At 38.3% G+C, this 51,108-nt stretch carries 40 protein-coding genes and 3 pseudogenes; 8 read left to right on the top strand and 35 right to left on the bottom strand.

The genetic code is table 11. The features are described from left to right. Window positions 1–203: 203 nt before the first annotated feature. The 9 genes from hflC to XM47_RS14600 form a co-directional block, all read right to left on the bottom strand. A complete protein-coding gene (hflC, locus tag XM47_RS14640) occupies window positions 204–1,082 on the bottom strand; it encodes a protease modulator HflC (protein ID WP_048694073.1) in 879 nt (292 codons plus the stop codon). Beyond that, window positions 1,083–2,255 carry an FtsH protease activity modulator HflK gene (gene hflK / locus XM47_RS14635; RefSeq protein ID WP_048694071.1) on the bottom strand — a complete coding sequence of 391 codons (1,173 nt, stop codon included), beginning with the start codon at window positions 2,253–2,255 and terminating at the stop codon, window positions 1,083–1,085. Between the two features lie 15 nt (window positions 2,256–2,270). Further along, entirely contained in the window at window positions 2,271–3,557 is a 1,287-nt protein-coding gene (hflX, locus tag XM47_RS14630; RefSeq protein ID WP_048694069.1) for a ribosome rescue GTPase HflX, read from the bottom strand. Window positions 3,558–3,583: 26 nt separating this feature from the next. Further along, window positions 3,584–3,838 carry an RNA chaperone Hfq gene (gene hfq / locus XM47_RS14625; protein WP_048694184.1) on the bottom strand — a complete coding sequence of 85 codons (255 nt, stop codon included), beginning with the start codon at window positions 3,836–3,838 and terminating at the stop codon, window positions 3,584–3,586. Window positions 3,839–3,913: 75 nt separating this feature from the next. Next, on the bottom strand, window positions 3,914–4,837 hold the full coding sequence (gene miaA / locus XM47_RS14620; RefSeq protein ID WP_048694067.1) for a tRNA (adenosine(37)-N6)-dimethylallyltransferase MiaA: 924 nt from the start codon (window positions 4,835–4,837) through the stop codon (window positions 3,914–3,916). Continuing rightward, window positions 4,837–6,759, bottom strand: a complete 1,923-nt coding sequence (gene mutL / locus XM47_RS14615) for a DNA mismatch repair endonuclease MutL (RefSeq protein ID WP_048694065.1) — start codon at window positions 6,757–6,759, stop codon at window positions 4,837–4,839. Before mutL ends, miaA begins: the two co-directional genes overlap by 1 nt. Next, the gene (locus tag XM47_RS14610) at window positions 6,759–8,090 is read right to left on the bottom strand and encodes an N-acetylmuramoyl-L-alanine amidase (protein ID WP_048694063.1); all 1,332 of its coding nucleotides are present in this window, start codon (window positions 8,088–8,090) and stop codon (window positions 6,759–6,761) included. The genes mutL and XM47_RS14610 overlap by 1 nt, the downstream gene beginning before the upstream one ends. Next, window positions 8,087–8,542, bottom strand: coding sequence for a tRNA (adenosine(37)-N6)-threonylcarbamoyltransferase complex ATPase subunit type 1 TsaE (tsaE, locus tag XM47_RS14605; protein WP_048694061.1), 456 nt, complete (start codon window positions 8,540–8,542; stop codon window positions 8,087–8,089). The genes XM47_RS14610 and tsaE overlap by 4 nt, the downstream gene beginning before the upstream one ends. 69 nt (window positions 8,543–8,611) lie before the next feature. Continuing rightward, window positions 8,612–10,114, bottom strand: a complete 1,503-nt coding sequence (locus tag XM47_RS14600; RefSeq protein ID WP_048694058.1) for a bifunctional ADP-dependent NAD(P)H-hydrate dehydratase/NAD(P)H-hydrate epimerase — start codon at window positions 10,112–10,114, stop codon at window positions 8,612–8,614. Window positions 10,115–10,253: 139 nt separating this feature from the next. Between XM47_RS14600 and queG the strand changes: the two genes are divergently transcribed. Next, entirely contained in the window at window positions 10,254–11,408 is a 1,155-nt protein-coding gene (gene queG / locus XM47_RS14595; protein WP_048694056.1) for a tRNA epoxyqueuosine(34) reductase QueG, read from the top strand. Window positions 11,409–11,410: 2 nt separating this feature from the next. Here the strand turns inward: queG and XM47_RS14590 are convergent, their stop codons facing one another. The 4 genes from XM47_RS14590 to XM47_RS14575 all read right to left on the bottom strand — a co-directional run bounded on the left by XM47_RS14590 (window position 11,411) and on the right by XM47_RS14575 (window position 14,342). Continuing rightward, window positions 11,411–11,704, bottom strand: a complete 294-nt coding sequence (locus XM47_RS14590; protein WP_048694053.1) for a Dabb family protein — start codon at window positions 11,702–11,704, stop codon at window positions 11,411–11,413. A gap of 105 nt (window positions 11,705–11,809) precedes the next feature. Then, window positions 11,810–12,307: an acetolactate synthase small subunit gene (gene ilvN / locus XM47_RS14585; protein ID WP_048694051.1), complete on the bottom strand. Its 498-nt coding sequence runs from the start codon at window positions 12,305–12,307 to the stop codon at window positions 11,810–11,812. Further along, window positions 12,307–14,025 (bottom strand): acetolactate synthase 3 large subunit, encoded by a 1,719-nt coding sequence (locus tag XM47_RS14580; RefSeq protein ID WP_048694049.1) that lies wholly within the window; start codon window positions 14,023–14,025, stop codon window positions 12,307–12,309. The genes ilvN and XM47_RS14580 overlap by 1 nt, the downstream gene beginning before the upstream one ends. A 113-nt stretch (window positions 14,026–14,138) precedes the next feature. After that, window positions 14,139–14,342 carry a DUF1289 domain-containing protein gene (locus tag XM47_RS14575; RefSeq protein WP_048694045.1) on the bottom strand — a complete coding sequence of 68 codons (204 nt, stop codon included), beginning with the start codon at window positions 14,340–14,342 and terminating at the stop codon, window positions 14,139–14,141. Window positions 14,343–14,504: 162 nt separating this feature from the next. Between XM47_RS14575 and XM47_RS14570 the strand changes: the two are divergent. Then, window positions 14,505–15,995, top strand: a pseudogene (locus XM47_RS14570) (bifunctional diguanylate cyclase/phosphodiesterase); the annotation flags it as partial. A 256-nt stretch (window positions 15,996–16,251) separates the two neighbouring features. Here XM47_RS14570 and amrA read toward each other — a convergent pair. From amrA to XM47_RS14505, 15 genes and pseudogenes are all read right to left on the bottom strand, one after another. Then, window positions 16,252–16,839 carry an AmmeMemoRadiSam system protein A gene (amrA, locus tag XM47_RS19405; protein ID WP_077066576.1) on the bottom strand — a complete coding sequence of 196 codons (588 nt, stop codon included), beginning with the start codon at window positions 16,837–16,839 and terminating at the stop codon, window positions 16,252–16,254. A gap of 59 nt (window positions 16,840–16,898) precedes the next feature. Then, on the bottom strand, window positions 16,899–17,282 hold the full coding sequence (locus XM47_RS14565) for a MaoP family protein (RefSeq protein ID WP_048694040.1): 384 nt from the start codon (window positions 17,280–17,282) through the stop codon (window positions 16,899–16,901). Window positions 17,283–17,568: 286 nt separating this feature from the next. Next, a pseudogene (locus XM47_RS19520) lies at window positions 17,569–19,578 on the bottom strand (methyl-accepting chemotaxis protein); the annotation flags it as partial. A gap of 576 nt (window positions 19,579–20,154) precedes the next feature. After that, window positions 20,155–20,400, bottom strand: a pseudogene (locus XM47_RS19515) (HAMP domain-containing protein); the annotation flags it as partial. Between the two features lie 1,287 nt (window positions 20,401–21,687). After that, complete coding sequence (locus XM47_RS14555; protein WP_053084577.1) at window positions 21,688–24,831, bottom strand: methyl-accepting chemotaxis protein; 3,144 nt, start codon at window positions 24,829–24,831, stop codon at window positions 21,688–21,690. Between the two features lie 161 nt (window positions 24,832–24,992). Continuing rightward, window positions 24,993–25,436 carry a BLUF domain-containing protein gene (locus tag XM47_RS14550; RefSeq protein WP_048694038.1) on the bottom strand — a complete coding sequence of 148 codons (444 nt, stop codon included), beginning with the start codon at window positions 25,434–25,436 and terminating at the stop codon, window positions 24,993–24,995. Window positions 25,437–25,684: 248 nt separating this feature from the next. Continuing rightward, entirely contained in the window at window positions 25,685–26,170 is a 486-nt protein-coding gene (locus XM47_RS14545) for a chemotaxis protein CheW (protein WP_048694034.1), read from the bottom strand. Continuing rightward, window positions 26,170–28,305 (bottom strand): chemotaxis protein CheA, encoded by a 2,136-nt coding sequence (locus tag XM47_RS14540; RefSeq protein ID WP_048694032.1) that lies wholly within the window; start codon window positions 28,303–28,305, stop codon window positions 26,170–26,172. Before XM47_RS14540 ends, XM47_RS14545 begins: the two co-directional genes overlap by 1 nt. A 3-nt stretch (window positions 28,306–28,308) precedes the next feature. Next, window positions 28,309–28,671, bottom strand: coding sequence for a response regulator (locus tag XM47_RS14535; protein ID WP_048694029.1), 363 nt, complete (start codon window positions 28,669–28,671; stop codon window positions 28,309–28,311). Between the two features lie 20 nt (window positions 28,672–28,691). Continuing rightward, entirely contained in the window at window positions 28,692–28,970 is a 279-nt protein-coding gene (locus XM47_RS14530; protein ID WP_048694026.1) for an STAS domain-containing protein, read from the bottom strand. 166 nt (window positions 28,971–29,136) lie between these two features. Further along, on the bottom strand, window positions 29,137–29,742 hold the full coding sequence (locus XM47_RS14525) for an SCO family protein (protein WP_048694023.1): 606 nt from the start codon (window positions 29,740–29,742) through the stop codon (window positions 29,137–29,139). Next, a complete protein-coding gene (cyoE, locus tag XM47_RS14520; protein WP_048694020.1) occupies window positions 29,739–30,632 on the bottom strand; it encodes a heme o synthase in 894 nt (297 codons plus the stop codon). The genes XM47_RS14525 and cyoE overlap by 4 nt, the downstream gene beginning before the upstream one ends. Next, entirely contained in the window at window positions 30,629–31,687 is a 1,059-nt protein-coding gene (locus XM47_RS14515) for a COX15/CtaA family protein (protein WP_048694016.1), read from the bottom strand. Before XM47_RS14515 ends, cyoE begins: the two co-directional genes overlap by 4 nt. Further along, window positions 31,687–32,241, bottom strand: a complete 555-nt coding sequence (locus tag XM47_RS14510; RefSeq protein WP_149865526.1) for a hypothetical protein — start codon at window positions 32,239–32,241, stop codon at window positions 31,687–31,689. The genes XM47_RS14515 and XM47_RS14510 overlap by 1 nt, the downstream gene beginning before the upstream one ends. Beyond that, window positions 32,217–32,963: an SURF1 family protein gene (locus XM47_RS14505; protein ID WP_149865525.1), complete on the bottom strand. Its 747-nt coding sequence runs from the start codon at window positions 32,961–32,963 to the stop codon at window positions 32,217–32,219. The genes XM47_RS14510 and XM47_RS14505 overlap by 25 nt, the downstream gene beginning before the upstream one ends. A 21-nt stretch (window positions 32,964–32,984) precedes the next feature. Here XM47_RS14505 and XM47_RS14500 point away from each other — a divergent pair, with 21 nt between their 5' ends. Next, window positions 32,985–33,200, top strand: coding sequence for a DUF2909 domain-containing protein (locus XM47_RS14500; RefSeq protein ID WP_048694010.1), 216 nt, complete (start codon window positions 32,985–32,987; stop codon window positions 33,198–33,200). A 183-nt stretch (window positions 33,201–33,383) separates the two neighbouring features. Here XM47_RS14500 and XM47_RS14495 read toward each other — a convergent pair whose 3' ends face one another. The 5 genes from XM47_RS14495 to lexA form a co-directional block, all read right to left on the bottom strand. Further along, on the bottom strand, window positions 33,384–34,265 hold the full coding sequence (locus tag XM47_RS14495) for a cytochrome c oxidase subunit 3 (protein ID WP_048694007.1): 882 nt from the start codon (window positions 34,263–34,265) through the stop codon (window positions 33,384–33,386). Continuing rightward, window positions 34,252–34,824 carry a cytochrome c oxidase assembly protein gene (locus XM47_RS14490; protein WP_048694005.1) on the bottom strand — a complete coding sequence of 191 codons (573 nt, stop codon included), beginning with the start codon at window positions 34,822–34,824 and terminating at the stop codon, window positions 34,252–34,254. The genes XM47_RS14495 and XM47_RS14490 overlap by 14 nt, the downstream gene beginning before the upstream one ends. 8 nt (window positions 34,825–34,832) lie before the next feature. After that, window positions 34,833–36,425, bottom strand: a complete 1,593-nt coding sequence (ctaD, locus tag XM47_RS14485) for a cytochrome c oxidase subunit I (RefSeq protein ID WP_048694002.1) — start codon at window positions 36,423–36,425, stop codon at window positions 34,833–34,835. Between the two features lie 11 nt (window positions 36,426–36,436). Then, complete coding sequence (gene coxB, locus XM47_RS14480; RefSeq protein WP_149865524.1) at window positions 36,437–37,585, bottom strand: cytochrome c oxidase subunit II; 1,149 nt, start codon at window positions 37,583–37,585, stop codon at window positions 36,437–36,439. A 307-nt stretch (window positions 37,586–37,892) separates the two neighbouring features. Continuing rightward, entirely contained in the window at window positions 37,893–38,516 is a 624-nt protein-coding gene (lexA, locus tag XM47_RS14475) for a transcriptional repressor LexA (RefSeq protein ID WP_048694000.1), read from the bottom strand. Window positions 38,517–38,703: 187 nt separating this feature from the next. On the opposite strand from lexA, the gene plsB reads away from it, so the two are divergent. Then, entirely contained in the window at window positions 38,704–41,145 is a 2,442-nt protein-coding gene (gene plsB, locus XM47_RS14470) for a glycerol-3-phosphate 1-O-acyltransferase PlsB (RefSeq protein WP_048693996.1), read from the top strand. A 152-nt stretch (window positions 41,146–41,297) separates the two neighbouring features. After that, window positions 41,298–41,735, top strand: a complete 438-nt coding sequence (locus XM47_RS14465; protein WP_048693995.1) for a transcriptional repressor — start codon at window positions 41,298–41,300, stop codon at window positions 41,733–41,735. Window positions 41,736–41,756: 21 nt separating this feature from the next. On the opposite strand, the gene glpK is transcribed toward XM47_RS14465, so the two are convergent. Beyond that, window positions 41,757–43,253, bottom strand: a complete 1,497-nt coding sequence (gene glpK, locus XM47_RS14460) for a glycerol kinase GlpK (protein ID WP_048693992.1) — start codon at window positions 43,251–43,253, stop codon at window positions 41,757–41,759. Between the two features lie 116 nt (window positions 43,254–43,369). Then, the gene (locus XM47_RS14455; RefSeq protein ID WP_048693990.1) at window positions 43,370–44,899 is read right to left on the bottom strand and encodes a CYTH and CHAD domain-containing protein; all 1,530 of its coding nucleotides are present in this window, start codon (window positions 44,897–44,899) and stop codon (window positions 43,370–43,372) included. A gap of 502 nt (window positions 44,900–45,401) precedes the next feature. On the opposite strand from XM47_RS14455, the gene XM47_RS14450 reads away from it, so the two are divergent. From XM47_RS14450 to gloA2, 3 genes are all read left to right on the top strand, one after another. After that, the gene (locus tag XM47_RS14450) at window positions 45,402–46,025 is read left to right on the top strand and encodes a TIGR04211 family SH3 domain-containing protein (RefSeq protein ID WP_048693988.1); all 624 of its coding nucleotides are present in this window, start codon (window positions 45,402–45,404) and stop codon (window positions 46,023–46,025) included. A 303-nt stretch (window positions 46,026–46,328) separates the two neighbouring features. Further along, window positions 46,329–50,576 (top strand): DEAD/DEAH box helicase, encoded by a 4,248-nt coding sequence (locus XM47_RS14445; RefSeq protein ID WP_048693985.1) that lies wholly within the window; start codon window positions 46,329–46,331, stop codon window positions 50,574–50,576. 75 nt (window positions 50,577–50,651) lie between these two features. Then, the gene (gene gloA2 / locus XM47_RS14440; protein ID WP_149865523.1) at window positions 50,652–51,041 is read left to right on the top strand and encodes an SMU1112c/YaeR family gloxylase I-like metalloprotein; all 390 of its coding nucleotides are present in this window, start codon (window positions 50,652–50,654) and stop codon (window positions 51,039–51,041) included. Window positions 51,042–51,108 lie beyond the last annotated feature (67 nt).

Raw genomic sequence — 51,108 nt, 5'->3', positions numbered from 1 at the left:
AAAAAACCGCCAGAAAAAAGCGGGGTTTGCCATTAAACAAAAAACCGCCAGAAAAAAGCGGGGTTTGCCATTAAACAAAAAACCGCCAGAAAAAAGAGGGTTTGCCATTAAACAAAAAACCGCCGGAAAAAGCGGGGTTTGCCATTAAACAAAAAACCCCGATAAATCGGGGTTTTAAAACAAAGCTTTACTATCTAGCGAACTTACTTACCGTCAGACTGCTTCATATATTGGAAGAAGTCACTATCCGGTTTAACTAGCATAATATCACCTTTGTTTTTAAAGCTTTGCTTGTAAGCTTCTAGACTTCGAATGAAGGCATAAAACTCAGGGTTTTTATTATAAGTATCTGCATAAATCTTGGCGGCTTCCGCATCACCTTCACCACGTAAAACGCGTGAATTACGCTCTGCATCAGCAATCATAATAGTAATTTTTGCATCTATATCAGCTTTAATGAACTCAGCTTGTTCTTTACCTTGCGATCTGTGCTCTGCCGCAACCGCATTACGTTCAGCACGCATACGATCATAGATATAGCTGCTCACTTCTTCAGGTAAATTAATTTTCTTAACTCGAACATCAACTACATCTATACCAAGCTCAATCGCGCTTTCTTGAACTAATTCAAGCGCCTTATCCATTAATTCATCACGCTCGCCTGAAACGATTTCGGCGATAGTGCGAGAACCAATTTCACTGCGTAATCCATTACTAAATTTACGATCAAGTAGGCCTTCAGCCGTCGATTTAATGCCACTGGTTTTTAGATAATAAGTTTCAAAATCTTTAATTCGCCACTTAACATAAGAATCGACGATTAAATCTTTTTTCTCTGAAGTAACAAATCTATCGGCAGCACCATCTAGAGTTTGGATACGCGCATCTAAGATCTTAACTGTTTGAATTAAAGGCATTTTAAATGCTAAACCAGGTTCATAGATAACAGTTTTATTATCTGAATCTCGTTTAACTTTACCAAACTCAATCACTATACCTCTTTGGCCTTCGTATATCACAAACACAGACGAATAAACTAAGGCACCCAACGCGATTAAAATAAAAACGATTAAATTTTTCATTTAGCGGCCTCCTGAAAAGCGACTAACATCGCGAGAACTTCGCTCTGAAGAGACAGGGCGAGATTTCTGAATAACAGGCGGAGAATACTGCCCCGAGCTGCTAACTTTAGGTGCATTCGCGTTGGAATCTGCTTGATGCTGCATGATTTTATCCAATGGTAAATACATCATATTGCCACTGCCATCTGTATCTAAAATGATTTTGGTTGTATTAGAATAAACCTGTTCCATCGTATCTAGGTACAAGCGACGACGAGTCACTTCTGGAGCAGCTTCAAATTCAGGTAATAATTTCTCAAATCGAGCAACTTCACCTTGCGCTTCTAATATAACTTGTTGCTTGTAAGCTTTTGCTTCTTCTTCAATACGACGAACAACACCACGTGCTTCAGGTTCTCTAGACTTAGCATAAGCCTGAGCTTCTTGAATATAGCGATTTTCATCTTCTTGAGCTGCAATTGCATCATCAAATGCTGATTTAACTTGCTCTGGTGGACGAGCTGGCAAAAAGTTAACATCAAGAACGACAATACCCAACTTATAATTAGAAATGACTTCTTCTAGCATTTTCCAAGTATTTTGACGTACCTCTTCACGACCCGTTGTTAATACATCATCCATAGTTGAATGACCAACAACATATCTTAAAGCACTGTCTGTAGCTTGACGTAAGCTATAAATAGGCTCTGTCACACTGAATAAGAAATCTCTTGGGTTTTCGACTCGATATTGAACTTCCATTTCAACTGCAACGACGTTTTCATCTTTCGTCAACATCATGCCAGTAGAAGTTAATGAGTCAACTTGCTCAACGTTAATTGGGATAACTCGGTCAATAAATGCAGGTTGCCATTGTAGACCACCCTCAATTATAGTGTGGAACTGACCAAATCTTAATACAACGCCACGTTCAGCTTCTTTGATGGTAGATACACCCAACCATCCCCATACGAAAAAAAGAATAACGCCAACTAAAATCAAACCAGCGCTACTAAAACCGCCAGAGTTTTTGTTGTTCCCGTTATTACCATTCCCTTTACCGCCAAACGTCTTGCGGATTTTATTCATGGTATCGCGATAAATTTCATCTAAATCAGGTGGACCTTGATCTTTTCCACCGCGATTTCCCCAAGGGTCTTTATTGTTGTTATTACCCGGTTCATTCCAGGCCATGGCAAACTCCAAATATCAATTAACGATAAAATTGTCTAGTTTAAGGTTATGAACTTTATTTGTTCGGTTCCAATCATCTGAAGACAACCGAACATCTATCAACCAATCTCCATTTTCGGCATATGATTCAGCCTGAATGCAGTTTAATTGATAAAACACCCCGCGCATTTTACTCTCACTGGGTGGAATTGCTAAGGTATAACTGACCATTTTTTTAGCTAAGCGTTCAGATAAAGCTTGTAATAATAAATCACAACCTTCACCTGAGTGTGCTGATAGCCAAATACGAATAATATTGCCTTCATCATCTCTATCGACATGAGGGGCAATTTCTTCTAACTGATCAATTTTGTTATATACCAAAATTTGTGGTACTTCATCTGCGTCGATTTCAGTTAATACGTTATTAACTGCTTCAATATTTTCGCCACGTCTGTCGTCTGCAACATCAATAACATGGAGCTGAATGTCAGCATCTCTTGTTTCTTGCAAGGTTGCTTTAAACGCTGCCACTAAATCATGCGGCAAATGACGAATAAATCCTACCGTGTCGGCTAATATAGAAGTACCGACGTCTTCGATTTCGATTTTACGCAATGTAGGATCTAGCGTAGCAAATAACTGATCTGCCGCATAGACGTCTGAATCAGTTAATCGATTAAACAGGGTTGATTTACCGGCATTGGTATAACCTACTAACGAAATAGTAGGCAATTCGGATCGTTTTCTTGCACGTCGGCCTTGATCGCGTTGTTTAGCAACCTTTTCGAGCCTACGTTCAATATTTTTAATTCGACCACGGATTAAACGTCTATCGGTTTCAAGCTGGGTTTCCCCTGGCCCACGTAAACCAATACCGCCTTTTTGCCGTTCTAAATGCGTCCAACCTCGAATCAACCTAGAAGATATATGTTTAAGTTGTGCTAATTCAACCTGTAAATTACCTTCGTGGGTTCGAGCTCGTTGGGCAAATATATCTAAGATCAAAGTTGTCCGGTCTAAAACTCGACATTTGACAATAGATTCAATGTTTTTTTCTTGGGAAGGACTTAATGCGTGATTAAAAATAACTAAATTAGCTTCTAATGCTTCTACAGCTTGCTTAATCTCTTCCGCTTTACCTGTCCCCACAAAGAACTTGGGATCAGGCTTACCACGTGAAGCCGTAATCACGGCTAAAGTGTTCACACCAGCAGAAGAAGCTAATAATCTTAGTTCTTCTAAATCTTCTCGAGCTATTTCATCATCTAAATCGATATGAACAAGAACTGCGTCTTCGCCTGCTTTATATCTATCAAACAAGCACTAAACCTCGATTTTTTAAACTTTTATTCAACTTCAGATTCTTGACTAAATGTTTGAGTGTTAGGGTTAGTTTGAAAAGGTCTCGCTGGAACAACGGTTGAAATAGCGTGTTTATAGACCATTTGACTAACTGTGTTTTTCAATAAAATTACAAATTGATCAAAAGACTCAACTTGACCTTGTAATTTAATACCATTAACTAGGTAAATTGATACTGGAATACGCTCTCTGCGTAATGCATTCAAAAATGGGTCTTGTAAAGATTGACCTTTTGCCATGGCTGGCTCCTTATTGTTTTTATTAGCTTTGTTAAGCATTGTAGTAGCTAAAAACTAATTTAACTAGCGCTATTTTTATTGAATATGAGAAATTGCCTGATCAATCAACAAACTTTGTTCACTGTCTAACCAAACGACATCTTCCCAACCACGTAACCAGGTTAATTGTCGCTTGGCAAGCTGACGAGTCGCAACTATGCCACGAAACACCATCTCATCATAATCAATTTTATTTTCTAAAAAATCCCACATTTGGCGATACCCAACACATCTTATAGATGGTAAATCAGGATGTAGATCGCCTCTAGCGTATAATTTTTTTACTTCCTGTTCAAAACCATTGTCCAACATTTGCAAGAAACGCTTTTCAATTCGGCTATGTAATATTGCCCTATCTGCAGGTGCAATTGCAAACTGTTGTACTTTAAATGGAAATTTCTCATCTTCCTGGGCCGTTAACTCAGTTAGAGTTTGGCCAGTAATTCGAAAAACTTCAAGTGCTCGGTTAATTCTTTGTGGATCATTTTTATGTATTCTAGCGGCGGCAACTGGGTCTACTTTAGCTAACTCTTTATGTAGGCCATCCCATCCAACTTGCTCTGCTTCTTTAGCGAGTTCTGCTCTCACCTGTTCATCTGCTGCAGGCAGTTTAGATAATCCATTTAATAATGCATTAAAGTACATCATAGTACCGCCCACAAATAAAGGAATCTTATTCCGAGCATGAATCTCATCTATTAGTTTTAACGCATCTGCACGAAAATCAGCAGCGGAATAAGCTTGTGTTGGATCTAAAAAGTCAATCAGGTGATGCGGAGCTAGTTCTAATTCCTCTACATTTGGCTTAGCTGTACCAATATCCATTCCTTTAAACACAAGCGCTGAATCAACACTAATAATTTCACAAGGTAATTTTTGACACAGCTCAATGGCGAGCGCTGTCTTGCCAGATGCGGTTGGCCCCATTAAAAAAATCGCTTGGGTTTGAAGTGTCGACATTAATTACTCTCTAAATGGGTTGTTAGATCAATTAGCTTAGCTTTAGATGTTAAATATTGCTGGTATTCAGCTTGATCTAACACTTGCCAATCGCAGCAAACTTGCTCTAATTTAGCTAAAGATATATTCGAATATTTCGCAGCGAGTTCAAATACAGCAAGACAAATAGGATTCTGCAGCCAAGTGTTAGCGGGTATCTGCTCTAAATTGAGCTCGCTAATTTTAATTAGCCAGTCATTAACAAAACTAGCAATATCAATTTCTCTCAATATCGCAGGCGTCTTTTGCACGATTAAATTTTCTTTGCGTGATAAATTAAACTGAAACCCCATATCCGAAATCAGATACTGAAATTGCTCAGCTGCAGTCAATTGCGCCGGCGTAATTTTAATCGCCACTGGTAGTAATAGCGGTTGGCTGACAATACTTTGCTGCTGAGCAACAAATTTTGTCGCTAAATAGCGAGAGTAAAAGCTTGCTAATTTAACTGTGTATAAATTTTCATCACTCGAAAAAATAACAAGCGATTGCTTAAGCACAGATAAAGCCTGCCAGTTGTCAACAAGTTCAGCTTTCGCACGCTGAGGTGAAGCAAGTTTCTCTACATTTTGACTTAACGTATGAATTGGTTTAACTAACTCGGCATAACTCTCTATTTGACTGCGCGTATTTTGTGATTTTATCTGGCGTTCAAATTGGCTTGGTTTTTGTTGGCCAGGAAATAAACCTCTATGATTACCCGTTAATGTCGGCTTTGCTTGTTCTGCAACCTGATATTGATTAGTCGCTTTATACTCACCTGTCGTCAAGTCGACCGTTTTATCGCTGTTAAGCGCTTCTTGGTTTTCAGTTTTAGCCTCTGAAAAGTGAATATTTGAGGTATATTCAACATGGTTTTCTATGTTGCTCAGGGCTTGGGTTTCTAAATACTGAGTTAAATTTCGCTCTATGCTTTGTAATACAAAATCATGAACAATTCTTGACTGATGAAACCTGACTTCATGTTTTGAAGGGTGAACATTTACGTCGATTTGACGAGGATCGATAGAAATATAAACAACATAACTTGGATATAAATCATTACTAATTTTGCCGTTAAATGCCTGCCTAATCGCATGATTAATCAGTTTATCTCGAATCATCCGGCCATTAATGTAGGAATATTGGATGTCATTTTGGTTTCTAGCCGCCGCAGGTAAACCTAACCAGCCAGATAAACTAACACCTTCATATTCAGCATTAATCTCTATTGTGTTTTCTGCGAAATTTTTTCCACAAATAGCAGCAATTCTTTGATTTTGCGCATTTGCATTACTACCACAACGATACTGGCGGTGTGTTTGCCCGTTGTGAGTCAACTTAAGTTGCAAATCAAATCGGCTAAGCGCGATTCTTCGAACAACTTCTTCTATGTGTTGAAACTCTGTTTTGTCTGTCCGTAAGAAGCGTCTTCTGGCTGGCGTATTAAAAAATAAATCGGCAACTTCAATACAGGTTCCGTTAGGATGAGCGGCTGGTTGTATTGTAACGTCCATCTCCCGCCCTTCTGCTATCGCGGACCAAGCCTGTTCTTGCTCTGCGGTTTTAGACGTTAAGGTTAAACGAGATACAGAGCTTATACTCGCAAGTGCTTCACCACGAAAACCTAAGCTATTTATACTTTCAAGATCATCTAACGTTGACACCTTAGATGTTGCATGTCGACTAAGCGCTAACCCAAGCTCTTCCTTAACTATGCCTTTACCGTTATCACGAATACGGATAAGTTGGCTGCCACCACGCTCTATATCTATCTCAATTTTAGTTGCGCCCGCATCCAAACTGTTTTCGAGTAGCTCTTTAACAACTGATGCAGGTCTTTCAACCACTTCGCCTGCTGCAATTTGGTTTGCAAGCTGTGGCGGTAGAATTTGAATTGGCATTATGAACTTGGAATTTTTAACGTTTGACCGACAAATAAGCGGTCATTTTTTAATTTATTTTCATTTTTAAGCTGAGTAATACTCACAGAGTAACGACGAGCAATTACAGATAAGGATTCGCCACGTTCAACCACATGATCTTTCTTGTTATATATACTTGCGTATAAAGTGCCATCGGGCGGATTTCGTCGATAATAATTTTTAACTGCAGTTGTGATTGCTCTAGCTAATTTATTTTGATGATCTCGTTGAGTTAACTTTCTTTCCTCTCTAGGATTGGAGATAAATCCTGTTTCAATCAAAATAGAAGGGATATCGGGTGATTTAAGCACACCTAAACTAGCCGTTTGAGGCTCTTTCTTGTGCATTTTGGTCACTTTCTTTAATTGATAAACCAACTCTTTACTTAAATCATAGCTAGTTACAATCGAGTGATCCATTGACATATCCAGCAAAGCTTTGGCTAAATACTTTTCATTAATCGTATCTTTGATAATTTCCGCTGCGCCACCTAAGAGTTGTGAGTGCTGCTCTTTTTGTTCTATCCAGCGACCAATTTCGGTATTAGCTCTTTTAAGCGACAACATCCAAACAGAACCTCCACTTGGTTGTGGACTAGTAAAAGCATCCGCATGGATGGATAACAACAAGTCAGCTTTCTTTTTTCTAGCAATCACTGAGCGCTTATTTACGTCGATGTAATAATCACCCGTTCTGACCATATAAGCTTTTAAACCAACTTCTTTATTCAGCATGTCAGTTATTTTTTGCGAGATTTGGTAGGTAACTTTCTTTTCATATAGGCCGCTTGGTCCGATAGAGCCCGGATCTTCACCGCCATGGCCAGCATCAATCGCAATAATAATATTACGTTTATCCGTTTCGCTGACATCTTTTTTGGTTTCTTTAATTGAATCTGATTCGTTAGAATCGGATAAATCAACAACTAATCGGTTACCATAATTATCTACAGGGGCTAACGCAAAAATACCTGCTTGGAGCGGCAGTTTAAGGTCAAACACAACTCGTTGAGAATGCTTATATTCAGGTTTGCTGTAGCGAATTCGCTTAATTAAATCACTTTTTATGTTAACCCGATCAAATGAGTAATTGGCTTTAGTATTCTTTAGATCAATAACCAGACGATCAGGTTTTTTCAAGAAGAAATAGCTATACTCAGGCTTTTCCGCAAGATCAAAAACCACCCGAGTATTGTCAGGAGAAGGCCAAATACGCACCCCCTTAATGTCATTAGCTGCATTAAGACTAAAGCTAAATAGCCATAATAATAGTAAGCTCTGAAAAGATATAAAAAGTGATTTATGCTTCATGACAACTTCTGTAGGATTCTACGACCTAGCTCAGTATAAGCTTGAATATTTGCCGAACGTTGATCATTTTCATACTGCATATTTATTAATAAATCCGCATCCGGTAGTAAGTCACCCGCTTTTTCTGGCCATTCAATCAGTAATATACTGCCATTGTTAAAATAATCCCTAATGCCCATAAATTCGAGCTCTTCAGGATCGGCTAAACGATATAAATCAAAATGATAGATTTGGACATCAGTCAATTCGTAAGGTTCAACTAAGGTATAAGTTGGGCTTTTAACATTACCGACAAAACCCAAACCTTGAATGATCCCCCTTGAAAGGGTTGTTTTACCGGCGCCTAAATCACCTATTAAATGAATCACACTAGATTTTTCAATCGCTTTTGCCAATTGATTACCTAAGTTTACGGTTGCATCCGCATCACTTAATACTTGCTGGAAATTCATCTTTACCTATACAAAATCAAACCAATTAATTTGGCTAAATCATATCAGAAACTATATAGGAAACGAAGTTTAGACAGCCTGATTCACTAACTTTCTAACTTTAGGTAATAAATCACTCGCTTTCATCCCTCTTTCGCCATCAATAGCAGCTAAATCACCGGCTTCAGCATGTATACAGGTTGCTAGCTCTGCCGCAACATCTTGTCTGAAGCCTTGCGCTAGTAGAGCACCAACAATACCGGTTAATAAATCTCCCATACCTGCTGCGGCCATCCCAGGGTTTCCCTGACGACATATAGCGACACGCTGATAGCTCGCAATTAAAGAGCCGCAACCTTTTAAAATGACACTGCCGCCATACTTAGCTTGGATTTCAACCGCAGTCGCAAAACGATTAGCTTGGATATTCGCTGTACTTTGATCTAATAGCCGAGCCGCCTCAGTCGGATGAGGTGTTAAAATCCAATTTTGGTTTTTAAGTTTATGCTCAGCAAGCCAATTGATGCCATCTGCGTCAACGACTTTGGCAACATCAGACTCAGCGATTAATTGCATTAACCCATTTGCCCATCCCGTTTTGCCTAGACCTGGGCCAATCGCAATCGCGTCTGCAGCAGCGACTAAACGCTTAACCTCTGAAGTAATGCCATTAACACCATACACGATTAATTCAGGGCTAGATGCAGCAACTAAATTAACATTATCAGGATGAGTCAAAACCGTCACTTTGCCTGCACCCGTTCTAAGCGCAGCTTCAGCAGTTAATTTAATTGCCCCAGACATACCTTTGTCTCCGCCAATGCAAACAAGGTGACCAAAAGTACCTTTATGAGAGTTGCGCTTTCTAGGTTTAAGCAAATGTTTAATTTGGTTTAGCTCTACTATCTGGTAATAGGCTTTATTTTGCTTGGCAAAAGTTTCATCAACAGATAAACCTGCAAAAAATAACCGACCGATATAATCAGGTGCGTCTGCGGTCAACAAACCAGATTTTAGGCCAATAAATGTCACCGTTTGATTTGCCTTTATCGTTTCTCCTAATGCCTCGCCTGTAGCAGCATTTAAACCCGTCGGCACATCGATACTAATAACAGATTTAGCTTGTTGATTGATGTTTTGTATGACTTGTTGCCACTCTTCAATCAATTTTTTTTGTAATCCGGTACCTATAATGGCGTCTACAACTATGTCATATGTAGCAAAGTCGACTTGGCTAGCCTGCGTCCAGTAAATACCGTTTTGCTCCAAACTTAGCTGTCTCGCTTTCTCGGCATCGCCATGCCAAATATCACAGCTTGGCATGACAGCTAAATCAACTTGCCAACCTGCTTTTGCAGCGAGTGCAGCCGTAATAAAACCATCGCCAGCATTATTGCCTTTTCCGACAACAACACACAACTTGCTTGGTTTAATTTTACTTACACTCACCAGCTCAAAAACGGCTGCTCCGGCTTGCTCCATTAAATTAAATAAAGATAACCCAGCAGTTTCAGCTGCTTTTGCTTCGTTTTGTTTTACTTGTTCCGGGCTGTATACATCAATGGGGAGAATACGATTGCTGCTATATTTCATAAATTTTGTAATAGTCTTATAGGTTAATCAGGTTCAACATACATAGTTTAATGCTTGTTGATGGTATCTTAAGTATAATACGTTAATTCTGTTGCCGGCTTCTAGCGATACATTTTAAATCAGTGGTTTAATAATAATTATGACAACACAAACAGCCCTTAATTCAGAGCAACTCGCTCAGCTATCCATTGATATTAAAAAATGGGGCAAAGAACTAGGCTTCCAACATGTCGGTATAAGTAGCACCGAATTATTAAACCAAGATGAAGCTTATCAAAAATGGATTAAAAATAATTATCACGGCGACATGGATTACATGAACCGTAATATTGATTTACGCCTTAACCCAGCTCAACTTCACCCTAACACTGCCAGTATCATTTCCGTCAGACTAGACTATCTACCAGAAAATGCAGGGTTCTCAACCAGCTTAAATGATCCAAACAAAGCTTACATAAGCCGCTATGCAATAGGTCGAGATTACCACAAAGTATTACGAAACAAACTAAAACAACTCGGTCAAAAAATAGAATTAGAAACCGAACTCAACATTGGTTTTCGTCCATTTGTTGATTCAGCTCCGGTGCTGGAAAGACCCATTGCGGAACAAGCTGGGTTGGGCTGGACAGGTAAACATACCTTAATCATACATAAAGATGCTGGCAGTTGGTTCTTTTTGGGTGAATTGTTTATTAACTTACCCTTAGTTGAAGATCAGCCAGTGCAAGAAGAATGTGGCAACTGTGTAGCCTGCATCACGATTTGTCCCACAGCAGCCATTGTCGAACCTTATGTGGTAGATGCAAGAAAATGCATTTCCTACTTAACGATAGAGTTACAAGGTTCAATTCCAGTAGAGTACCGAGAAGCTATTGGTAACCGAATCTATGGTTGTGATGATTGCCAATTGGTTTGTCCTTGGAACCGCTATGCTGATTTAAGCCAAGAAAAAGATTTTGAGCAAAGGCACGGCTTGCTTTCGCAAGATCTTCTAGCTTTATGGCAATGGGATGAAGAAACCTTTTTAACCAAAACCCAAGGTTCACCTATTCGTAGAATTGGTTACCAAAGGTGGTTACGTAATTTGGCGATTGGAATTGGTAATTCCAGCTTTAATCCAGCCAATATAGCAGCGCTGGAATCTAAACTAGTTCAAGCAGATGAAATAGCTGCTGAACACATTAATTGGGCAATTGCACAGCAGCAACTAAAGCAGTCAAACGAAAACCCAGTTAACAAAAAAACAGCAAGGTTAATTCGAGTAATAGAAAAAGGCTTACCCAGAGATGCTTGATGTTACGACTCGACTAAATAATCAATTTCCATAAAGCTGAGTACCTCCACCATCCACACATTTTCAACAAATGAAACATGTTCTGGGTGTTGATTATATGCATCGTATTCGGCTTGACTAACAAACTCCATCGATAGGCCAAAATCATAATCATTTTTGGTACTAATTTGTTTAAGCACTTCAAACTTTTCAACTCCAGGAATTAAAGCAAGCGCTTGAGCTTTTGCTAAAAAGGCTTGTTCTTGTGGTGTTCCTGCTTCATGTTTTAATTTAAATGTAACTGTGTGCCGTATCATTTTATTGTTAGCTCCGTTTTCGATTGACTAAAAAATTATAGCCTCAAAAATAGAAAAGGCTGGATAAATCCAACCTTTTCTTACACAACTTAAAATTTGATATCTTTATGCTCGTAACGATTTTTCGCCGCGAGATAAGCCAGTTACACCAGTTCGCGCAACTTCAATAATTTCAACTTCAGAGCTAGTTGCTTTGATAAAAGCATCGAGTTTATCAGAAGGGCCGACCAACTGAACCACAGACGACGTAGAGGTAACATCAACGATTTGGCCACGGAATATATCAGATAAACGCTTAACTTCATCACGAGCAGCTACTGTATCAGCCTTTACTTTAACTAACATTAATTCACGCTCGATGTGCTCACCGTCTGTAATATCTGTTACTTTCAGCACATCAACCAGTTTATTCACTTGTTTTGTTATTTGCTCTATAACTTTATCATCGCCACCTGTAATAACGGTTAAGCGAGAAAGTGTAGCGTCATCAGTCGCTGCAACGGTCAAACTTTCGATATTATAGCCGCGTTGTGAGAACAAGCCGACAATACGAGATAATGCGCCCGGTTCATTTTCTAATAAAACAGATAAAATTCTACGCATTATTTACCCTCCGGTTTGCCTAATAACATATCGTCCATTGCCCCAAATTTAATTTGCATTGGGTAAACATGCTCACTTTGATCAACTAAGATATCCATGAAAACTAATTTATCTTCCATCGCAAAGCATTTTTCCATCGCTGATTCTAATTCAGCAGGATCTGATACACGCATACCAACATGGCCATAAGACTCAGCTAATTTAACAAAGTCAGGTAGCGATTCCATATAAGAGTGACTATGTCGACCTTCATAAATTAAATCTTGCCACTGGCGTACCATGCCTAAAGCTTGGTTATTCAATGAAATTATTTTTACTGGAATGCCGTACTGCATACAAGTTGATAGTTCTTGTATGTTCATTTGAATGCTACCGTCACCAGTCACACAAACAGACACACAATCAGGCAATGCAACTTTAACCCCCATAGCGGCTGGTAAGCCAAAGCCCATGGTGCCTAAACCGCCAGAGTTAATCCAGCGTCTAGGTTTATTAAACGGGTAATATAAAGCCGAAAACATTTGGTGCTGACCAACATCAGACGACACATAAGCATCACCCTTAGTGACTTTATATAAAGTCTCTATAACTTGTTGAGGCTTGATAATCGTATCTGATTTTTCATAAGCTAAACAATTAGTGGCTCGCCATGCTTCAATTTCTTTCCACCAGCTTTCAAGTGCTGGCGCATCGATTTTGTCATCTGAAGAGTCCAACATCTCAGTCATATCAGTTAACACCTGATCAACTGAACCTACAATAGGTACATGTGCATCAATTGTTTTAGAGATAGAAGCAGGATCAATATCTACATGCAAGATAGTGGCGTTAGGGCAGAATTTTTTAACATTATTAGTAACCCTATCATCAAATCTCGCACCTAGCGCTAAAATGACATCTGAATGATGCATAGCCGTATTCGCTTCAAATGTACCATGCATACCAAGCATGCCTAAACATTGCTTATGATCACCAGGGAAAGCCCCGAGTCCCATTAAGGTATTAGTTACCGGAAGATTCAAACGCTCAGCAAATTGAGTTAACAGTTCACTGCACTCAGCAGCAATAGCACCGCCACCAACGTATAGCATAGGTTTTTTGGCTGCAAGTAGCTTGGATAAAGCTTTCTTGATTTGGCCTTTATGACCTTTAACTGTCGGGTGATAAGAACGCATTTGAACCGAATCAGGGAAAACATACGCGTGCTTTTCTTTAGGGTTAACGATATCTTTTGGAATATCAACAACAACAGGGCCAGGTCTGCCTGTGGCAGCAATGTGATAAGCTTTAGCGATCGCAGCTGGGATATCAACCGCTCTTTTAACTAAGAAACTATGCTTAACAACAGGTCTAGAACACCCCACCATGTCACATTCTTGGAAAGCATCTTCACCTATCATGCTAGTCGGAACTTGTCCCGATAAAACAACCATAGGAATCGAATCCATATAAGCAGTTGCGATACCTGTAATTGTATTAGTCGCACCAGGACCAGAAGTTACGAGTACAGTGCCAACTTTACCTGTCGCCCTAGCATAACCATCAGCCATATGGGCTGCAGCTTGCTCGTGTCTAACTAGTAAGTGGTCAATTTCTTTTGCTTCATATAAAGCGTCGTAAATATCCAGAACAGCACCACCTGGATATCCGAAAATGTGCTTAACACCTACTTGGGTGAGTGCGCGAACTAACATTTCTGCGCCGGACATCATTTCCACGATAATTTTCCTCTAAAACTTTAATTATGATAAGGATAGCAAGTTGCAGCAGTTTAAAAAACTTAATTTATTCACTGAATACTAAAAACTATAAAAAAAAATGAATCTACCCCTTAATCTAACTCATTTTGAGATTTGACTAGGCGTAAATGAGCTAATTTTATAATAGCTTGCTGCTGCTCCGAGGTGTATTTATTCCAACTCGTTATCTCAGATAGCATTCGGCCACAACCAATGCAAACATCTTGTTCATTTAAGCAACAATTTCTAATACATGGCGATAAATCGCTGTGTCTCTTCAGTTTAACTGAGCGCATGTCATTAATCTTTCATATTCAAATTGTATCTTGCCCACTTTGCAAAGTAGCTCATCTCTAGAGTCTGTTGATTTTAAGTAGAATATTACAACGTTCACCAACACGCCCTAGTTTTCATAATCTTTAGCTAGTTTTCACATCCGCCATAAAAGAGTTTAGTCAATGCCTCAAGTTATCGATAATAATTTATTGCTTAATCACATAATTCTGAATAAAAGCGTAAATACAGTTTTCCAACCCATTTTTAATTTATCGAGCCAAACTATTCTCGGATATGAAGCGCTCAGCAGAGGACCTGAACACTCACCATTAGAGTCACCTTTCGAGTTATTTAAAATTGCACACGAAACAGGTTTGTATAATCAAATAGAAGAAATATGTTTTGCGAAAGCGATTGAATCCTTTGCCAGACAAAACTTACCGGGAAAATTATTCCTTAATGTTACGCCCAACTTCTTAGTCAGCGAGCTCAACCAAATAGAGATAGTTAAGCAAGCCCTAAGAAAATTTGGTTTAACCGGTGACAGACTAGTAATCGAAATCACTGAAGAAAATCCCGCAGACAACCTAGATGATTTAATTTCTTGTATCGAAAACTTGCGGACCTTAGGCATTAACTTTGCGATTGATGATTTAGGAGCTGGCTATTCAGGGCTGATTCAATGGTCAAAAATAAGACCTAACCTGATCAAAATAGATAAATACTTTATTCGTGAATGCAACTCAGATTTAATGAAACGCGAGTTTATAAAGTCTTTATTATCACTAGCAAATAAAACTAATGCGATGACAATTGTTGAAGGCGTTGAGACAGAAGCCGAGTTACTTTGCGTCAGAGATCTCGGTATCAATTTCGTCCAAGGTTTTTTATTAGCGAAACCATCTAAGCTGCCTAAAACGGATATGCCGCATGTGATGCAAAGCTTTAACAGCGAGAGTAACTTAAGTCGTATACTGCCGGAAGAAACTGTCGCTCAATTATTAAAACCCTGTAAAGGTGAGCATTGGGATACTAGAACAAAAGTTATTTTAGATAGATTTAAAAATGATAAGAACCTGTACACAATTCCAATACTCGATGGCAGCACTGTAGTAGGTATTGTCATGCGCGAAAAATTAATGGAATTCTTTTCACAGCCACTAGGACATGCATTATACGACAACAAGCCAATCAGCTTCTTGATGGATACCAATTTTATCATCGCAGAATCCAACTTGCCTCTAGAGAACTTGAGCCGAATTCTGACGGATGAGACACGCTTAGAAGCCAGAACGCCTTTTGTGATTACAGATAAAGGGAGGTATCTAGGTATGGGCTCGGTCAGAACATTACTAAAAATCATCACAGATGCAAAAATTGAAAGAGCAAAATACTCTAATCCATTAAGCCAATTACCAGGCAATGTACCAATAGATAAAGAAATTGATTCTTTACTCGCGAAAAAACAAAACTTCTATTTTGCCTATCTCGACTTAAACCACTTTAAACCTTTCAATGACCAATATGGCTATGCGAAAGGGGACGAAGTGATTCTACTTTTATCGAATTTAATTAAAAAAGTGGCAATCAATAAATATACTTTTTGTGGTCATATAGGTGGTGATGACTTTGTCATCATCTTTTATAAAAATAATTGGCAATCAATTCTAAATCAGATTTTAAAAGAATTTGAACTCAAGGTAAGTGAGTTTTTTAGCGATAATCACTTAAAAGCCAAAGGTTACTGGGGACAAAGTCGAGACGGACAACGTCTTTTTTATCCTTTGCTAAGCCTATCAACCGGTTTGATTACTCCAGATCCTGAAATATGTTTATCCCATCACCATGTATCAGAATATGCAATGGAAGCCAAAAAGAAGGCCAAATCAATTCCGGGGAATAACCTATACGTTTATCAAAAGAAAAAGACTAGCCCAAAGGACCTTCAAAATAGTAAGTTTGAAAGACACTTGCCTTCATTGCTTGGGTCCAACTATGCTGAGGCCATCCCGCTTTTTCCTTTAGAGCAACAAGAAAAGCTTCAGGTGAATTAAATTTTTGCCACATACAAGGTAGAAAAACACCGGTTAATTGGCCGTATTGAATGATTAATCCATCTTTATTAGGTACAAGCTGTTCAAGTAAATGAGCTTCATTTTCGACAACTAAAGGAAGTGGTTTAGACAGCAAAGAAACTTTAACGGTCAGCTTAGTTAAATCTTCTCTTTGGATAGGGTCAAATCTAGGGTCATGAAACGCAGCTTCATGGGCATACCATGCTATGTTGGTATCTAACCTGTCATTAGCTACAGTCGTGCCAACACAGCCTCTTAGCATCTCACCTTCTGATAAAGAAACAAAGCAAGCCATGGACTCGCAGAGCTCTGGATTTTTAACAATCAAATGATCCGGTAAGCGATCACCATTGTGTAAAAATGCATAACTAATAGCCTGATTAGCTAAGCTAATTATGCTATTTTTTAGCTCTGCATCGTCTTTAAAAGGGAAACAATTCATACTTTAACTATAGAATACTTTTTAAACAGAATCACTCCCAATTAACAACTTTCTACAATTTACTCATCATTATCAGAAACTTCGATATCGTCACCGATGTCATCATCATCCAATGGTTCAACAGAATCATCATCGGCTTGTATTTTACCTCTACCGTATACACTGCCCATTTTAGGCCTATTGATACGCTTTATATATTTAACCCAAGCCGTTTCCGCTGGACTCTCTGGTGCTTCGATTCCCTTCAGCACAGCAACGGTTCTCCGGTCTTCATCATCTTCAGCTTCAATCAAACCTTTGTCTAAAGCATCAAACCATAAACCATATTTTTCCAGTGCTTCTGATTCTTTAATTGAAAAATCGCCAGAACGACGAAAACCGTAAGGATAATTTTTAAAATCGTTATAAATACGAGATAAGTAAGTTTGTTTACTAGCCGCCATTCAACCCTCTCAAGCAAAAAATAGCTGTTAAAATCATATTCAAAATTCAATTTACTATTTAGCTAGAAAATCTCTTTCTGTCAAAATAAAAATCACTAAAATCGAATAATTTTTTGTGACAAGGCAACTGCAGTAAAATAAGGTTTAATAATCGCGATAGTATCAATCTAAAAACAAAAAGGCCTGAATCCGATATTATCGAAATCAGGCCTTAATTTAAGTTTAGAAATGAACCCAAATTTTGAGGAACTACATCTCTATTCGAGAGAATCTGAATGCGTTAGGATTAAAACTCCTCCCAATCATCGTCCTCGCTAAAGCTCATTTTATTAGATGTATCTCGGCGAGTTGGGGTAGACGAGGTACTTTGCGATAATGCATTAGACTCAGCTTCAGCTTTAGGAGTAAATAACTCTATAGCTTCGGTTGAGCTAACCTTATGCTGGGAGTTGATTGTAAAAAAAGATAACAATTGCTTCATTGCTCTAGCCTGTTCAGACATAGACTCAGCTGTAGCAGATGCCTCTTCAACTAATGCAGCATTTTGCTGCGTCATCTCATCCATTTGATTAACTGCTTTATTCACTTGTTCTATACCACTACTTTGCTCAGTAGATGCAACAGAAATATCAGCAACCATTTGGCTTACTTTCTCAACCGACATCACAATCTCTTTCAACGTTGCTCCAGACTCATTCACAAGCGCAGCACCGTCTTCAACTTTAGAGACACTGTCTCGAATTAAGTCTTTAATTTCTTTGGCAGCTTGAGCACTTCTTTGAGCGAGATTTCGAACTTCTCCTGCTACAACAGCAAACCCTCGGCCTTGCTCACCAGCTCTTGCTGCTTCAACCGCAGCATTCAAAGCCAATAGATTAGTTTGGAAAGCGATCTCATCGATCACACCAATGATGTCTGCAATTCGTTTACTTGAGTCGTTAATCTCAGCCATACTTTTAACTGCACGTTCAACGATTTGTCCACCTTGAGCGGCTTTGTCTTTAGCTTGCCCTGCTAATTCATCTGCAATTTTAGAATTATCTGCATTTTGCTTAACTGTGCTCGTCATTTCTTCCATACTAGAAGCGGTTTCTTCTAATGAAGAAGCTTGCTCTTCTGTTCGCTGGCTTAAATTTGCATTTCCTTGAGCTAACTCATCTGCACCTTCACTAACAGTTGAAGCAGAATGATCCACGCGTCCAATAATCTCTGTTAACTTTTCAACCGTCGCATTTGCGTCATTTTTTAATTTCGCAAATGCACCTTGGTAATCCTTCTCAATTCTCTTAGTTAGATCGCCATGTGCCATAGCATCTAACATAACGACTGTATCTTGAATCGCATCATCGCAAGCTGTCACTAGCTGATTTAATCCTTCAGACAATGACCTAAAGAACCCTGTTTTGTCATCCAGATTAAGCCTTTGTGATAAATCCCCATTAGACGCTGCCGAAACAATATCTGCCACTTCATTTTCAACAGCTACTTCTAAAGTTCTATCTTCCCACTCAACGACAGTACCAAGTCGTTGTTGGGTATCACTGATAATCGGGTTCGCAATTAATGAGAATATTCTTCGACCAACTTTAATTTCAGTTTTAAAACTATCAGTTAAAGATTCGATTAAAGCGCGCTGATGACTTGGCTGCTTGTGGAAAATATCCATTGAGCTACCAACTAAAGTATCAGCATTAAATTGTGTAAATACTTCTTTGATGTCTGATTCAGCAGCATGCATTAGCTTGTTTAAACTTTCATTCATGTAAATGATGTTATGTTCAGCATCTGCAATCATAGTGTTATTGGAAGAACTATCTAAAGCTTGTTTAACTCTAGAATTAGCTTCCGAAATAGCTTTTTCTCTAGCTTCATTTGCTAACGATTCGGTTAAATCAAGCCACTCAACAACAGTACCAAGGCGATCACCAGCTTCATTATTAACCGGTGTTGCCGTTAATTTAAAAGTTAAACCTGCAATTTCAATTTGAGTTGTATAAGTATCTTTTAGTCCCGCTAAAAGTTGTCTTTGATGCTGCGGCGTTTTATGGAATACATCGATATTACTTCCAAGTAGACCTTTAACACTAAAATGAGGTAGAGCTTGATTTAGTGTTGTTTCCCTTTCAGTTAAAAGACCTTTTACCGCATCATTTAAATAGATAATATTAAAATCTTTATCCGCTAGCATGACATTCGCAGCACATGCGTCTAATGCTTGCTTAATTCTTAAATTTTCAGAAGCGACTTTGCGCTCCTCTTTTTGCTGGGCTAAAAATTCGGTTCTATCTTGCCACTCAATAACAGTACCGATACGGTCACCAGTATCATTTAAGACTGGCGTAAAGCTTAATTCAAAGGTTAAACTCGCAATGAGATATTGATGTGTCTCGGTTTGATTATTTTGCTTAACCGTGTTGGCTATATTTAACTCTTCAGTATTAAATTGCTCAAGAGAACATTCCAGAATATGGCCTATAGAGAAATTTGATAAGCTCGAAGCAAAATCTCCAGCATATCGGGTAAAGGTCGCATTTAAGGAATCATTGAGATAGATAATATCTAAATCAGGATCAACCAACATAACGTTCGCATTACATTTATCTAAGGCTTGTTTTAAACGAGAAGTGATAACCGCTTCTGCTGAAATTCTATCCGCCATTTTTTGAGCTTCATCAGCACTATCTGCAGCAATTTTAGCTTGCCTCAGACTTTCATCATTTGCGCTTTGAATGCCTTCAATCGCTTGGTTCACACCGAGTTTAAGCTCAGCAAGCTCCCCGATATAGCGACCTTCCACTCTAGCTAAAAAATCACCATGAGACACGGCTTGAAGTGTTTTATTGGTCTCAGAAAAGACCTGAGATAAATTTTCAACAAAACTATTTAAAGCTCGGCTAATATCTCCGACTTCATCTTTACTTTTGTTGTCTGCTCTAACTTGGAAATCACCATTTTCTTGAATTTTAGTTATCGTTTTGGCTAAAGCTGTAATAGGTTTAGCGATTGAAGAAGACAAGGCGAAAGCAATGCCTAAAACAACCAAAGCAATAATACCACCAATAATTAGAACCAAATTTCTTAAATCATTTACCGATGACAACGCCTCATCGATAGACATTTCTGCGACCAAAAACCAGTTGAAATCACCAATTTTAATCGGTTTATAAGCAGAAAAGACCTCTCCACCATGGTAACTATTAATAATGGCTTCACCAGTTTTCCCAGCCATAGCTTCTTTAATTGCATTTGTCGCCACTGTACCTAAGCTTGGATTGACAAATGAATTCGCAATTGTGTGGTTTATAGGATCTAAAAAGCTATCAGACCGCATCAGTTTATCCGGTCCAACCAAATAGCTCTCACCTGTAAGGCCAAGACCAGAGCGATCAGTCATAATGTTGTTAATATCTTCGTAAGGTAATTGATACACAAGTACAGACATTAACTCTCCAAACAAGTCTGTTACCGGTGCAGCAACAAAAGCAGCTGGAGCATCATAAGAAGGGGTGTAAGGTTTAAAATCAACCATAACAACATCTAAAATATCATTTTTAGCGTTATCTACAACTCGCTTAACTGCATCTGCAAAATTCGTGTCAGCATAGGGACCTGTATATAAGGATGTAGCATAGTCTAATTCTTTATAAACAGAATAAACTATGTTCCCTTTCGCTGGGTCAACTAAGAAGATATCGTAATAACCATACTCCTCAAGCATACTGACAAACATTTTGTGATATCTTTGATGTGCATTAGCATACTGACTTCCATCCATCGAAAATGACTTTAAATGCTTGCTACCTAAAGGATTTTCATTAGCTTTTATATACTCATATTGAAGCGCAACTGCAGTTCCAGAAATAGAGTCCAACAACCTATCAGTAGTAATGTCTTTGTTGTTTCGTGATTTATATTCACGACCAAACTCGCTTTGATAATAAGTCGATAAATCTCGCTTAAGCTTTGTTATTTCAGTTTGATTAAGCCCTTGGGAAAGCACAAAATTATCATAGCTTCGAACGAATACGTCACTCGCATCTTTAACCGCTGAATTGTTAGAGAAGGCTTTAATATTAGCTTGAGAAGCATTGAAGTGCCTTTCAATAGCCGCGGCTTTAATTTCTCGAATTGATGTTAACTGATTAAAGCTTTGAGAAGTCAGTGAATTTGTTGCTGAATTAAGTGACATAAGTGTCACTATTACCATAGGTAACAAACCTATTAGTAATAATGCCGCAGAAAGCTTCTGCCATAATTTAAGATTTTGTACAAATCCCATGAAAAACCCCATTCAAGATATTGATATTATTCAATAATATCAGAAGTCCAAGACCAAAAAATCAATTTACTGTGATTAAAACGAAAAAAAAGCGCCAATACTGACGCTTTTTTATTCTATTAGTGTTTAGAACTCTTCCCAATCATCATCGCTTTCTTCAAATGATATAGCTGCAGAAGGCAACTTAGCGCTTTCTTGGGTTTTTGGTTTAACCGAAGCAAGTGGGGCTGCTGATCTATTTTGTCCGACTAACTCAACATGTCGGCTATCACTACCTGATTCAACCGTAAAGAATGAGAGTAACTGCTTCATCGCTCTTGCTTGCTCTGACATAGATTCACCAGCGGCAGATGCTTCTTCGACTAACGCCGCATTTTGTTGAGTCATTTCATCCATTTGAGCAACCGCCTTGTTGACCTGCTCTATACCAGTACTTTGCTCATTAGACGCAATTGAAATATCGGCAATCATTTGACTCACCCTCTCAACTGCACTCACAATTTGCGCAAGAGTTGCACCGGATTCATTGACTAAATTAGAGCCATCTTCGACTTTAGCTACGCTATCTCTAATTAGATTCTTAATTTCTTTCGCAGCTTCTGCACTTCGTTGAGCTAAATTTCTCACCTCACCAGCAACAACAGCAAAGCCTCTCCCCTGCTCACCAGCTCTAGCAGCTTCTACAGCTGCATTTAGCGCAAGCAAGTTCGTCTGGAAGGCAATCTCATCGATTACTCCAATGATATCTGCAATTTGATTACTAGATTGATTAATCCCTTGCATGGCAGAAACAGCACGCTCAACAACCGAGCCACCTTCTGCTGCTTTTTTACGGGCTTCAGTCGCCAAGTCATTAGCTATTTGAGAATTATCCGCATTTTGTCTTACTGTACTGGTCATTTCTTCCATACTTGACGCGGTTTCTTCTAGCGAAGACGCCTGCTCTTCGGTTCTTTGACTTAAATCGGCATTACCTTGAGCAATTTCATCTGCCCCTGTGGCAACTGTTGTTGCAGCCTGATTAATCCTAGCAATAATTTCAGTTAATTTAGTGACTGTACTATTGGCATCATCTTTCAACTTAGCAAAAGTGCCTGAGTAGTCGCCATCAATACGCTTAGTTAAATTACCATGTGCCATAGCGTCCAACATAACGACAGTATCATTTATAATGCCGTCAGCAACACCAACCAATTTGTTCAAGCCTTGGCATAAATTTAAGAAGAAGCCTGATTTGCCTGTTTCATCTAGACGACTACTTAAATCGCCAGCAGAAGCATTTTCGATTAGGCTGTCAATTTCTCTTTCAATACCAACTTCTTCTGTGCGATCGACCCACTCAACAACCGTACCTATTCTTTCCCCATCATCGCTCTTAATAGGGTTCGCCGTTAAACTAAACACCCGAACTCCAACATTAATTTGAGCTGAATAAGTCGACGATAATTTAGAAATAAGTCCTTTTTGGTGCCCAGGGTTTTTATGAAACACATCCATATTTTGATGTAGTAAGTTACTTGCGTCAAAGTTAGGCAATTGCGCTTTAATATCTGATTCTGCATCTGCCAGCATTTGTTTAACCGCACGATTCATGTAGATAATGTTATTTTCGGCATCCGCTATCATAGTATTGGTTGCCACATTATCTAAAGCTTGCCTAATTCTTAAATTTTCATTATGTATACTTCTTTCTTCTTTCCTTCTGGCAAGCTCTTCAGTCATATCCTTCCATTCAACAACAGTACCTAGCCTTTCACCATCTTCACTAATAACTGGTGTTGCAATTAAATCAAAGATTAAACCGCCAATATTTAACTGGGTATTATATGCCGTTGTCAGTTGACTAATCACACCTCTTTGATGACTCGGCTGTTTATGAAAATCATCCACACAAGTACCAACCAATTTTTCAACACTAAAACCTGGTAATTGTGTCTGAATTGCTCTTTCATTCACTTTTAACATATTAGTCAAAGAATGGTTTACATATAAAATTTCTAATTCAGTATTTGCCATCATGACATTGGCTTGGCAAACATCTAATGCGGCTTTTAGTCGAGTTGTATATCTTTGCTTTTCAGCATCTTTTTCTTCCGCTCGGATCTTCTCGGTTAAATCATGCCACTCAACCACAGTCCCGAGTCTTTTGCCACTTTCATCAAATACAGGTGTTGCTATCAAGTCAAAAGTAAGACCGACCAGTTTAAGCTTGGTTTTATAAACATCGGTTAAATTAGCCAGCAAGTTTCTTTGATGTGCAGGATTTTTATGGAAGCTATCAATGGAAGTACCAATCAGGTTGTCTGCATCTAAAGTTGGCAGAACCTCTCTCAGTTTTTGTTGGTTACTTCTAAGCATCTCAACAACAGATTGATTAACATACACGATATTATAATTTTCATCCGCCATCATGACATTGGCCTGGCAAACATCTAAAGCGGCTTTAGTTCTTGAATTACTAGCGGCTATTAATTTTTCACTAGCTAATCGTCTAGTTTCTTCAGTTAAGTCTTGCCACTCAACCAAAGTTCCTAATCTCTGACCTTGTGCACCAATCCAAGGTGAAGCAATTAATTTAAAAGTGAGGCCTGCCACACTTAGGGTGGTGGAGTAAGCTGTTGTGAGCGTGCTGAGAATTTGTCTTTGATGGGCTGGCTGCTTGTGAAAATCATCAACGCAAGTGCCAATTAATTTATCAACCTCAAAACTAGGCAGTTCAGTTCGCAACTCAGCTTCTCTGCCTTTTAACATTTTTTCGACTGTGTCGTTTAGGTAAACTATTTTCAGGTCGTTATCTGCAAGCATGACGTTGGCTTGGCAAGACTTTAACGCATTCGCATAATTCGCATCGGCAATCGATTTTTGCTCTGCCGCTTTTTGCGCTGTGATATCAGTGGCAAACTTAACTACTTTTTTAGGCTTACCCGAGGCATCAAAAATTGGATTGTATGAAGCTTGAATCCAAATTTCGTCTCCATTTTTGGTATAACGCTTAAATTGGGTGGCTTCTGCTTTCCCTTGCTTTAACTGGAGCCAAAAATCACTGTATTCTTTGCTTTTAGCGTAATCAGGTGCAACAAAAATGCTGTGGTGTTTTCCGACAATCTCTTCAAGTTCATAACCCATTACATTTAAAAAATTCTGATTTGCAGCGAGAACTCGGCCATCTAAATCAAATTCAATCATTGCCTGTGAAAGATTTATCGCGCTGACTATTTCTTGCAAATGCCGATTCGATTTTCCACCCAAAAAACTATCCAAAACACCCATGTTTTTTACCCTTTTTATATTTGCTATAGCACCGAGAAGTGCGGCATATCAAAATTATATTCCTAGCAACGACAGTTAGTTACTTTGCTTCAACGGACTTCTTAATTACATACTAGTCAATAGAAAAAAATTTGCTAAATCATACACGTGAAAATAAATTATTATTTTGGTAGGACTTGTGATTCCATTAATTTGTTTCTCACAGCAAAATTGAAAACCTTCTCTTTAGCTGTACTTGCATCAGTGACAAACTCAGAGTAAATCCATTTAGAAACATCTGTATACCCATCTATTTTATTAGAAATGTTTCCAACATGTTTGAATCCCATAGACCAATCGGGAAATAGCTTATTATTAACTGTCATCTCCATAACCTGCATAACATTAGAATGCCTAGGATCTGTACTTATTTTTTGGTATAAAGCCCTAACACTTGCTTCAGGTCCCTCTAATAACTGAATAAATCGTCTATTGCCATATAATAAGCATCCCGTTATTCCGAGGGACTTATTATTTTTAATCGCTTTGTTGAGCAACTCAACAAGTTCTTCTTCGCTAAAGTCTTTGCTTGCGTCACTGTAATAAACCAGTTGATATTGGAGCATAATTTTTCCTTAATACGTGCTTAAAATTAAAGTGAAATAAACAATGCAGAATTAGTTTAATAAAATCACATCTAATAAGGTGTAATAATGAAATAGTTCAGAAAACAAAAATGATCAAATAAAATCGATATTTATCAAAAAATATTTGGGAAATTTTCAAACTGGGAAAAAAATATTGAGAATAGGCCCTATTATTTAGAGCCTTTATAATGAGCCTAGAAGGCTGATATTAGAATGGATACTGATAGTTATAATACGTCATTGAGCTCTAATAAGATTAAGGTTTTATCTCCAACAACGCCTAAACCTTTAATAAATTTAGAATTGTTATTGTCGCCTAAACCTGGCGAGACTTTGATTTGAGAATCTGAAATTGAGTGGACATCGGAAACCGCATCAACAACAACCCCCATTATTTTTTCTTTACCTTCTTGGGTTAATTTAAGCACGATTACCACAGTTACAGCAGTATATTGCACGTTTTCAATACTGAATTTTAGTCTGAGATCGATAACAGGTACAATTGTGCCTCTTAGATTAATGACACCCTTAATATACTCAGCTGAATTTGGAATAGCAGTTGTCGACTCCCACCCCCTAATCTCCTGCACCTTTAAAATATCTATACCATACTCTTCATTATCCATAAAAAAAGTTAAGTATTGGCTCATATTTTCTGGTTGTAATTCCGTTTCTAATTCACCTAACTGTGCATTCAATTGCTCTATATTCATTAAGCAGACTCCAAATCAACAACCGCTTTTTCTATGCTCCGTCTTACACTCTTCTTTAACCCTGCTAATTTAATTGCACCAGAGATATCGATTATAAGTGAGACTGTGCCATCACCCAAAATTGTCGCGCCAGAGACACCTTCAACTTTCATATAGTTAGCTTCTAAGCTTTTAATGACAACTTGCTGCTGAGCTAATAGTTCATCAACTAAAATGCCGATTTTTTCATTATCATGCTCCACGACAACCAGCAATCCATCTTCCATTTTTTTACTGTCTGGTTCATGATTGAACAAATCAAACAGTCGGATAATAGGTATGTATTCATCCCTTAAGCGTAAAACATCATATTCACCGCCAACACAATTAACATCTTCAAGGTTAATTTGAAGTGACTCAATAATATTAACCAAAGGTATAATATAAATATGTTCACCAACACGTATCAGCTGGCCATCAAGAATAGCTAAAGTTAAAGGCAAGCGAATCGTAAAGGTAGAACCCTCACCAGGTGTTGACGCTAACTCAACCGAACCATTTAAAGCTTGAATATTACGTCTAACAACATCCATGCCTACACCTCGACCAGACAAATCTGACACTTGATCTGCTGTCGAAAAGCCTGGTTCAAAAATGAGTAAATTAATTTCTTCGTCAGTAAGGTCACTATTTTCAGTAATTAGGCCATTAGCAATTGCTTTTTGCTTAATTTTTTCAGTATTTAAGCCTTTGCCATCATCTATAATCTCAATCACTATATTGCCACCTTGATGAAAAGCATTCAAAGTGATTGAACCAACTTCTGATTTACCCGAAGCAATACGTTCTTCAGTCGTTTCTAAACCATGATCCATCGCATTTCGAACTAAATGCACCATAGGATCTGATATTTTTTCCATAACTGTTTTATCTAGTTCGGTTTGCTCGCCAAGTAACTTAAGCTCAATTTGTTTGCCAAGTTTTTTACTTGTATCTCTGACCAAACGCGGGAAACGGCTGAAAACAAAACTAATAGGGAGCATGCGAATTCGCATCACGCTCTCTTGTAAATCACGAGTATTATGCGCTAGCTGCGCCAAACCTTCTTGAAGGCTGACTAATTTAGCTTTATCGAAATCGCCTTCAGAGAGCTGAGTTAACATAGCTTGAGTTATCACTAACTCTCCCACCATATTAATCAATGAGTCAACTTTCTCAATGCCGACACGAATCGAACTGGCTTCCGCATTTTTAGGGGCGTTATCCTTTTTAGCTGGAGTACTTTCTGTTACTTTGGCTGACTGTGCTGGACTACTATCTTGATTTTCGGGTTCTACGGCTGGTGTAATGGCTTCTGCTGCAGGGGCTTGACCTAACTCAGTCGCATTTTCAGATACTTCTTCATCAACTGCAGAAACGAGTGTCTCTAATGGGGTGATATTGATTTCACAATCATCTACAACCCACTCAAAAACTTCATCTACCTTTGCAAGATCACAATCAGATTTTAACTTAATATCCCAATTAAAATAACAGTCTTCTGCCTCTATAGTTTCAAGCGTGGGCACAAAATCAAGGTTTATATCAAGCTCAACGTCTCCAATTTCACCAAGCTCTTGCAGCATGTATATGGGTTCATTACCGGTTTTTAAAATATCTTTGCCCGGTTTAAACTGAATTTGCCAGCCTAAGCGGCTCTCTTCTTCAACAGCTGTATTCGAGCTGTCATCCGGTGTGACTTGATTTGACTCTAGCCCAGCTAGTTCATCACCAGCAAGAATAGCTTCAAATTGAGCTTTAAGCGCTTGTGCTTCCTGTGTGTCAGGTTCTTCACTATCACGCAGCGCAGAAAGCATTTCTCTCAGACAATCTACAGATTGAAGAAACAAATCGATTTGTACTTGCGTGAGTTGCCTTTGTCCATCTCGTATTTGATCTAATAAAGTCTCAACTACATGAGTAAAATCAGCAACGGCAGAAAAGCCGAATGTACCACTTCCACCTTTTATAGAATGGGCGGCTCTAAAAATCGTATTAATTGTTTCATTATCTGGGGTGCCTGGCTCTAAGTTTAATAACTCGGATTCCATGGCATCCAATCCTTCGAAGCTTTCTTCAAAAAATACTTCGTAGAATTGACTGAGATCTATACTCATATGTTATCTCAACACTTTTCCAATAGTTGCTAATAACTGATCCGGGTTAAATGGTTTAACAATCCAACCTGTTGCACCAGCGGCCTTACCAGCAGATTTTTTATCTAAGCCTGATTCTGTGGTTAACATTAACATAGGCACAAATTTGTAATCAGGCAAGCCACGTAAATGACCAATTAGAGTGATACCATCCATATTAGGCATATTCACATCTGAAATAACCAAGTCGAATGTGTTACTTTTAGCTATATTCAATGCATCAACACCATCTTTAGCTTCTGTTACATCAAAACCAGCTTTCTTTAATGTGAAACTAACCATTTGGCGCATTGAAGCCGAATCATCTACAGCTAGAATCTTTTTCATTGTACTTCCTTCAATTTAACTTAATTAATAGATAAAACTTTATTTAAACCACAGATACAAGCTGCATTTGTCACGACTTGATTGGCATTTTCAATCTCGAGCTCTAATTCTTGTTCTTTTAATGATTTTTTTAATGAGACGATTAATTGTAATACTGAAGTATCAATTCGCTCAACTTGGGAGGCATCTAATTTTACATTTTGCCCTAAAACTTTAAGCTCTCTGAAATCATTCAGGATTTCTTCAGCCTTAGTAATATTGGCAATTTTTTCTAGTTGATATCTCGTATATTGAGTCATACGACAAACCTCCATTTAAACTTAAGCTTCTGTATTTCAGTAACTAAGTAAAATAAACACATTAAATATGATGCGCAATTTTTATATTAACGTTTTTAGCTTAGACCGCTTCATAAAATTTGCCATCAAAAAACGAATCAAGCTCCAAAAAATTAGCATTCCAATTTCAAGAGCTTAGAGATTCAAATAAAGACAACAACTCGAGATAATCTATTTTAGGGATAGATTCACTAAAATTAGGCTTACTCACAGCGGAAATTTTTCCATCTGGATTAATAATAACGATTGAAGCTGAATGATTAACCAAATAATCCTCGCCTTCTCCCTTCATTGCATAAACTAAACCTAGTTCTCGAGTAAAAGGTAATAATTTATCATGCTGAGCCGTAACAGCAATAAATTCAGGGTGAAAATAATTAATATATTTATCGAGTTGCTCCGGTGTATCTCTTTTGGGATCGGCGGAAACCAAAATAACTTGGACTTTATCATTTAATGCTTTTAACTGAGGATAAACATTTTTTAGGTCCATAAGTGTAGTTGGGCATATATCTGGGCAAAAGGTATAGCCTAAAAATACTATGCTCCAATGCCCTTTGATATTTTCTAAAGTATACGGAGAAGATTTACTATCCGTTAAAGAAAACGGACTGATAGCTTTAGCTTGAGGATAAACCAAACTATTTTTGAACTCAGGGGCTTGCTGCCTATCACAAGCGACATTTAAGGCCGACAATAAACAGACCAAGCCAGTAATTATTATTTTTTTCATACTAAAATAAAATCGAACACCATCAGAATAAATAAAAACATTAAATGCCAGATCGAATATTTAAAGGTTTTAAATGCAAGTCCTTTTGTATCGAACCATTTTAACTGCACAGCTAACCAAATAAATCTAAAATTCAATCCAGCGGACACCAACAAGTAAGTTAAACCAAACTGGCCTGATAACCAAGGCATAATACACACTATGCTTAAAATACAGGTATACAGCAAGATCATCGTCTTAGTGAATTCTTCGCCATGAGTAACTGGCAGCATAGGGATTTCAGCTTTCGCATAGTCCTGTTTCCTATGGATTGCGAGCGCCCAAAAGTGCGGCGGTGTCCAAGCAAAAATAATCATAACAAGTAATAACGCGTTAGGATCTATAGTATTGGTTACGGCAGTCCAACCTAACAGCGGCGGCATGGCGCCAGCTAACCCACCTATGACTATATTTTGCGGGGTAGCACGTTTCAAATACAGAGTATAGACGATTGCATATCCAACAAGTGAAGCAAATGTGAGCCAAGCGGTAAGTTGATTAACAGTAAACCATAAAATACAAAAACCTAATAAACCTATACTAAGCGCAAAACTAAGTGCCTGAATTTGAGTTAATCGGCCTTTAACAACAGGCCTATGATAGGTTCGAGCCATTTGTGCATCAATTTTGTAATCGACAACATGGTTAATAGCCGCTGCAGATCCAGACAATAACCCGATACCTAACAAAGCAAGTATTAACAAATCAAGATCGGGTAACCCAGCTGCAGGAATGACCATACCAACTAAAGCCGTAAGCAAAATTAACAACACAACTTTGGGTTTAGTTAACTCAATATAATCTTTTAGCTGAGTAGCTTGTAAATGACGTATTGTATTTATCTGACTCATAATGACTCCCCTTGCAGATTTACACGTTGAATTTCATACCTGTAATACAAAATACTCAAGAAAAGACTCGCAAGTAATAATAAAGCGATCGCATTATGTGCAACCGCGACAATTAATGGTAATGACAAAACAATATTCAAAACCCCAAGCGAGACTTGTAGTAATAACAAAGCAAAACACAATCCGAGAACATATATTAATTTGGGATTTGTATTTTGCTTTTGCTGCTTGAGCTGCATTGCATTTCTAAAACAAACAAACAACCAAGCTAAAACGACTAACATAGTCACAATTGCGCCAACTCTATGAGTCACGTGTATCGTCATACGGCTAGCAAAATCCAATACGCCATACTGATAGGTCTCAGCATCTGGGCTAGCCAAGTTAAAAGCCGGCATGAAAGCTAAATCTTTAACCCAATCTCCCTGACAAATAGGTAATTCATTACAAACTAATGCGGCATAATTTGAAGAGGTCCAACCACCTAACATAATTTGTAGCATCAAAACAGCTAGAGCAATAATCGCAAGCTTAGGCGTCTTAACCAATTTAACATCAGGTTTAATTGGAGCCACTGACGCTTCTACTTTTTGGCTGAAATTAATTCGCCTTTCAAGCCAAACAAGTAAAATAAAGGTCGTAAAGCCGCCAATTAAATGTGCCATCACGACAATAGGCATTAATGATAAAGTGACAGTCCACATTCCAAGCAAAGCTTGAAAAGTAACGACACCAAGTAACGCAGAGCAATGCAGTCGAACGTTTTTAAGTTTATTTTGGCAAAAACTAATTAATGTCATAGCCAATATTAATAAACCTAAGGTGCCGGCAAAATAACGGTGAATCATTTCATTCCAAGCTTTCTCATGTTCAATAGGTGCATCAGGATATAAGCTTTGAGCTTGAGTGACTTTATCTCCGGTAGGCACTAGCATATGGCCATAACACCCAGGCCAATCAGGGCAACCAAGTCCGGCATCAGTCAACCGAGTATAGGCACCTAAAATAACCACAACTAAAGTGAGTAATATGCTTACTCTCACTAAATTTTGCATTAGCCTATCCTTGAAAGTTTTAATAACTTCTTAAAATCTAAAAGAATACTTTTCGCCGTTAAGATATTGTCTTCAGGAGTTTCCTTAATTGGATAAGTTAAAATAACATTACCTAAAGGATCTGAAATATATAGCTGGTCTGAGCTAAATTGCTCATCAATCTGAGTGGAAAAGTGAATACTATCCAAATCGGGAATGGTGCTGCCTAAAGTAATATTAGCAGCCCTATCCATATCTTTACCTAAGGCTAAATGCACTTGGTTTGAAATGTATAACCCTTGCTGGCATTTTTCATGACAACTAGCTTTTGTAGGCACAATAAGCAGCCACTTGCCTTGAATTGAATCAGGCATAGACGCTTTATCAAGTTGAATTGACGGTGTTAACAGCTGTCCTAAATTGGTCGACGCGGGGGTAAACCATTGAAACTTAAAAGCCAGTGCAGCCAGCAATACTGGTAGCAAAAACGTTACCAGTAAAGCAAACATATTAAAACGATTAGCGGGTTTAACCGAAGGTATTCCTGATGCTAGGATTCGATCTGAGGATTCCATTTTATCGCCCTTATAATAATTATTATTGTCAGGCACAAAGCTAAACCAAACCACTGAATAGCATATGCGAAATGCTTATCCGCAGTCATCACACTTGGTGCCCAATTAGACCTAAAACCAAACTTATTTTTATTCGTTACATGTATTAGTATAGGATAGCTTTCAATATTTTCTTCCCGTTTAAACACATTTAAATCAATCTGTTGAATTATTTTTTTACCTTGTTCAGTTCGAATGTCGCCCTGCATAAATGGATTTAATTCTATAATTTGAATTTGCCCCATTTCATTTAAAACATCAGGTAGGGCTTGAGTTAGTTCCCTTGGCGCTCTATTTTCACCAACCGCAATCCAACCAAAGTTGATGAAAACAACTTGGTTTGAATTAGACAGTTTGAAGACAGCAATAACATCCACTCCAAGTTTTTTATTAAATATCTTATTTTCTACATACCAAATTTCGCTTCCTAGCCTTTCAGCTTGAATGTGAACTTGTTGACCCTGCAGTTTTTTTAAATCTGATTTAGAAAAACGCTCAACAGAAGTGAATAGATTCGATAAATCTTGAATTTCGGCTTGTTCTTGATAGCGGATTTCTTGCTTAACAATCCCTCTTTGAATTTGCCAAACGCCTAATGAACACAGCAAACAAAAAGCGATAACAAAAGCGAACATACTTACCGTATGTACTTTTACTGAAAATGAACCTAAAGTTATTATCAAGTCACGCCACCAGGTAGAAAAATGTTAAAAGTACTTATTGTTGGATTATTATTTTTTGTCATATTTAATTTATTCAAAGCATTGTTCATTATGAATAAGAATGCGATGAATAAATCCACTGAGCAAAAAATGACAACAAACTTAGGCTTTCGCCTTATGTTATCTTTTGCTGTCATGATATTAGTGGTGATCTCCTTGCTAATGGGCTGGATTCAACCAAACCCAAGACCTTACTAAACCTTAACACTTGATAACAACTCGCTTTCAAACGGCTGTTTTTCCTTACTACTACGTTAAATTTGATTACAATAGGCTCGCTATTGACGCTCAAATTCGCCTTGAACTAAGAAAAAACATCGAGCTAGAAAAAGTATGTGCATTTCAACTTGTTAGCTAATTTCTTATTCTGAGTTAAGAAAATTACAAAATATAAACAAAGATAAATAAGCATAACCAAACCACATCAACAAAATGCCAATACCAGCTAGCAGCCTGAAAAGCAAAGTGGTTTGAAGAATCAAAATGCCCAGCAAAAATCCTTAGCAGCATGATGAATAAAAAGACAGTCCCTAAAAAGACGTGTAAACCATGGAAACCTGTCAGTAAATAAAAGGTATTGCCATAAACTCCAGAGTCGAGCCTTAAATCAAGATCTCGATAAGCATGAATGTATTCCATAACCTGCAGTGCTAAAAATATACAGCCTAGCAACACAGTTATCGCTAACATAACTTTTAACTGGCCTCGTTTATTCAGCTCTAGGCCAGTATGGGCAAAATGAACCGTGATTGAAGAAACTAAAAGAATTAGTGTATTAATCAAGGGTAAACCTTGATAGCCCATAGCCTCAGTTGTTTGCCCTGAAGGTGTGGTGGTTAACGGCCAAATAGCCTCAAAGTTTGGCCATAATACAGCAGCTGTCATTGCATTATTGCCTGCTCCTGCTAACCAAGGTACAGAGATAGTTCGGGTATAAAACAAAGCGCCAAAAAACGCGGCAAAAAACATTACCTCAGAAAAAATAAACCAACTCATACCTTGTCGATAAGAAACGCCAAGCTGATGATTATGCATGCCAGTAGTTGATTCTTTAATTTGATCTCTAAACCAACCAAAAAGCATAAAGATAATCAGAGCGATCCCCGTGTACAATACATAGCGCCCCCACCCTCCAGTACCAGATTGGCTTATTTGAGCAACTAAATTACCAGCTCCAACAGCAATTAAGAAAAAAGCGATGGCGCCGACGATTGGCCAAGGGCTTTGCTCGGGGACATAATATTTTTCATTATGATCTGTCATTGTTCTGCTCCTGTGCAGGGTAAACTACAGCTTGGTTCTCAACCTCAAAGAGGGTGTAAGCCAAAGTCATAACTTTTATATTTTTAGGTAATGCAGTATCAATAAAAAACTGCATTACAAACTCAGTTTCGCTCGACGGATTTATCAGTTGCTGCTCAAAACAAAAACACTCTAGCTTATTTAAATAGAGTCCTGCCGTACCCGGTGAAACTGAAGGAATGGCTTGAATATTAGCCGTGTCTTTATTTAAATTAACTAATCTAAATTTTACCGCCTTCATTTGTCCTGGATTAACACTAACAAAAGGCTCAACCGCCTCAAATCGCCAACCAGATAACTGACCGGTAAAAGTCGCAAATTCAACTTTAACTAAACGACTTTTATCGATTAACTGAGTTTGGCTCGCATCGACCCGATTAATTTGCCTACCATTAATACCAGTTAAATCACAAAAAACATCGTACAAAGGCACTAGCGCAAAACCAAAGCCAAACATGCACACAACGGCTAAAACAAGCTTTTTAACCAACACAGCATTTGAAGTATTTGGCTCAGTCATACTCTTACCTATTTGATCTTAGGTGGTGTAGAAAAAGTGTGATAAGGCGTTGGTGAAGGTAAATCCCATTCTAATCCTTCGGCACCATCCCAAACTTTAGCGGGGACTGGCTCACCTTTTTTACGACAAGCTTTAATCAGCAAGGCTAAAAATATAAGTTGAGACAAGCCAAACGCGAATCCGCCTAAGCTAATAATTTGATTCCAATCAGCAAACTGAATTGAGTAATCAGGAATTCGTCTTGGCATGCCAGCTAAACCGACAAAATGCATTGGAAAAAACAGCACATTTACTGAAATAAGCGAACACCAAAAATGCCATTTAGCTAACTTATTGTCATACATAACCCCTGTCCATTTAGGTAGCCAGTAATAGGTTGCCGCAATAAGCGAGAAGATCGCTCCTGTAACCAAGACATAATGAAAATGAGCCACCACAAAGTAAGTATCATGGTATTGGAAATCGACAGGCGTAATCGCCAGCATCAAGCCTGAAAAACCGCCAAATGTGAACAAAATAATAAAAGCGATTGCAAACATCATAGGAACTTCAAAACTAATAGAGCCACGCCACATAGTCGCAACCCAGTTAAAAACTTTAACCCCAGTTGGCACCGAAATAAGCATGGTGCAATACATAAAAAATAACTCTGCGGCTACAGGCATACCCGTGGTAAACATATGATGCGCCCATACAATAAAAGATAAAAAAGCAATCGAAGCCGTGGCATAAACCATTGAAGAGTAGCCGAACAATTTTTTCCGGCTGAAGGTAGGCACTATCGCGGAAATAATACCAAACGCAGGTAAAATCATAATGTAAACTTCAGGATGGCCAAAAAACCAAAATATATGCTGGAAGAGTACAGGATCCCCACCACCCGCAGCAGAAAAGAATGAAGTGCCAAAATATTTATCGGTTAACACCATAGTCACAGCACCTGCTAATACTGGCATAACTGCAATTAACAAATAAGCCGTAATAAACCAAGTCCACACAAACAAAGGTAACTTCATCCATGTCATACCCGGTGCACGCATATTAAAAATTGTCACTATGACGTTAATTGCACCCATAATTGACGATATACCCATAATATGTACTGAAAACACAAAAAGTGCCGTGCTGTCGCCACTATAGGTTGTCGATAAAGGTGCATAAAAAGTCCAACCGAATGCAGGGCCGCCACCTTCCATAAATAAACTCATTAATAAGATTAAAAATGCGAAAGGTAAAATCCAAAAGCTTAAATTATTCATTCTAGGTAGTGCCATATCTGGCGCACCTATCATCAGCGGGATCAACCAATTGGCTAACCCAGTAAAGGCAGGCATAACCGCGCCAAAAACCATGATCAAACCATGAACAGTTGTCATTTGATTGAAAAAATGAGGCTCGACAATTTGTAACCCTGGTTGAAATAATTCAGCTCGTATGACCATGGCCATAGCGCCGCCAGTCAAAAACATAATAAAAGCAAACCATAAATAAAGTGTGCCTATATCTTTATGATTTGTCGTAAATAACCAACGCTTAATACCCTTGGCTGGGCCATGATGCGCTGCATGATTATCTGAATGAGTGGGTAAACTAGTTTCCATAATAATTCGCCTTATAATCCAGATTTAACAATTTGATTGACATCTTTAGGTTGAATTAAATCACCCGAATTCTGTCCCCAAGCATTTCGCTCATAAGTCACCACAGCCGCAATTTGTTTTAGGCTTAGTTGCTTAGCAAAAGCTTGCATTGAAGTGCCCGACTTACCATTTAAAACAATTTCAATATGCTTATCGACTGGGCCTGTTACGTATGGGCTCCCCAATAAAGCAGGAAATGCACCAGGTAAACCTTGACCATTAGCTTGATGACATGCTGCGCAATAAGCCGTATAAACTTGTTGGCCTTCTAACATCAACTCATCCTTAGACATGTTCATGGCTAGCCACTTTTGCTCTTCGGCCTTGGCTTGTAAGATTTTATCCTTTTCGCTTAATAGCCAATTCTCAAAATCAGCTTCACTGACAGCTTCAACCACAACTGGCATAAAGCCATGATCTTTGCCACATAACTCAGCACATTGGCCTCTATAGGTACCAACTTCATTTATTTTGGTCCATGCTTCATTAATAAACCCAGGGTTTGCATCTTTTTTCACAGCAAAATCAGGTACCCACCAACTGTGAATAACATCATCCGAAGTCATCAAAAATCTAACTTTTTTATTAATTGGTAATATTAAAGGACGATCTACATCTAACAGATAAGTATCTCCTTTAATCCATTGCCCACTTCTTTGCTGTTCGGGTGTCGCCAATAAACTGTAAAAATCAATATCATGACCTTGGTACTCATAATGCCATTTCCATTGTGAGCCCGTGACAATAATGGTTAAATCTGATTCATCTGCATCTTCCATCGCAATCAAGGTTTTGGTTGCAGGAATCGCCATGCCAATCAAAATAACAAAAGGCACAACCGTCCAAGCAATTTCAACTTTCAGACTTTCATGAAAATTAGCCGCTTTAGCGCCTCGTGATTTTCGGTGAAAAATCATGGAATAAATCATGACACCAAAAACGACTAAACCAATCACACAACAGATATAAAATATTGTCATGTGAAGGTCATATACTTGATGGCTTATATCCGTTACCCCTTCTCTAAGGTTAATAGAGGAGGTTGCAGTTTCGCTTGCTGCTAAGGGGAAGCAAAAAACCAACAATAATATATTGAGTAAGTGCTTAGTTTTAATTAACAAAACGACCGCTCCTTGTTTTTAGAATAATTATTAAGCTTGCAAAAAATCTAGATGTAGGTAAAAAGCGCAAATATTTCTTATGCTTAAAAATTAGTCAAAGAATCTAAAAGTATCCAATTTTTTTAACACTTTTTTAATTATTTAATAGAGAACGGAAAAAGAAAGGGTTATAACGAATGAAAAGAGGAAAATTAGCAATTAAATAAACTTAGCCAGTTCAATCTACTACTAATCCATATTGAATGGTGAGCACCCAGCACAGGTCACATTCAATATGGATCGGTATAACTAGCTCACTTGAAAGTGACTACATCCAAGTAGAGTTACGAATAACACCGACAGCCAAACCTTCTATCGAAAATTCAGTTGTATTTAAATCAACTTCAATAGGCGAAAAATCTTTATTTTCCGCAATTAAAGAAACTTTGCTGCCAGATTGCTGGTAGCGCTTAACGGTTACATCCTCTTCCACTCGAGCAACAACTACTTGGCCATTTCTTGCAGTTTGAGTTTTATGAACCGCTAATAAATCGCCATCCAGTATCCCGATATCCATCATGCTGTCGCCGTGTACTCTTAATAAGAAATCAGCAACCGGCTTAAATAATTCAGGTGAGACTTGATAATGTTCTTCAACATGTTCTTGCGCTAAAATTGGTGAACCAGCTGCAACCTGTCCTATAAGTGGCAAACCTGTTTCATTTGCTGATTCATCTTCATGATTAACAAGTCGAATGCCTCTGCTTGTTCCCGGCATAATCTCAATCGCACCTTTTTTGGCCAGTGCTTTTAAATGCTCTTCTGCTGCATTAGGCGATTTAAAGCCTAATATTTTAGCTATCTCGGCACGAGTAGGTGGCATACCTGTATCTTGAATATTGTCTTTAATTAATTGCAATATTTCACTTTGTCTTGGAGTTAAAGGTCGCATATTAGGTGTTTATCCATACAGTTATCATTACTGTTAGTATATACAGGCAATCGTAAAAGGCAAATTTAATCTAAACACCCTTTTCCACTAAAAATAAATCTGGGTATAAATTATAAAATAATAACCAGATGTCAGTTTCAGTTAACATGCTATAATACGCCAAAAATACCATAGTGCTTTAGATTAAATGACTGATTATAAAGGTTTATTCCGACACATCTTTAAAATACCAACATTATTATTAACTAAGACCCGATCTGTTTTTAATGATGCAAAAGACATAGAGATTAATCAGGCTGAACGCCCCATTTTTTATGTACTAAAACAAGATTCGTTAACCGATTTATTAATTCTGCAACGCTGTTGTAAAAAGCACAATTTACCCAACCCGTTTAAACCGGTTGAGATTAAAGGAAAGAGCTTTAAACGATATGTATGTTTAGACAAACTCCAACCTGTATTAAAAAAACAAGCCGGAAAAACAGACGCTAACGATCAAGTCAACGAGCTACTAAACTTACATTCTCAACACCCTGAGATAGATGCTCAGCTATTACCTTGCTACATTACTTGGGGAAGAAGCCCTGGGGTTAAAACAGATAATGTTCAAACTATCTTTAGCGATCAGAAAAAACCAAGCTGGTTAAAAAAAGCATTTATCATATTGTTTTCTGGCCGTCATACATTTTTATCTATCAGTAAGCCTTTATCTTTACGCTTTGTTGCAGACGAATACGGCACAGATAAAAGTATTGCCAATAAACTACTTAGAGTCGCTCGCTTTCACTTTCAAAGACGTCACTTAGCTTTAGCGGGACCAAGGCTTTGGCAAAGAGATCATTTAATCACATCTTTACTAGCTTCTCCTGTTATCAAGAAAGCAATTGAAGATGAAGCCAAAACGAAAAATATTTCAATCGAACAAGCTAGAGCTACGGCAAAATCATACTTAGAAGAAATGGTTGCTGACTATAGAGAAAATTTCATTCGAATCATGGATAAAATTTTCACTTGGATTTGGAATAAATTATATTCGGGTATCGAAGTTAAAAATGACGATAGAGTCAGAAAGCTAGCACAAGACGGCCACGAAATAGTCTATGTACCTTGTCACAGAAGCCATATGGATTACTTACTATTAACTTATGTTATCTACCGACAAGGTATAGTTCCGCCACATATAGCCGCGGGTGTTAATTTAAACTTTTGGCCTATGGGTACTGTATTTCGTCGCTCTGGCGCCTTCTTTATTCGTCGCTCTTTCCGCGGAAATAAACTTTACTCTGAAACCTTTAGAGAATACCTAGCTCAATTAATCGCTAAAGGTCATTCTATTAAATACTACCCAGAATCAGGCCGCTCTAGAACAGGACGTTTATTAAAACCTAAAACAGGTATGTTGGCCATGACAGTACAAACCATGCTAAGAGGCCTAGATAGACCAGTGACTCTTGTACCTGTTTACGTAGGTTACGAACATGTCATGGAAGTAAAAACCTATTTACGTGAACTCAGCGGTCAGAAAAAGAAAAAAGAATCGGCGCTTCACTTATTTAGCATAGTTAAAAACTTGCGTCATTTTGGCCGAAGCTACGTCAACTTTGGTGAGCCAATTAACTTAAACAAATCACTAAACCAAGATGTGCCGGAATGGAAACAAAGCATAGATCCATTTTATCCACCAAAGCCAGCTTGGTTGCCTAATTACATCTCAAACTTAAGTCAAAAGGTGATGAGTAATATCAACCATGCTGCAGCATTAAACTGTGTTAACTTAACGGCTATGGTGCTATCGGTCGCCAATAAACATGTTTTATTTAGAGATGAGCTAGCAAAACAACTTGCGCTTTGTATTCAATTACACTCTGATAACTCGCCATTTAAAGATGCGAGCACACCGCCTGAATCTGACGTTGAAACTCTGATAGATAACGCGATTAAAATGGATAAGTTTGACGTGGACACGTCAGGCGTCGAAACCATAGCCTTGCCTGATGAAAGCGCTGTGGAGTTAAGCTATTACCGTAACAATATCATACACATGTATATGATACCTTCATTGGTGGCAGCTATTTTATTGGAAGATAAACATACCCAGCTTGAAGCGTTAAAAACTAAGTTAACCCAAATTTATCCGCTGTTGGCGAATGAATACTTTATCGAAATTGATGACGGACAATTCGAGCAACACCTAAAACATGTATTAGCGACGTTCCAGCAGCACAAATTGATCAGTGTAGAAGGTGAAAATATCTCAGCTGTCGACCATGCCGATAAGAGCTACCTACAGTTACACTTGTTAAGTTTACTTGCTCAAGAAACATTGCAGCGATATGCGATAGTCTTACATTTAGTCGACGATAATAGCCAAGATGGTTTAGTGCGCTCAGATCTGGAACGAAGAGCACTAGAGATCGCTAAAAATCTAGCAAAACTGCATGATATAAAAGCGCCAGAATTTGTCGATAAATCAATTCTGAGCCAATTTGTGGGCGAGCTTAGAGATAATGATCTAATTGTCATCAAAGCCGAAGGCCGCTTTATCGGCACGCCAGAGTTACATGTACGCTCATCAATTATCTACTCCTTAATTGATGGTGATGTCTTGAGTACGATTCGACACAAATAACCTAAACATAAATGAACAGGTAAGTTTACTTACCTGTTTTCTTTGCTAAGCGCTTTCTAAACAATGTATTACACTTTTGTCTAGAAATGATAAGCGATTGTAGTAGAATAGATTTCTTAAACTTCCAATTAGCCAGTAGTTAGGTAATAAATATGTCGAGTAAACGACTCATTGAACAAGCTAGAAAAGCCTGCGAAACACGTGGGGCAAGATTTACTCTAGTACGAGAGCAAGTCTTTAGTTTTTTAGCAAATTCAAATAGCGCAATTGGGGCATACGAATTACTCACCCAACTACAGCAACTTGACGCTAAAGCTAAACCACCAACTATCTACCGAGCCCTCGATTTTTTAATTGAACAAGGTTTTGTACATAAAGTTGAATCACAAAATGCTTATGTTTTATGTAGTCACTTTGCAGAACAGCATAAAGCACAATTACTGATTTGTGATAACTGTGGCGACGTTCAAGAAATTCAATGTCCAGAAATTAACACTGAGCTGGAAAAAGCAGCAGATCAATACGGATTCAAAGTCCAGCAGCCAACAATTGAAGCGCACGGCTTATGTAAGGCCTGTAGCGAAGCATAATCACCAACATTAAAACTGAATTTAGCTTCTTTCACCGGCCCATAATCTCAAAGCATCTATCGCTTTGCGCCAATTACTCAAAACAGATTGGCGCTTTTCTTCAGTCATATTCGTCGTATAAGTCTGCTTTTCGCTCGCTTGATTAAACACTCTGAGTTGGTCTTGTTGCCATAAACCACAGCCTAAACCCGCTAAATATGCAGCACCTATTGCGGTTAACTCAATTTCTGTGGTCACTTTTACTTGAGTATTAGCCAAAATATCAGCTTGAAATTGGACTAAGTATTTATTCCTGACAGCACCGCCATCAATATTTAATAGCGTTAAATTACTGCCTAAATCACTAATCATGGCATCTAGCAAATCTTTACTTTGTAGCGCTAACGACTCTATGCACGCCTTAGTTAACTCAGCTTTACCATCGTCTAGACCTAAACCAAAAACAGCAGCTTTAGCGTTACTTTGCCAATAAGGCGCTCCTAACCCAACAAAAGCAGGTACAAAAACGACTTCACTACTGGGCTTGGCCTGCGTAATTAAAGCTTGAATTTCATTGGTAGATGCAATCACGTCTAACTTATTAATAAGCCACTCAATAGCAGCGCCGGCAATAAATACAGAGCCTTCAAATGCATAATAGGTTTCGCCATTAAAACGCCATGCAAGGGTTGTAAGCAGGTTATGCTGGCTAAATTTAAGCTCACTGCCTATATTCGCTAACAAAAAGCAGCCTGTGCCATAAGTGTTTTTGGCCTGACCAGAATCAAAGCAAGCTTGACCAAATAACGCTGCTTGCTGATCACCGGCTATGCCACAAATAGGAATTTGACTGCCTTGGTATTCAAAGTTTGCGAGTTGACCTGAACTATCAACCACACTCGGCAGTATACTTTTAGGGATATTAAAGAAGCTTAATAACTCATGATCCCACTCAAGTGATTCAATATTAAATAGCATGGTACGAGATGCATTAGATACATCGGTAATATGTTGCTTTCCTTGGCTCATTTTCCACACAAGCCAAGAATCTAAAGTGCCGAAAGCGACTTGATTATTGTCTGCTCGCTGACGTAATGATTCATCATTATCGAGTAACCAAGCTAGCTTAGTCGCCGAAAAATAAGCATCTGGAATTAAGCCCGTTTTTCGTTTAATCCAATCCGACTTGTTAGTCTCGCGTATTTTCCGACATTCGGCCTGAGTTCGCTTATCTTGCCAACTAATAACAGGGGTTAAAGCTTGGCCTGTTGCTTTGTCCCAAATTAAACAGGATTCACGTTGATTAGTAATGCCAATCGCTAAAATATCATCAGGGCTTAATTTAAGCTCAGCCAGTAATTGTTCAAAAACAGCTAATTGTTGCTGCCAGATTTCTTCGCCATCCTGTTCTACCCAATCTGCTTGAGGAAAGCTAAGTTGAGATGCTTGCTGAGCTTGAGCTAATATTTTTGCATTCGTATCAAACGCAATTGCACGGCAACTGGTTGTACCTAGATCAAACGAGATAATGACAGACATAAAAAAGCCAAACTAACTATGAATAACAAAAGTTTAGTTTGGCTTTAACTATATGCGTAGAAAAATGTAAATATTTACCCCAGACAAACTTTCAGGTCATATTTTACGCCTAAAAATTACGCCCAGTAAGGCGTCATTTTTAAGGCTGATTGATAAGACTGCTGCATTACCTTTAACAAATTTTGGGTTTTACCTTGGTGCCACTTGTATAGCTCTTCTACATTGTCACCTTGATAATTACTTAAACAAGCTTCAAATTGTTTAAAGGTTTTTAGTTCTTCGATACCTTGTAAAATATCAAACCAAGGTGCTCTAAAGTCTTTTCGGCTATCAGTATCAAATAAAGCGCCGACACAAACACCGGTTAACAAACCCCTACCGATTTCTTTTTCTGCCTGAATAAACTCGTCAACCGTCAAGTTCCCACTTGGGATTTGCTGCTTTAAATTTTCCCAGCTTGCTTGATTTAATTCTGCTGCGATATCAAACACTCTAAAATTAAGTTTTCCTTCTTCAATCTCAGAGTAATAACGCCAACCCGCCTCTAATATCCAAGCCATTAATTTCAATATAATTTGATTATAGCGCTCGCTATAAAACAACTTTTCAATATCAGACTCTAACTGTAAGTTTGTGCGGCTTTCTTCTAAATGCTTAATCAAGCAGCTATCTTCGGCGATACGCTTTCTAAAGTTACCTTTTTTTGAGGTTAATTGCTTAATATGAAATGCTTCATCTAACCAATCGAACTCGCACATGAGCCATTTCAGCTCATCCCACAGTTCACCAGATGCATTCTCTGGCACATATTGCCGATACAGCCATAAAGTATGACGCACCAACCAAATGCCTTTAATCATGGATTTTAAACTAGACAGTTTCTGACTTTGACAATAAACCGCTTCATGGTGCTGCCAAAACTCTATACCGTGCTTTAAAGATTTAACAAAGGCATCTTCTAAGCTATCGTTCGCATTCAGCGCAACAGTACCAAGCAGCTCTTTATTTTCAAGTGACTTGTTATGGAATAACCGATAACCACGCGCCGCCTTACTATCATTAGATAATCGCATAGGCAGGTGGGCAGTTAATAATTGCGAAAATTTAATTAGCTGACGAACATCGCCGTCTAACAGCTCAAGTTCTATCTCCCTGATATCTTCACTGGCAGATTGTGTTGATACTTGTCCTTTATCGAACACAACCTCAATACTGCACCCTTCGTAACCAACTAGCCACTTTTGACGCACAAACTCAGTGGTAAATAGCGGAATCAACTCACTTTGCAATAGTTGAATATCTGTATATTCAGGCCAAATCTCAGCAGGGAATAAACTCAAATCAGGTTCATCGGCAGTAATATCTATGTTGTATTCTGGTCGTTTATGTAAACCACCAACAACTTGACCTGCTGTTTTGATTGTTTGCTCAGCTTTGCCGTTTACTGTTCTAACTCTTAAGCCAAAATCAAAACTTCTAATTTTTTGCTCTGCAGTGTCAAAATAAGTATTTGAAAGCGTGTTAACACTTAATTCAGATGATGAAAGGTAAGGATTCAAAAAACTCGTTAAAGATTGAGTTACATTTTCACAGCTTAAATGTTCTATATCGGCTAAAACAAATTTAAGCTCTATTTCAGTGTCCATATATGTTTGGAAGCAACCTAATTAATCAGGGATAAAGTGAAAACATACCCGAGCATATCAATTTGTTCAAGTTTAAAACGAACTTTTAACAATAATGCAGATGAATGGCGTATGTGTAGCTGAACTATATGAGGCAGGAAACCAAAGTTATTGGCAGTTTATATTCTTATAACTTGCATGAGCCTAAACGAATCTTAATGTTTGGGGTGCCATTAATTTTTACTGCACAACCCTATTCACCACCATAGACTGACGGATATAAGCTATATCAATCGCCCCCTTAATGTGAACTAAAGTTTAAATTTAACCAATTGAATTTATTTAGCTAATCATTGATGATATATTTTAACCAGCTGGATATAAGCATTTCTTTCACTTGAATTAAGCGATTGAATAAATAATGTAAAAACCCTTGTTCAGTCACTCATTATCTAAGTTATTTTAAACTATACTGATAACTTTAATTTGTCTCGAAGTAAGCCTTTACCCGTTGGAGTAGAACATGAAATTAAACATTCTAGCTGCTATTTGTATGTTGTTAGCCACTAGCCATGTTTACGCAGAAGTAGAATCAAATAGTACAAGCCAAGACTCTGCGTACGTATCTGATGATTTAACCATTTTTATCCACACAGGCCCAAGTCGAAATTATCGAATTTCAGGAACCATAATTGCTGGTACACAATTAGAAATTTTAGCGAATTCAGAAGATAACAGCTTTAGCCAAGTAAAAACCCAAGACAATAAATCAGGCTGGATCGAAAGCCAATATATCAGCCGAAAAACCGGACAAAAACAACAAATAGCCCAGTTAAGCCAATCATTAGAAACAACCAAATCTGAATTAATCAAAGTTCAAGAAAACTTGAATCAAGAAGCCAGCGACAACCAGGCATTAAAACAAGATTTAGCTAAATCTGAGCAAACCTTAGCGGATACAACTGCAAGATTAAATCAAACCCAATTACAATTAACGGCATTGCAAACCGAGAGAAATAGCGAACTAGAAAACGTCAGAATGGATTGGTTAGTTAAAGGCGGCATACTTTCTTTAGGTAGTTTACTACTAGGCTTTGCCCTCGCCTTTATGCCTAGACGTAAAAAACGCAGCAGTGAATGGGCGTAGGATAAACATCCGATTCGATAACGCAGCTAGATAAACGAGTTATATAGACGAATGATATAAAAAGGATAGACATTACTTCGTCCTTTTTATCCATCACTTACCCTCTTTCATCTAGCTGAACTATCAAGCTCCGTGATTAATAGAATTCATTCTGCACCTAAGTCCTATCGCATATACCGAAAATGCCAGCAAAATCTATACTCAAATTTTTATCCTTAGCAGTCAGATTTAATGCTAAGCAGGCGAACAAAAAGCTAGAATAACAAAATCACCTAAGTATTAAGTATGACGGCGTAAAAATTGATGAAGATATCAGCTAATATTCAACAACAAATAACAGAAAAATACACTGAATATCAAAAGTTAGATGACGTAGAAAAAATCTGTTTAAAATTACTTGCCGTTATCCATAAGCCTATTGGAATTAGTAAATTTGGCCAAATTTTAAAATTTGTCGGTGAGCTTGGTTTATTTGAGACCATCACTAGAAAATCTCAACTAGCAGCAGAGAAAAGACAGGCACTCGTTCAGAATGAGTTCATTATTCATTCCAAGGAAGGGCTTAAAATAACGCCTTTACTAGCGAACAAACTAACTGAAGAATGCATAATTGAGCATAGCTTAAATCCAATACTGCATGCTGCAGAACAAGTAGCCCCCGTTAGGCATGCCTTATACTGGCAATCCGCATCAAACGATGGCTTTAGGTTGGCACGCGACTTTTATTTCTCAAACAAAATGGCTGAGTTTGAGCAGTGTTTTGAGTTTAATAAAGATCCTCAAATTATAGATACTCAAAATCAATTATTGATAGAGCTGTTTTTTGTACCTTTTAATCTTGACCTATTTTTAAGTTTATCGGACACGATTCAATATCAAAGCTTCGCTACTTGGCTGACAAGTAATCAACATCAAGGGTTTAGTAATTTATACGCGATAGATTTACTTGAGCAAACTTGCCAGCAAAACCCAAGCAACTCATTGCTTAAAAACTTACTCGCCGAGCAATATTTACTGCAGTTAAAATTTGATCAATTTTTGGCTGTTATCGACACCTCAGACAAAACCAGCTATTCACTGCAACTAGCAGCCCAATACCAGTTTTTAACCGGTGATTTCGAACAAGCCAAAGTGCTTTTTGAACAAGCTATACAAGCAAAAAATAAAATCACTCGACGTAAAAAACAATACTTAAATAATACAGCGGGTGTCTTGTATAAACTGTGTTTACTTATACTTGCGAACGACCAAGAAGTTCAGCTATTTAGTCAAATAAAAGACCAGATAGACTTTGAGCGCAGTGACAAAAAATCTAACCCAGATTTACTCTATTTAAGCGAGTCTATGCGTTGGGGGGCAACCAGTTTAGAACAAGGCAAAGCATATCAAATAAAATTAGAAGCCTTTCTGTTTTTACAAGACGACAACCCCTATTGTTTCCATTTAATTCAACTCATCAATCTGATTTGCTTTATTTGGAGCCAAGAAGACAAACATAAACTCAATACGCCAGAAATCAGCCAAATACTTTCGAGTTGTTTAAGCTTTTTCAACCAAGCTGAACTGCCTCTATTCCATATGATTTGCCAACAAATAGATGCAGAAGTTCAACAAAAACCAGCCGTAAGCCAGCCAAAACTTGCTACGCGACTGATTTACTTGCCTAACCAAGTTCACAAAAAAGCATCTTGGGATTTAGCCTTAGATAAACTATTAGCCCTCAGCGCCTCAGAGCAAAACAAGCCTGGAGCACAAAGCAACTCAAAACCCAGTCGTTTGGTTTGGGAAATGCAACTAGTTCGTCACAACGTCAGTTTTAAAGTGAGAGAACAAAAACAATCGAGTAAAGGCTGGAGCAAGGGTAAACCTATCGCGCTAAAACGCCTGCATAAAACGCCTGAGAGCTTTGATTACTTAAGCCAAGCAGACTTAGCTATGTGCGAAGCAATCACAGTGTACCAAAATTGGGGCTACTACAACTCGACAGAATATGTGCTTGAAGGCATTGATGCGTTAACGGCCGCTTGCCAATTAGAAAACTTATATTTAGCAGATGATTTATCCGCGCCAATCGAATTAATCCAAAAAGAACCTGAGCTAATTATCAATCAACAAGGGCAAGATTTACTCCTGACCATGGCCAACTTGCCGGATTACCTTGAGGACTCTGCAAGCGAACAAAGCAAATTCACGTTAGTGGAAGAATCGGCTGAAAGGTACAGTTTTACTATCTTCAATCCACAGCATTTAAAAGTCGCCAAAATTATAGGAGAAGGTGGATTATTAATTCCAACTAAGGCCAAACAAAAAGTGCTTGCGAGTGTTGCCGCGATTGCCCCCTTGCTGAATATACAATCGGACATAGCAGAATTAGACACAGGGTTAGAAAACGTAAACCACCAAGCTGAATTAGTGGTTAACATTCAACCTTATAATCAAGGCTTAGAGTTTAGCTGCTTCGTTATGCCATTTGGCGAGCAAGGCCCTGCATTAAAACCTGGGATAGGTAACGCAAACTTAACCACAGAACTAAATGGTAAAAGAGTCGCAACGCAAAGGGACTTAATCTCAGAGCAAGATTTACTTGATCAGCTAGACCAACATTGTCCTCAGTTTATCAATATGCCAGATAATATTTTAGCGATTGATGATCTAGAATCCGCGTTAGAAACCATGGAGCAACTAGAGCAAGTTATCAATCAAGATCCCCTGCCCTTTGCGATAAAGCTTCGCTGGCCAAAAGGTAAAAAGATAAAGCTCAGTAAAAAATTAGAAGCCCAACACCTGCAACTCGCAATAAACAAAAAGAATGAGTGGTTTGATTTTACCGGTGAACTCCAAGTAGACGATGAAGAAGTAATAGAAATTAAACGCTTACTTGAGTTAGTGGCGACAAATCACACGCGGTTTATCAAAATGGATTCGGGGAAAATTTTAGCTTTATCACAAGATTTAAGAAAAAAACTAGAGCAATTACAAAACATTAGTGAAGATGGAAAATTTCACCCTCTCGCCAGTTTTGTTGCAGAGGAAGCAACCTCAGGCATGCGACTTAAGCCATTACATGGCTGGGAAGAGCAAACTAAAAAAATGCACCAAGCTAACAAGCTCGAGCCTCTAGTGCCATTAAACTTACAAGCAGAGTTAAGAGATTATCAGCAAACCGGTTTTGATTGGGCGAGTCGCTTAGCCCACTGGGGCGCAGGGGCATGCCTAGCGGATGATATGGGGCTAGGTAAAACGCTACAAGCATTAGCTATTTTATTAGACAGAGCCAAACTAGGTCCGAGTTTAGTGATAGCTCCTACTTCGGTTTGTTTTAACTGGCAGCAGGAAGCGATAAAATTTGCGCCTAGTTTAAATATCAAAGTATTTGCCAACGCCACTAGCCAGCAAGACCGGATGGATTTACTTGAAAGCCTAACGCAATATGATTGCGTCGTGATTAGCTATGGATTACTACAAAGAGAGATAGATTTACTTGCCAAAGTAAATTGGAATACGCTAATCGCCGACGAAGCCCAAGCGCTGAAAAACCCGCTAGCGAAAAGAACCAAAGCAGCATACAAACTCAAGGCTCAATTTAAAATTATCACCACAGGTACACCAATAGAGAATAATTTAACTGAACTGTGGAGCTTATTTAGATTTGTAAATCCAGGGTTATTAGGTAATTTAAAACGATTTGGCGAGCGTTTTGCAATCCCCATCGAAAATGCGAAAGAAGATCCATTAGCGGCGAGAAAAGCCAGCCAAGGGCTGAAAACCTTAATTAAGCCTTTCATTTTAAGAAGAATGAAAAGTCAGGTATTAACTGAATTACCAGCCAAAACCGAAGTCACTATCCAAGTACACTTGAGCCAAGCTGAGCAGAGCTTTTATGAAGCATTAAGGCAAACAGCAGTCGAAAACATCAGTCAGTCGAGCCAAAATTCAGCCCCCAATGAGCAAAGAATTCAAATGCTGGCAGAGTTAGTAAAACTACGCCAAGCATGCTGTAACCCCGCGTTAATCGTACCAGAAACGCATTTACCAAGCGCTAAGCTATTAGCACTAGATAAACTGTTAGACGAGCTGAGAGAAAACAAACATAAAACGCTCATTTTCAGCCAGTTTGTCGGCCATCTTCAGTTAATTAAGCAGCATTTAGAGCACAAGCAAATAAGCTATCAATACTTAGATGGCACCACCAGCTATAAAGATAGAGAAAAACGAGTAAATGCTTTTCAAAATGGTGAAGGAGATGTGTTTCTAATTAGCTTAAAAGCAGGCGGCTTTGGCTTAAACTTAACCGCAGCTGATTATGTTATTCACATGGATCCTTGGTGGAATCCAGCGGTTGAAGAGCAAGCGTCAGACAGAGCGCACAGAATGGGACAGCAACGGCCAGTCACCATTTACAGATTAGTCGCACAAAATACCATTGAAGAAAAAATTGTTGCGTTACACCAACAAAAACGAGATTTGGCAGAATCACTGCTTGAAGGCAATGAGCAAGTAAACCGCTTGTCTGTCGCGGATATGCTGAATTTATTAAAAGAAACTTTTTAAAACCTTAATGACTCGTTATTGTGTGAGCGACGGTTGTACTCAAAATAGTCAAAAACATTAGGCTAGGTATTCAAAATGATTAAACTAAACGCTATTCATCATGTCGCGATTATTTGTTCCGACTATCAAAAGTCGAAGCACTTTTATCATGAAATATTAGGCTTAGCCATAATTGCCGAGACTTACCGAGCAGCGCGAAATTCTTATAAATTAGATCTGGCTATCAACGACCATAGCCAAATTGAACTATTTTCTTTTCCTAATCCACCTAAACGCCCTTCAAGGCCTGAAGCTCAAGGATTAAGACACCTCGCGTTTGAAGTCGATAACGTGCAACAAACCAAGCTTGAATTAGAATCAAAAGGCATTGAAGTTGAAGATATTCGAGTGGATGAATTAACTGGAAAAGCTTTTACGTTTTTTCAAGATCCAGATGCTTTGCCGCTGGAAATCTACCAAAAGTAATTACCATTAGCTCGAGCCTGCAGAGCTATATTTTAGGGATAAAAATACGTTTAAGCTAAACCTGATA

The organism is Catenovulum maritimum (assembly GCF_001050375.1).
GTDB lineage: Bacteria > Pseudomonadota > Gammaproteobacteria > Enterobacterales > Alteromonadaceae > Catenovulum > Catenovulum maritimum.
Note: the sequence above shows the minus strand (reverse complement) of the source record. Positions and strands in the feature narration are given on the sequence as shown.

Excerpts from the sequence above, each read along its gene's own strand:
- XM47_RS14455 (WP_048693990.1), bottom strand. The coding sequence starts at position 44,899 with ATGGACACTGAAATAGAGCTTAAATTTGTTTTAGCCGATATAGAACAT.
- XM47_RS14565 (WP_048694040.1), bottom strand. The coding sequence starts at position 17,282 with ATGGCGGCTAGTAAACAAACTTACTTATCTCGTATTTATAACGATTTT.
- gloA2 (WP_149865523.1), top strand. The coding sequence starts at position 50,652 with ATGATTAAACTAAACGCTATTCATCATGTCGCGATTATTTGTTCCGAC.
- queG (WP_048694056.1), top strand. The coding sequence starts at position 10,254 with ATGACAACACAAACAGCCCTTAATTCAGAGCAACTCGCTCAGCTATCC.
- XM47_RS14545 (WP_048694034.1), bottom strand. The coding sequence starts at position 26,170 with ATGAATATAGAGCAATTGAATGCACAGTTAGGTGAATTAGAAACGGAA.
- tsaE (WP_048694061.1), bottom strand. The coding sequence starts at position 8,542 with ATGAATTTCCAGCAAGTATTAAGTGATGCGGATGCAACCGTAAACTTA.
- lexA (WP_048694000.1), bottom strand. The coding sequence starts at position 38,516 with ATGCGACCTTTAACTCCAAGACAAAGTGAAATATTGCAATTAATTAAA.
- cyoE (WP_048694020.1), bottom strand. The coding sequence starts at position 30,632 with ATGAGTCAGATAAATACAATACGTCATTTACAAGCTACTCAGCTAAAA.
- XM47_RS14535 (WP_048694029.1), bottom strand. The coding sequence starts at position 28,671 with ATGAAAAAGATTCTAGCTGTAGATGATTCGGCTTCAATGCGCCAAATG.
- XM47_RS14610 (WP_048694063.1), bottom strand. The coding sequence starts at position 8,090 with ATGAAGCATAAATCACTTTTTATATCTTTTCAGAGCTTACTATTATTA.
- XM47_RS14575 (WP_048694045.1), bottom strand. The coding sequence starts at position 14,342 with ATGCGCTCAGTTAAACTGAAGAGACACAGCGATTTATCGCCATGTATT.
- XM47_RS14465 (WP_048693995.1), top strand. The coding sequence starts at position 41,298 with ATGTCGAGTAAACGACTCATTGAACAAGCTAGAAAAGCCTGCGAAACA.
- XM47_RS14530 (WP_048694026.1), bottom strand. The coding sequence starts at position 28,970 with ATGACTCAATATACGAGATATCAACTAGAAAAAATTGCCAATATTACT.
- XM47_RS14495 (WP_048694007.1), bottom strand. The coding sequence starts at position 34,265 with ATGACAGATCATAATGAAAAATATTATGTCCCCGAGCAAAGCCCTTGG.
- XM47_RS14600 (WP_048694058.1), bottom strand. The coding sequence starts at position 10,114 with ATGAAATATAGCAGCAATCGTATTCTCCCCATTGATGTATACAGCCCG.
- hflC (WP_048694073.1), bottom strand. The coding sequence starts at position 1,082 with ATGAAAAATTTAATCGTTTTTATTTTAATCGCGTTGGGTGCCTTAGTT.
- miaA (WP_048694067.1), bottom strand. The coding sequence starts at position 4,837 with ATGTCGACACTTCAAACCCAAGCGATTTTTTTAATGGGGCCAACCGCA.
- XM47_RS14525 (WP_048694023.1), bottom strand. The coding sequence starts at position 29,742 with ATGAAAAAAATAATAATTACTGGCTTGGTCTGTTTATTGTCGGCCTTA.
- XM47_RS14500 (WP_048694010.1), top strand. The coding sequence starts at position 32,985 with ATGTTAAAAGTACTTATTGTTGGATTATTATTTTTTGTCATATTTAAT.
- ctaD (WP_048694002.1), bottom strand. The coding sequence starts at position 36,425 with ATGGAAACTAGTTTACCCACTCATTCAGATAATCATGCAGCGCATCAT.
- XM47_RS14550 (WP_048694038.1), bottom strand. The coding sequence starts at position 25,436 with ATGCTCCAATATCAACTGGTTTATTACAGTGACGCAAGCAAAGACTTT.
- hfq (WP_048694184.1), bottom strand. The coding sequence starts at position 3,838 with ATGGCAAAAGGTCAATCTTTACAAGACCCATTTTTGAATGCATTACGC.
- amrA (WP_077066576.1), bottom strand. The coding sequence starts at position 16,839 with ATGAATTGTTTCCCTTTTAAAGACGATGCAGAGCTAAAAAATAGCATA.
- XM47_RS14515 (WP_048694016.1), bottom strand. The coding sequence starts at position 31,687 with ATGCAAAATTTAGTGAGAGTAAGCATATTACTCACTTTAGTTGTGGTT.
- XM47_RS14540 (WP_048694032.1), bottom strand. The coding sequence starts at position 28,305 with ATGAGTATAGATCTCAGTCAATTCTACGAAGTATTTTTTGAAGAAAGC.
- glpK (WP_048693992.1), bottom strand. The coding sequence starts at position 43,253 with ATGTCTGTCATTATCTCGTTTGATCTAGGTACAACCAGTTGCCGTGCA.
- XM47_RS14590 (WP_048694053.1), bottom strand. The coding sequence starts at position 11,704 with ATGATACGGCACACAGTTACATTTAAATTAAAACATGAAGCAGGAACA.
- ilvN (WP_048694051.1), bottom strand. The coding sequence starts at position 12,307 with ATGCGTAGAATTTTATCTGTTTTATTAGAAAATGAACCGGGCGCATTA.
- XM47_RS14450 (WP_048693988.1), top strand. The coding sequence starts at position 45,402 with ATGAAATTAAACATTCTAGCTGCTATTTGTATGTTGTTAGCCACTAGC.
- plsB (WP_048693996.1), top strand. The coding sequence starts at position 38,704 with ATGACTGATTATAAAGGTTTATTCCGACACATCTTTAAAATACCAACA.
- XM47_RS14510 (WP_149865526.1), bottom strand. The coding sequence starts at position 32,241 with ATGGAATCCTCAGATCGAATCCTAGCATCAGGAATACCTTCGGTTAAA.
- hflK (WP_048694071.1), bottom strand. The coding sequence starts at position 2,255 with ATGGCCTGGAATGAACCGGGTAATAACAACAATAAAGACCCTTGGGGA.
- XM47_RS14490 (WP_048694005.1), bottom strand. The coding sequence starts at position 34,824 with ATGACTGAGCCAAATACTTCAAATGCTGTGTTGGTTAAAAAGCTTGTT.
- mutL (WP_048694065.1), bottom strand. The coding sequence starts at position 6,759 with ATGCCAATTCAAATTCTACCGCCACAGCTTGCAAACCAAATTGCAGCA.
- XM47_RS14445 (WP_048693985.1), top strand. The coding sequence starts at position 46,329 with ATGAAGATATCAGCTAATATTCAACAACAAATAACAGAAAAATACACT.
- XM47_RS14555 (WP_053084577.1), bottom strand. The coding sequence starts at position 24,831 with ATGGGTGTTTTGGATAGTTTTTTGGGTGGAAAATCGAATCGGCATTTG.